Annotated in this window: 58 protein-coding genes and 2 pseudogenes (2 of these 60 cut by a window edge); 24 read left to right on the forward strand and 36 right to left on the reverse strand. The window is 65.4% G+C overall.

The window, feature by feature from the left end:
• Window positions 1-171 carry the 3' portion of a DedA family protein gene (locus HACJB3_RS03220; RefSeq protein ID WP_008418031.1) on the forward strand. It extends 468 nt beyond the left edge of the window, so the window shows 171 of its 639 coding nt (coding positions 469-639); the start codon falls outside the window, past its left edge; the stop codon is at window positions 169-171.
• Window positions 172-424: 253 nt separating this feature from the next.
• Here HACJB3_RS03220 and HACJB3_RS03225 read toward each other — a convergent pair whose 3' ends face one another.
• Complete coding sequence (locus HACJB3_RS03225; RefSeq protein WP_238532813.1) at window positions 425-808, reverse strand: hypothetical protein; 384 nt, start codon at window positions 806-808, stop codon at window positions 425-427.
• Between the two features lie 559 nt (window positions 809-1,367).
• Between HACJB3_RS03225 and HACJB3_RS03230 the strand changes: the two genes are divergently transcribed.
• A complete protein-coding gene (locus HACJB3_RS03230; RefSeq protein ID WP_008418029.1) occupies window positions 1,368-2,525 on the forward strand; it encodes an outer membrane protein assembly factor BamB family protein in 1,158 nt (385 codons plus the stop codon).
• 42 nt (window positions 2,526-2,567) lie between these two features.
• On the opposite strand, the gene HACJB3_RS03235 is transcribed toward HACJB3_RS03230, so the two are convergent.
• From HACJB3_RS03235 to HACJB3_RS03265, 9 genes and pseudogenes are all read right to left on the reverse strand, one after another.
• A complete protein-coding gene (locus HACJB3_RS03235) occupies window positions 2,568-3,026 on the reverse strand; it encodes a universal stress protein (protein ID WP_008418028.1) in 459 nt (152 codons plus the stop codon).
• Window positions 3,027-3,072: 46 nt separating this feature from the next.
• Window positions 3,073-3,270: pseudogene (locus HACJB3_RS21220) on the reverse strand (hypothetical protein); the annotation flags it as partial.
• The gene (locus HACJB3_RS03240; RefSeq protein WP_238532814.1) at window positions 3,215-4,441 is read right to left on the reverse strand and encodes an MFS transporter; all 1,227 of its coding nucleotides are present in this window, start codon (window positions 4,439-4,441) and stop codon (window positions 3,215-3,217) included. The gene HACJB3_RS03240 and the pseudogene HACJB3_RS21220, both read right to left, overlap by 56 nt.
• 34 nt (window positions 4,442-4,475) lie before the next feature.
• Window positions 4,476-6,236: a glycoside hydrolase family 13 protein gene (locus HACJB3_RS03245; protein WP_008418023.1), complete on the reverse strand. Its 1,761-nt coding sequence runs from the start codon at window positions 6,234-6,236 to the stop codon at window positions 4,476-4,478.
• A gap of 59 nt (window positions 6,237-6,295) precedes the next feature.
• Complete coding sequence (locus HACJB3_RS03250) at window positions 6,296-8,110, reverse strand: formate/nitrite transporter family protein (RefSeq protein WP_008418016.1); 1,815 nt, start codon at window positions 8,108-8,110, stop codon at window positions 6,296-6,298.
• Between the two features lie 167 nt (window positions 8,111-8,277).
• Complete coding sequence (locus HACJB3_RS03255; RefSeq protein WP_008418014.1) at window positions 8,278-8,937, reverse strand: helix-turn-helix domain-containing protein; 660 nt, start codon at window positions 8,935-8,937, stop codon at window positions 8,278-8,280.
• An 81-nt stretch (window positions 8,938-9,018) separates the two neighbouring features.
• The gene (locus tag HACJB3_RS19545; RefSeq protein WP_148258227.1) at window positions 9,019-9,198 is read right to left on the reverse strand and encodes a hypothetical protein; all 180 of its coding nucleotides are present in this window, start codon (window positions 9,196-9,198) and stop codon (window positions 9,019-9,021) included.
• 102 nt (window positions 9,199-9,300) lie between these two features.
• Window positions 9,301-10,593, reverse strand: a complete 1,293-nt coding sequence (aglM, locus tag HACJB3_RS03260; protein WP_008418011.1) for a UDP-glucose 6-dehydrogenase AglM — start codon at window positions 10,591-10,593, stop codon at window positions 9,301-9,303.
• An 86-nt stretch (window positions 10,594-10,679) separates the two neighbouring features.
• A complete protein-coding gene (locus tag HACJB3_RS03265) occupies window positions 10,680-11,780 on the reverse strand; it encodes a glycoside hydrolase family 26 protein (RefSeq protein ID WP_013199373.1) in 1,101 nt (366 codons plus the stop codon).
• Between the two features lie 130 nt (window positions 11,781-11,910).
• On the opposite strand from HACJB3_RS03265, the pseudogene HACJB3_RS21225 reads away from it, so the two are divergent.
• Window positions 11,911-13,155, forward strand: a pseudogene (locus HACJB3_RS21225) (glycosyltransferase family 2 protein).
• Window positions 13,156-13,280: 125 nt separating this feature from the next.
• Here the strand turns inward: HACJB3_RS21225 and HACJB3_RS19935 are convergent.
• The gene (locus HACJB3_RS19935) at window positions 13,281-13,436 is read right to left on the reverse strand and encodes a hypothetical protein (RefSeq protein ID WP_158306592.1); all 156 of its coding nucleotides are present in this window, start codon (window positions 13,434-13,436) and stop codon (window positions 13,281-13,283) included.
• Between the two features lie 192 nt (window positions 13,437-13,628).
• Between HACJB3_RS19935 and HACJB3_RS03275 the strand changes: the two genes are divergently transcribed.
• Both HACJB3_RS03275 and HACJB3_RS03280 read left to right on the forward strand, forming a co-directional pair.
• Window positions 13,629-14,519: an NAD-dependent epimerase/dehydratase family protein gene (locus HACJB3_RS03275; protein WP_008418000.1), complete on the forward strand. Its 891-nt coding sequence runs from the start codon at window positions 13,629-13,631 to the stop codon at window positions 14,517-14,519.
• Window positions 14,520-14,571: 52 nt separating this feature from the next.
• A complete protein-coding gene (locus HACJB3_RS03280; protein WP_008417998.1) occupies window positions 14,572-15,603 on the forward strand; it encodes a lipid II:glycine glycyltransferase FemX in 1,032 nt (343 codons plus the stop codon).
• On the opposite strand, the gene HACJB3_RS03285 is transcribed toward HACJB3_RS03280, so the two are convergent.
• From HACJB3_RS03285 to HACJB3_RS03295, 3 genes are all read right to left on the reverse strand, one after another.
• The gene (locus HACJB3_RS03285; RefSeq protein ID WP_008417996.1) at window positions 15,565-16,764 is read right to left on the reverse strand and encodes a glycosyltransferase family 4 protein; all 1,200 of its coding nucleotides are present in this window, start codon (window positions 16,762-16,764) and stop codon (window positions 15,565-15,567) included. The two genes, HACJB3_RS03280 and HACJB3_RS03285, sit on opposite strands and share 39 nt — an antisense overlap.
• Before the next feature lie 119 nt (window positions 16,765-16,883).
• Window positions 16,884-17,690 (reverse strand): glycosyltransferase family 2 protein, encoded by an 807-nt coding sequence (locus tag HACJB3_RS03290; RefSeq protein ID WP_008417994.1) that lies wholly within the window; start codon window positions 17,688-17,690, stop codon window positions 16,884-16,886.
• Between the two features lie 50 nt (window positions 17,691-17,740).
• Complete coding sequence (locus tag HACJB3_RS03295) at window positions 17,741-18,727, reverse strand: DUF1616 domain-containing protein (RefSeq protein WP_008417991.1); 987 nt, start codon at window positions 18,725-18,727, stop codon at window positions 17,741-17,743.
• 217 nt (window positions 18,728-18,944) lie between these two features.
• Between HACJB3_RS03295 and HACJB3_RS03300 the strand changes: the two genes are divergently transcribed.
• Window positions 18,945-20,219: a hypothetical protein gene (locus HACJB3_RS03300; protein ID WP_008417990.1), complete on the forward strand. Its 1,275-nt coding sequence runs from the start codon at window positions 18,945-18,947 to the stop codon at window positions 20,217-20,219.
• Here the strand turns inward: HACJB3_RS03300 and HACJB3_RS03305 are convergent, their stop codons facing one another.
• The 6 genes from HACJB3_RS03305 to HACJB3_RS03330 form a co-directional block, all read right to left on the reverse strand.
• The gene (locus HACJB3_RS03305) at window positions 20,220-22,448 is read right to left on the reverse strand and encodes a DUF2206 domain-containing protein (protein ID WP_008417989.1); all 2,229 of its coding nucleotides are present in this window, start codon (window positions 22,446-22,448) and stop codon (window positions 20,220-20,222) included.
• Between the two features lie 59 nt (window positions 22,449-22,507).
• Entirely contained in the window at window positions 22,508-23,941 is a 1,434-nt protein-coding gene (locus tag HACJB3_RS03310; protein WP_008417988.1) for an oligosaccharide flippase family protein, read from the reverse strand.
• Between the two features lie 107 nt (window positions 23,942-24,048).
• Window positions 24,049-25,155 carry a phosphotransferase gene (locus HACJB3_RS03315; protein WP_008417987.1) on the reverse strand — a complete coding sequence of 369 codons (1,107 nt, stop codon included), beginning with the start codon at window positions 25,153-25,155 and terminating at the stop codon, window positions 24,049-24,051.
• Between the two features lie 125 nt (window positions 25,156-25,280).
• Complete coding sequence (locus HACJB3_RS03320) at window positions 25,281-26,063, reverse strand: polysaccharide deacetylase family protein (RefSeq protein ID WP_238532817.1); 783 nt, start codon at window positions 26,061-26,063, stop codon at window positions 25,281-25,283.
• A 164-nt stretch (window positions 26,064-26,227) separates the two neighbouring features.
• A complete protein-coding gene (locus tag HACJB3_RS03325) occupies window positions 26,228-27,127 on the reverse strand; it encodes a polysaccharide deacetylase family protein (RefSeq protein ID WP_238532818.1) in 900 nt (299 codons plus the stop codon).
• A gap of 141 nt (window positions 27,128-27,268) precedes the next feature.
• Window positions 27,269-28,351 carry a glycosyltransferase family 2 protein gene (locus HACJB3_RS03330; RefSeq protein WP_238532819.1) on the reverse strand — a complete coding sequence of 361 codons (1,083 nt, stop codon included), beginning with the start codon at window positions 28,349-28,351 and terminating at the stop codon, window positions 27,269-27,271.
• 293 nt (window positions 28,352-28,644) lie between these two features.
• Between HACJB3_RS03330 and HACJB3_RS03335 the strand changes: the two genes are divergently transcribed.
• Window positions 28,645-29,298 carry a helix-turn-helix domain-containing protein gene (locus tag HACJB3_RS03335; RefSeq protein WP_008417978.1) on the forward strand — a complete coding sequence of 218 codons (654 nt, stop codon included), beginning with the start codon at window positions 28,645-28,647 and terminating at the stop codon, window positions 29,296-29,298.
• A gap of 12 nt (window positions 29,299-29,310) precedes the next feature.
• On the opposite strand, the gene HACJB3_RS03340 is transcribed toward HACJB3_RS03335, so the two are convergent.
• A complete protein-coding gene (locus HACJB3_RS03340; protein WP_008417977.1) occupies window positions 29,311-29,748 on the reverse strand; it encodes a response regulator in 438 nt (145 codons plus the stop codon).
• A 147-nt stretch (window positions 29,749-29,895) separates the two neighbouring features.
• Here HACJB3_RS03340 and HACJB3_RS03345 point away from each other — a divergent pair, with 147 nt between their 5' ends.
• From HACJB3_RS03345 to HACJB3_RS03370, 6 genes are all read left to right on the forward strand, one after another.
• Complete coding sequence (locus HACJB3_RS03345) at window positions 29,896-31,449, forward strand: sensor histidine kinase (RefSeq protein WP_013199374.1); 1,554 nt, start codon at window positions 29,896-29,898, stop codon at window positions 31,447-31,449.
• A 30-nt stretch (window positions 31,450-31,479) separates the two neighbouring features.
• The gene (locus tag HACJB3_RS03350; RefSeq protein WP_008417965.1) at window positions 31,480-32,277 is read left to right on the forward strand and encodes an N-acyl homoserine lactonase family protein; all 798 of its coding nucleotides are present in this window, start codon (window positions 31,480-31,482) and stop codon (window positions 32,275-32,277) included.
• Window positions 32,277-33,584, forward strand: coding sequence for a hydroxyacid-oxoacid transhydrogenase (locus tag HACJB3_RS03355; RefSeq protein WP_008417964.1), 1,308 nt, complete (start codon window positions 32,277-32,279; stop codon window positions 33,582-33,584). Before HACJB3_RS03350 ends, HACJB3_RS03355 begins: the two co-directional genes overlap by 1 nt.
• Before the next feature lie 128 nt (window positions 33,585-33,712).
• Entirely contained in the window at window positions 33,713-34,450 is a 738-nt protein-coding gene (gene aglF, locus HACJB3_RS03360) for a UTP--glucose-1-phosphate uridylyltransferase AglF (RefSeq protein WP_008417963.1), read from the forward strand.
• 105 nt (window positions 34,451-34,555) lie between these two features.
• Window positions 34,556-35,008, forward strand: a complete 453-nt coding sequence (locus HACJB3_RS03365) for a CBS domain-containing protein (protein WP_008417962.1) — start codon at window positions 34,556-34,558, stop codon at window positions 35,006-35,008.
• Between the two features lie 61 nt (window positions 35,009-35,069).
• Window positions 35,070-35,456: a DUF7344 domain-containing protein gene (locus HACJB3_RS03370; RefSeq protein ID WP_013199375.1), complete on the forward strand. Its 387-nt coding sequence runs from the start codon at window positions 35,070-35,072 to the stop codon at window positions 35,454-35,456.
• 107 nt (window positions 35,457-35,563) lie between these two features.
• Here HACJB3_RS03370 and HACJB3_RS03375 read toward each other — a convergent pair whose 3' ends face one another.
• The 3 genes from HACJB3_RS03375 to HACJB3_RS03385 all read right to left on the reverse strand — a co-directional run bounded on the left by HACJB3_RS03375 (window position 35,564) and on the right by HACJB3_RS03385 (window position 38,065).
• Window positions 35,564-35,899, reverse strand: coding sequence for a hypothetical protein (locus tag HACJB3_RS03375; protein ID WP_008417959.1), 336 nt, complete (start codon window positions 35,897-35,899; stop codon window positions 35,564-35,566).
• 70 nt (window positions 35,900-35,969) lie between these two features.
• Window positions 35,970-37,274: a CARDB domain-containing protein gene (locus HACJB3_RS03380; RefSeq protein WP_008417957.1), complete on the reverse strand. Its 1,305-nt coding sequence runs from the start codon at window positions 37,272-37,274 to the stop codon at window positions 35,970-35,972.
• 80 nt (window positions 37,275-37,354) lie between these two features.
• Window positions 37,355-38,065: a haloacid dehalogenase type II gene (locus HACJB3_RS03385; RefSeq protein WP_008417955.1), complete on the reverse strand. Its 711-nt coding sequence runs from the start codon at window positions 38,063-38,065 to the stop codon at window positions 37,355-37,357.
• A gap of 356 nt (window positions 38,066-38,421) precedes the next feature.
• Here HACJB3_RS03385 and HACJB3_RS03390 point away from each other — a divergent pair, with 356 nt between their 5' ends.
• From HACJB3_RS03390 to HACJB3_RS03400, 3 genes are all read left to right on the forward strand, one after another.
• Window positions 38,422-39,090: a hypothetical protein gene (locus HACJB3_RS03390; RefSeq protein ID WP_008417953.1), complete on the forward strand. Its 669-nt coding sequence runs from the start codon at window positions 38,422-38,424 to the stop codon at window positions 39,088-39,090.
• Window positions 39,091-39,291: 201 nt separating this feature from the next.
• Window positions 39,292-39,627 (forward strand): hypothetical protein, encoded by a 336-nt coding sequence (locus HACJB3_RS03395; protein WP_008417951.1) that lies wholly within the window; start codon window positions 39,292-39,294, stop codon window positions 39,625-39,627.
• A gap of 179 nt (window positions 39,628-39,806) precedes the next feature.
• Window positions 39,807-41,231 (forward strand): hypothetical protein, encoded by a 1,425-nt coding sequence (locus HACJB3_RS03400; RefSeq protein WP_013199376.1) that lies wholly within the window; start codon window positions 39,807-39,809, stop codon window positions 41,229-41,231.
• Between the two features lie 78 nt (window positions 41,232-41,309).
• Here the strand turns inward: HACJB3_RS03400 and HACJB3_RS03405 are convergent, their stop codons facing one another.
• Both HACJB3_RS03405 and HACJB3_RS03410 read right to left on the reverse strand, forming a co-directional pair.
• Window positions 41,310-41,444, reverse strand: coding sequence for a hypothetical protein (locus HACJB3_RS03405; RefSeq protein ID WP_008417940.1), 135 nt, complete (start codon window positions 41,442-41,444; stop codon window positions 41,310-41,312).
• A 77-nt stretch (window positions 41,445-41,521) separates the two neighbouring features.
• A complete protein-coding gene (locus HACJB3_RS03410) occupies window positions 41,522-42,052 on the reverse strand; it encodes a metal-dependent hydrolase (RefSeq protein ID WP_008417938.1) in 531 nt (176 codons plus the stop codon).
• Window positions 42,053-42,215: 163 nt separating this feature from the next.
• On the opposite strand from HACJB3_RS03410, the gene HACJB3_RS03415 reads away from it, so the two are divergent.
• The gene (locus HACJB3_RS03415) at window positions 42,216-42,617 is read left to right on the forward strand and encodes a hypothetical protein (RefSeq protein ID WP_008417936.1); all 402 of its coding nucleotides are present in this window, start codon (window positions 42,216-42,218) and stop codon (window positions 42,615-42,617) included.
• A gap of 6 nt (window positions 42,618-42,623) precedes the next feature.
• Here HACJB3_RS03415 and glmS read toward each other — a convergent pair whose 3' ends face one another.
• On the reverse strand, window positions 42,624-44,426 hold the full coding sequence (glmS, locus tag HACJB3_RS03420) for a glutamine--fructose-6-phosphate transaminase (isomerizing) (RefSeq protein WP_008417935.1): 1,803 nt from the start codon (window positions 44,424-44,426) through the stop codon (window positions 42,624-42,626).
• A gap of 2 nt (window positions 44,427-44,428) precedes the next feature.
• Window positions 44,429-45,607: a sugar phosphate nucleotidyltransferase gene (locus HACJB3_RS03425; RefSeq protein ID WP_081461300.1), complete on the reverse strand. Its 1,179-nt coding sequence runs from the start codon at window positions 45,605-45,607 to the stop codon at window positions 44,429-44,431.
• A 197-nt stretch (window positions 45,608-45,804) separates the two neighbouring features.
• On the opposite strand from HACJB3_RS03425, the gene msrB reads away from it, so the two are divergent.
• Window positions 45,805-46,197, forward strand: coding sequence for a peptide-methionine (R)-S-oxide reductase MsrB (gene msrB, locus HACJB3_RS03430; RefSeq protein WP_008417931.1), 393 nt, complete (start codon window positions 45,805-45,807; stop codon window positions 46,195-46,197).
• On the opposite strand, the gene HACJB3_RS20100 is transcribed toward msrB, so the two are convergent.
• Window positions 46,191-46,361, reverse strand: a complete 171-nt coding sequence (locus HACJB3_RS20100; RefSeq protein ID WP_008417930.1) for a hypothetical protein — start codon at window positions 46,359-46,361, stop codon at window positions 46,191-46,193. The genes msrB and HACJB3_RS20100 overlap by 7 nt on opposite strands.
• A gap of 31 nt (window positions 46,362-46,392) precedes the next feature.
• A complete protein-coding gene (locus HACJB3_RS03435; RefSeq protein WP_008417929.1) occupies window positions 46,393-46,581 on the reverse strand; it encodes a hypothetical protein in 189 nt (62 codons plus the stop codon).
• 93 nt (window positions 46,582-46,674) lie between these two features.
• Between HACJB3_RS03435 and HACJB3_RS03440 the strand changes: the two genes are divergently transcribed.
• Both HACJB3_RS03440 and HACJB3_RS03445 read left to right on the forward strand, forming a co-directional pair.
• On the forward strand, window positions 46,675-46,914 hold the full coding sequence (locus tag HACJB3_RS03440; protein WP_013199378.1) for a hypothetical protein: 240 nt from the start codon (window positions 46,675-46,677) through the stop codon (window positions 46,912-46,914).
• Window positions 46,915-46,937: 23 nt separating this feature from the next.
• Window positions 46,938-47,195 (forward strand): hypothetical protein, encoded by a 258-nt coding sequence (locus HACJB3_RS03445; protein ID WP_008417927.1) that lies wholly within the window; start codon window positions 46,938-46,940, stop codon window positions 47,193-47,195.
• A gap of 12 nt (window positions 47,196-47,207) precedes the next feature.
• On the opposite strand, the gene ahbB is transcribed toward HACJB3_RS03445, so the two are convergent.
• The gene (gene ahbB / locus HACJB3_RS03450) at window positions 47,208-48,248 is read right to left on the reverse strand and encodes a siroheme decarboxylase subunit beta (RefSeq protein WP_008417926.1); all 1,041 of its coding nucleotides are present in this window, start codon (window positions 48,246-48,248) and stop codon (window positions 47,208-47,210) included.
• 90 nt (window positions 48,249-48,338) lie between these two features.
• Between ahbB and HACJB3_RS03455 the strand changes: the two genes are divergently transcribed.
• A complete protein-coding gene (locus tag HACJB3_RS03455; RefSeq protein ID WP_008417925.1) occupies window positions 48,339-49,397 on the forward strand; it encodes an anthranilate phosphoribosyltransferase in 1,059 nt (352 codons plus the stop codon).
• Window positions 49,398-49,443: 46 nt separating this feature from the next.
• Window positions 49,444-50,517, forward strand: coding sequence for a glutamate-cysteine ligase family protein (locus tag HACJB3_RS03460; protein WP_008417924.1), 1,074 nt, complete (start codon window positions 49,444-49,446; stop codon window positions 50,515-50,517).
• Here the strand turns inward: HACJB3_RS03460 and HACJB3_RS03465 are convergent.
• A complete protein-coding gene (locus HACJB3_RS03465) occupies window positions 50,514-51,491 on the reverse strand; it encodes a succinylglutamate desuccinylase/aspartoacylase family protein (protein WP_008417923.1) in 978 nt (325 codons plus the stop codon). The genes HACJB3_RS03460 and HACJB3_RS03465 overlap by 4 nt on opposite strands.
• Window positions 51,492-51,576: 85 nt before the next feature.
• Here HACJB3_RS03465 and HACJB3_RS03470 point away from each other — a divergent pair, with 85 nt between their 5' ends.
• Complete coding sequence (locus HACJB3_RS03470; RefSeq protein ID WP_008417922.1) at window positions 51,577-52,119, forward strand: peptidylprolyl isomerase; 543 nt, start codon at window positions 51,577-51,579, stop codon at window positions 52,117-52,119.
• Between the two features lie 2 nt (window positions 52,120-52,121).
• Here the strand turns inward: HACJB3_RS03470 and HACJB3_RS03475 are convergent, their stop codons facing one another.
• Entirely contained in the window at window positions 52,122-52,418 is a 297-nt protein-coding gene (locus HACJB3_RS03475; RefSeq protein ID WP_008417921.1) for a DUF3784 domain-containing protein, read from the reverse strand.
• Between the two features lie 82 nt (window positions 52,419-52,500).
• Between HACJB3_RS03475 and HACJB3_RS03480 the strand changes: the two genes are divergently transcribed.
• Window positions 52,501-52,836: a ferredoxin gene (locus tag HACJB3_RS03480; protein WP_008417920.1), complete on the forward strand. Its 336-nt coding sequence runs from the start codon at window positions 52,501-52,503 to the stop codon at window positions 52,834-52,836.
• Between the two features lies 1 nt (window position 52,837).
• Here the strand turns inward: HACJB3_RS03480 and HACJB3_RS03485 are convergent, their stop codons facing one another.
• The 3 genes from HACJB3_RS03485 to HACJB3_RS03495 form a co-directional block, all read right to left on the reverse strand.
• On the reverse strand, window positions 52,838-53,524 hold the full coding sequence (locus HACJB3_RS03485) for a helix-turn-helix domain-containing protein (RefSeq protein WP_008417919.1): 687 nt from the start codon (window positions 53,522-53,524) through the stop codon (window positions 52,838-52,840).
• Window positions 53,525-53,590: 66 nt separating this feature from the next.
• Complete coding sequence (locus tag HACJB3_RS03490; RefSeq protein ID WP_008417918.1) at window positions 53,591-54,364, reverse strand: GNAT family N-acetyltransferase; 774 nt, start codon at window positions 54,362-54,364, stop codon at window positions 53,591-53,593.
• A 27-nt stretch (window positions 54,365-54,391) separates the two neighbouring features.
• Window positions 54,392-54,448, reverse strand: the 3' portion of a protein-coding gene (locus tag HACJB3_RS03495; RefSeq protein ID WP_008417917.1) for an MBL fold metallo-hydrolase. It continues 555 nt past the right edge of the window; only the last 57 of its 612 coding nucleotides appear in the window; the start codon falls outside the window, past its right edge; its stop codon occupies window positions 54,392-54,394.

A 54,448-nucleotide genomic window follows, 5' to 3' on the forward strand; every position in this document is an offset into this window, starting at 1 on the left:
GTCGCGGGGCTCGTCTACCGCCTCGACGTCTCGCACGGCCCGGTCGCCTTCCTCGCTGGCCGTCTCGGCGCGTTGCCCGAGTACGCTGTGGCGAACCCGCTTATCGTGGTCGGTTTCTCGATCGTGACTGGACTGGTCGTTCTGCTTGCCGTTGCTGTCGTTGGCGACTGAGATGGTGACAGAGTGCGCATAGCGGTCGTCCAGCATTCTCCGAGGATCCGATGGGATGAGAAAAGACGAAACTGGGATCGAGGCGGAGGATCTCGGCCTCGGGCGTCCCTCGCTGCCTTGGTGACAACGATGGGCCTTTCGGATGAATCGGCGACAGCGTTCTCCCCTCTTGGTGTTTCGCTGGCCGGATCGGCTGAGCCAGAGCGATTGTGGGCAACCGACCAGCTGTCATATCTCGGATCGCCCGCTAACGTCAGGGGATCGTCGCGGTCGCAGCTTCCCAAGGTGTGGTGAGCACCAGACACCGACCCGACGCTGATTCATCGAGGGTGATCCGCGGATCCGGATAGAGGCTCTCGAACCAGTCTTCCGCCTGCTTGAGTTCTTGTCGATCGGTTACTATCTCGGAGACGGTTTCGAGGACCGATGATCCCTGTGGGTGAAGCGCCAACCACGACTCTAACTCGACATCCAAGACTGTCTTCGAGAACTCGTGATAGTCGTAGTAGGCCGTATACAGCCTGATGAACACCGCTCGTTTCTCCTCGATACAGTCCGCTGATTGAGCGAGTTCGTCCGATAGCTCTTCATCGTTGCCAGCATCGGTTTCCGAGACGAATCGTTGCTGTAGGCGCAATCGCTCGTACTGGAGGCGTGTCGTCTCGAGTTCGAATACGACTTGTTGAGCGAGCAGCTGTGCCAGTCGAAACCGGTCGGTTACGGCACGATCAGTCGATCTATACCTCTCTCGTGGACACGTCTCAACAAGGCGATCGATCCATGTCCCCTTCTCGGCTTCTCGTGCCGCCAACAGCATCTGCAGTCGTTTCTCGGCACCTATATCTTCGAGTATCTCGTCCGGTTGGATCGACAGTTCCCTAGCCGTTCGGTCCCTTTATTACGTAATCCACTACGTGCAGATGGATTGTTATTACGAAAACGGCCGATAGATCGACTAGCAGGTTCTATTTATTGGTCTATAATTAATAATAGTTATCTATATGCCAACCGTTATAGCACGCACAATGGGCAGTACATCTATCCAGCGTATCAGTGAACTGAATCCGTCACGACGTGATTTCCTATGGGCCACCGCTACCCTCGCTGGCGCCAGCTTCTTCGCCTCGACGCGGGCGACGGCGCGATCTGGGACCGAAAGCGTACCAGGATTCTATCGCAGGGCGTCCGGAAGCGAGATGTGGCCCCAACAGCGCTACAGCGGGGCCCATACCGGCTATCATCCGACCGCTCGTGGGCCACGAACCGGTCTGGAAGAACAGTGGCGCTTCGACGACCGTCCGACGGTCGATCCCGTTGTTAGCGACGGCATCGTCTACGTGGTCGGCGAGTCGTCCGGATCGGACGGCTATCACGACGTCCTCCACGCGCTAGACGCGATCGATGGCGGCGTCCAGTGGTCGATCGACCTCGAGGAACGACCGGAGACCCTCGCGATCGACGAACGGCGGATCTACGCGGGCGGGGACTCGATCCGTGCTTACTCGCGTGCGGACGGCAGCCTAGAGTGGATCCTCCCGATCGAGACCAACACCTCCTCCGAGGAGGGCGGCCTCGCCCTGGTCGGACGACACCTCTACACCACGGGCGAAGAGACGGTCTACGGCATCGATGCGGCCTCCGGTACCGTCGACTGGCAACGAACGCTCGGGGGACGACTCACACCGCCCGCCGCGAAGGGGCGATGTGTGTACGTCGGACGGGTCGCGGGCGATCGCGGCCTGGATCGCACCGTCTTCGCCCTCGGCGCTCGGACGGGGCGTGTCCGGTGGAGCCACGACCTCGTTCCGCCCAGCGCTTCGGAGGCGAACCTCGTCGGTCCGCCGGTTGTCGCCGACGGACGTATCTACCTGCGGACGACCGCCGGCGGCGAGGAGGACGTCCTCCGGGCCCCGATCTTCGGGCTGGTCTCGCTCGATAGAGCGACCGGCGGCGACGAGCGGACTATCTCCAGTACCTACGCCGGGTTCGACCTCCACCCGATCGCCGCGGGTGGCGGCCGGATCTACACGACGGCGGTCGATTTCACCTCCGTCTCCGGCCTCGCCGTCCGTGATTCCAATGGAACCGGCGGCTGGACGATCTACGGGGACGACGGGGGCGTCCACGTCTCGACGGCGCCGACGGTCGCGGACGGCGTGCTCTACGTCGGGAGCGATGCGAGCAGGTTCGGCATCGAGACCGACGGGCTCTACGCGATCGACGCGGCGACGGGAGCGGTCCTAGCGACGCTCGATCTGGCGGTGACTTCGGCCCCGGTCGTCGCCGACGGAACGGTCTACGTGCGCTCGGAAGAAGGTCTGCACGCGATCGGGGAGCCGACCACCGCAGTGTGATCGGAGTTTCCGCTACTCCGATATCGCCCGCCTCTACCGTATTCAGTTGAGATGTCGTTTCAGCCACGAGCCGAGCTCGAGCTCTCGCTTCGACATGATGACGGTGTTTTCGGCCCGTTCACCGATCCGTCGAGGCGTCTCTCCGAGCACGAGGCGTTCGAACAGGTTCGACCGGCTTGCCCCGAGTATCGTCAGGTCGTGGTCCTCGCTCTCGGCCACGATCGTCTCCGTGACGTCGTCGCCCTCCAGCAGCGTCGTGTTCGTTCCGCCGGACTCCGTGTGGTCGAGCGCCTCCGCGAGCAACGCCTCGCCCGTTTCTCTGTCTTCGGGGTCGTCGGGATCGGCCACGTAGACGAACTCGATGTCGGCTTCGGTGGTGCGCGCGATCGCGCGGGCCGTCTCGGCGGCGAGTTCCGCGTGTGGGCCCCCCCGCAGTCGGCAGCAGGATCGATTCGACCTCGCCGTTCGAGTCCTTGCCGACCCGCTCGACGAAGACGTCACACGGAGCCTCGGTCAGCACGTCATCGACGGTCGACCCGACGACGACATCGCGCCGGCGCGACGGCTGGCCGCCCCATCCCATGAGGACGGCCTCGCTGTCGCGGCTCTCGACCGCGTTCAAGATGGTGTTCTCGGGCTCGCGGCCGATGCGGATCGCCCCGTCGGTCGTCGGGGGACGGTCGACTCCCCTACCGCGTTCGGCGCGGCACCGAGCGTCGAGTCGTCGCCCGAAACGCACCGACACAGACGAGGCCGGCGAACGCGCCGGCCGCGAGCGTCGGAAAGGCGACCGCGTAGCCCCCGGCGTCGAGCGCCCACCCGAAGACGACCGGGGAGACGACCGTGGTGCTAAAGCCGATAAACGACTGGATCGACAGCGCCGTCCCGATGCGCTCGGGCGCGACGACCTCCGTCACCGTCGTCGAGGTCGGCGCGCTGTCCATCGTGATGACGACCCCGTAGACGAGTACGACCGCCACCAGCAGGCCGATCGGGAGCCCCCCCAGTAGTCCGAGGAGGGCGCTGATCAGCCCGCTGGCTGTCAACCCGATCCCGATCACGCGCATCCGACCCAACCGGTCGCTGAGCGCCCCGCCGACGAGGTTGCCGGGCCCGCCGAGTGCGACGGCCACACCGACGAGTGTGCCGGCGACCAGTCCGGGCGAGTCCGTCATTGCGATCGCCGGGACGGTGAGCAGGAAGGCCGGGAGCCAGTTTCGCATCCCGAACAGCTCCCAGTTGTGCCACGAGTAGATCCCGACGGCCGCGAGATACGCGCGGTTTCGCAACACGGCCAGATCGAACCCGCCCTCGGCCCGGTCGGCTCCGGGGGCGTCCCGACCCAGCCCCAGTACCAGGGGCCCGACACAGAGCGCGCCGACGCTCGTGGCGGCGACCGCGATCCGCCAGTCGAACGCGGCCGCGATGGTGCCCGCAAGCAGAAAGGAGAGCCCGCTACCGGCCGAGAACGTGCCGACGTAGACCCCCATCGCGGTCCCGCGCTCGGCCTCGGGGTACCACTCGGCAACGAAACGCATCCCGGGGACGTAGACTCCGGCCATGCCGATCCCGGCAAGAAATCGGAGGCCCGTGCCGGCGAGAAACCCCGAGGCGAGAAGCGCGAACAGCAGGCTCGCCCCGCCCGTGACCGTCGCGCCGACGCCGATCACCCCTCGCGGCGTACGGCGGTCGACGACCATCCCGACGGGAACGATCGCGAGGAGATATCCCGCCTGGAAGGCGGCGAAGACGATCCCCGCACGCGTCCCCGAAAGCCCCCAGTCGGCGACGATCGCGGGCAGGACCGCCGAGTAGTTGAACCAGACGAGGACGGACAGAAAGAGCGAACAGCTCACGACCGCCAGCATCCGGGTGCGCGCCCGTTCGAACACGTCCGCGTCTCGCCTGGCGTCCACTAATCTCTACGTGATCCGGCGATCCAGCGACCCGTCAGTCAGTCCGGACGCGATAGACGCGGGCCTCCCAAGGACGAAGCGACCCCTCTAGTACCGCCGGGACCGCCGACTCGTCCTCGAGCGCGTAGTTCGCGAGTAGCCGTTCGAGCGTCGTGTCGGCATCGAGAACGCCGCTCGGGAGAGCCACCGGCGTCGGGTCGTCGTCGAAGTTGAGGAGGACGAGCAGGCGCTCCTCGTCATGGGTCCGGGTGTAGGCCCATAGCGACTCGTGGTCGGGGGTGAGCTGGTCGTACTCGCCGTAGATCAGGGCCTCTCGCATCTCCCCGGAGCGAAGCGCGATCAGTTCGCGGTAGTAATGCCAGACGGAGTCGGGGTCGGCCCGGGCGCGCTCGGCGTTGACCTCGTCCTTATCGGGGTTGACCGGGATCCAGGGCTCGCCGTCGGTGAACCCGGCGTGCTCGCCGTCGGTCCACTGGACGGGCGTGCGACCGTTGTCCCGGCTCGCACCGGCGACGGCTTCCCGGACCGCCTCGAAGGACTCGACCTCGCCGCGCTCGATCGCGCGCTCGACGGGGTTGCGGGTCGCGACGTCCGCGAACTCCGAGAGTTCGCGCCACGGGTAGTTGGTCATGCCCAGTTCCTCGCCCTGGTAGACGAAGGGGGTCCCCCGCAGGGTATGCAACAGCGTTCCGAGCAGTGTGGCCGACTCCTCGCGGTAGGCCTCGCTGCCGAAGCGAGAGACCTGCCGGGGATGGTCGTGGTTCGAGAGGAACTGGGCGGTCCAGCCACCCTCCGCGACGAACCCGTCCCAGCGATCGAGCACCGCCTTCAGCTCCGGGAGAGTCCACTCGCCGGGTTCGTAGATCGGCCCCTGCTGGTCGATGCTGACGTGCTCGAAGTGCGTCAGCATCGAGAGCCCGTCCCGGCCGGGATCGAGATACGCGCGGGCGTCCGCCTCGGGGACCGACGGCGTCCCCACCTCGCCGACGGTCAGCAGGTCCCGGTCGAACACCCTGTCGTTCATCTCCGTGAGGTACTCGTGAGCCTGTGGCGTGTTGCCGGCGTACTTCATCGTGCCGTTCAGCGGCTCCTCGAGGTCGGTCGGCAGTCCCTCCGTCTTCCCGATATGGGCGATGGCGTCGAGACGAAAGCCGTCGATACCCTTCTCGAGCCACCACTCCATCATCTCGTAGACCGACTCGCGGAGCGCCTCGTTTCGCCAGTTCAGATCCGGTTGCTTGCGGTCGAAGAGGTGGAGGTACCACTCCTCGCGCCCCTCGTCGTAGGCCCACGCAGGCCCGCCGAAGAGCGATCGCCAGCCGTTTGGCGGGGCCTCGCCCGCCGGTCCGTCCGCACTCTCCCACTCGACGCTGTCGGCGTCGACCCCCTCGTGCCACCAGTAGTACTTCTCGTACTCGGGGTCGCCGGCCTTCGAGCGGACGAACCACTCGTGCTCGTCGGACGTGTGGTTGGCAACCAGGTCCATGATCAGCCGGATGTCCCGGGCGTGCAGTTCCTCTACCAACCGCTCCCAGTCGGCCATCGTCCCGAACGCGGGGTGGATCGCCCGGTAATCGGAGACGTCGTAGCCGTTGTCGGCCATCGGCGAGGCGTAGACGGGCGTGAGCCAGACCACGTCGATCCCCAGTTCATCGAGATAATCGACCCGCTCGATGATCCCGGGGATGTCGCCGATCCCGTCGCCGTCGGTGTCGTTGAAACTCTTGGGGTAGATCTGGTAGACGACCGCCTCCTTCCACCAGCGCCGCTCGACGTCAGGGTCCGCGTCGCTCATTCGTGTGAGACGGCGACCGGTCGAGAAAAGAATCCCGGTTCGTGGCGTCCGAGCCCGCGCTACCAGCCGAACAGTCGCTCGAACAGCGAGCGTCCCGACGGCCGCTCGGCGAGCAACACCGACTGCTCGACGTCGTGGAGCACCTCGAAGTGCAACGACCCCCGTACGAGCCGCGAGAGCAGTCCACGCTCGCTCGCGCCGATCAACACCAGCGTCCGCGTCGCGGCCTCGCGTTCGATCGCGTCCTCGATGTCGCCCGACTCGTCGATCAGGACCTCGGCGTCGTCGAGGTCACGTTCCGCGGCCCACTCGGCGAGAAAGCGCTCGCCGGCCTCGCGTTCCTCGGGCCCGTCGACGACGTGCAACAGCGAGATCTCCGCGCCGACGGCCGAGCGAAGCGTCCGGGCGACTTCGGCGCTCAGATCGGAATCGGGTCCGCCCGCGGTCGGCAACAGGACCCGCGAGGTGTCGAGCCCGCGGTTCTTGAACACGAGGAAATCACAGGGCAAGTGGCGCGTCAGTTCGCTGATCGGGCGCTCGGCCCGCGCTGCACCCCACAGTTCGTTCTTGCCCCACTCCATGACCACGAGGTTTGCCTTATCGCGCTTTGCGATCCCGAAGATCTCCTCGAACGAGCGCGGCGAGACGACCGTCGAGGTCTCACACTCGACGTCGTACTGTTCGATCGTCTCGCGGACCCCCTCCAGCAGACGGTCGGATTCGGCGACGATCCGTTGGCGCTGGTCGGCGCCGTGTTCCCGCGAGATCTGGTCGGGCGTCTGGACGATGTGGACGACGTGGATCGTCGCTGAGTCCTTGCGGCTGGCGAGCATGCTCGCCAGATCCACGAGTTGGGACTCGGTGCGCGGGTTCGCGATCGGGACCAGCACCCGATAGGAGTCGGGTTCGTCCGAGACGATCGACTCGGCGGTGTCGATTACCGGGACGTACGAGCGCCCGGCCAGCCCGCCGAGCGCCCACTCCCGGATCGACAACTGGCGATCGGCTCCCTCGAGTCGGACGGCTTCGAGGCGGCGCTCGCTGGTCTGGAAGTAGTTGACGACCGTCACGAGGACGATCCCGCCGACGGTGTTGCCAAGAAGTACCGGACCGACGAAGTCGGTCATGCCGACGAGCGGGTTCAGATCGGTCACAAAGACCATGTAGATCATCTCGGTGAAGGATGTCACGACGTGAAACAGGTCGCCAAGCGGGATCGCGAGGAAGGCCATATAGACGACCACGAGCCGGGAGATCGTATCGCGGGAGGCATAGACGATCCAGACGACGCCCGCGACGATCAGGCCGGCGAAGACGGCCTTGAAAAACAGGTCCGAGCGCGGGGTCGCAAGCCCGTGTTCGGCGTGGTGGATCGCCGCCGCCGCCGCCGCCGGCGAGAAGACCCCGCCCCACGCGAGTGCCGCCGCCCCGATCGCCCCGCCCGCGAAGTTACCCACGAGGACGATCGTCCAGTGGCGCAACAGCGTCGGAATGCTCGTCAGGCGTTCGAGGGTCAACGCGACCGGCGGGAGGGTGTTTTCGGTGTAGAGTTGATAGCCGCCGATGATGATGTAAATGAACCCGAGCGGGTACAACAGGGCGCTCAGGATGGGGTGTCCGTTCGTCGAGGCCGTCAGAGAGGAATACAGCATGACGGTGATCGTGATCGCAAAGCCCGCCGCGAGCGCGCTGAAAAACAGCTCGCGGGTCCCCGAGGTAACCTCCTCGTCGGCGGCGGCGACGATCCGCTGGAAGACCTCGTCCGCCGAGAACTGGTCCCGAACGACCGCCCCGGCGGCCGGAGCCCCGCTTCTGGATCGCTCGACCGCGTCTCGTACCTGTTCGGCTCCGTCGGAACGATCGGGGTCGGCCATTACCGGTATCGAGTCAGCAAAGGGACTAAGGCGTTCGCTTTTGGTTTCTCCGTGGCGCGGACCCACCCCCATTGCGGGTCACCTCCTCGGTACTCAACGCCGGGTTCGGGGTACACGGCGTCGAGTACCGAGATCGCCATCCGGTCCGATAGCACCCTCCTCGGACCTCACTTCTCGCCGTCGCGCCCGACGATCACGGTGTTTTCGACGAGGGTCTTGTGCCCGCGCCGGAGGCGCTCGGAGAGCGCCTGATGGGAGATGTCGAGTTCCTCGGCGAAATCCGACAGCGAGACGTCCCGTGGGACGTCGTAGTAGCCGTGTTCGTAGGCCGAGGCGATGGTCTCCTCTTGCTCGTCGGTGAGCCCGAACCGGCCCTGCTTTCCCTGATCGATGTTGTAGATGCGCTGGACGTCCATCGAGAGGTCCTCGTCCTCACAGAACTCGTAGGTCCGCGAGAGCGCGTCCCGATCGGGAAAGAGGATCCGCAGGAACCAGCCGTCCTGTCTACCCTCCGCGGCCAGAACCGTTCCGTCCTCCTCGGTCAGGATGTGGACGAGCGCCTCCGTCGAGTCGATCCAGTTCATCCGGTAGAGTGACTCCTCGTCGGGTTCCGCGATTATCTCCACGTCCGAGACGCTCGGGTCCTCCTCGAGGGTCTCCCGGAGCGTTTCGGGGTCGGCTCCCGTCGCCCAGACGTACGGCATGACGTGATCGGGGTCGTGGGCGACGATCCGCTCGATCTCGAAGTTCACCTCGTCGAGTGCGTCGAGCGTGTGACTGAGTGCGAACCCCTCTGTCGGAACGCGGATCTCGGCGATGGTAGCCATGGGAATGCATACTGTTCGGAGACGGATATAGGACTCGTCCTCGCTCAGTTCCGGGCCTGTGCGGATCGTCGGCGCTTCGAGCTACCGAAACCGGAGCTTCGAGGGATCGGTCAGCGAGACCGGCACCACGTCGACCCGCGTGACGTGGTGCCCGCACGCGATGTGGTGTTCGATCGCCCGTTTCGAAACCGGGTCAGGGCCGTCGTCGGTCCCACTGGTGGCCCACGTACAGTCAGTACACGTAAATTCCACGGGTCCCACTCAATGTAGATAGTTGTGCGAGCATCATGAGCGCTTCACTTGCACACACTACTCGTATTTACGTCGCCCGAGCCGACCCGTCGCCCCGGACCGGCGGATCGCTCACCAAGTCAGGCCCTCGTAGACGAGTCCCTCCCGGTGTTCGACGACGCGTCGCCCGTCGATTACCACCGGGGTGGCCATGTCCTCGAACTCGTCGTCGAGGGCGGCGAACTCGTCCCAGTCGGTCATCACGAGCGCGCCGTCGGCCCCCGAGAGCGCCGCCGCGGCGGAGGCGGCGTACTCGATGTCCGGGAAGTGCTCGCGCATCGTCTCGTGTGCGACGGGGTCGTAGGCGACGACCTCCGCGCCGCGCTCGGTCAGTCCCTCGATCGCGGGGATCGCCCGCGAGTTACGGACGTCGTCGGTACCGGGTTTGAAGGCGAGTCCCAGCACCGCGATCCGCGCGCCCGGGAGGTCTGCGTGCTCGGCCAGGAGCGCGAGCATCCGCTCCGGTTGGCGGTCGTTGACCGCCACGGTCGCATCGAGCAACTCGGGCTCGTAGCCGGCCTCGCGGGCCGCGGCCCGCAGCGCGTCGACGTCCTTCGGGAAACACGAGCCACCCCATCCCACCCCGGAGCGGAGGAACTGCTCGCCGATGCGGTCGTCGAGGCCGATGGCGTCGGCGACACGGTAGGCGTCGATCCCGAACTCCTTGCAGATGTTGCCCAGTTCGTTGATGAGGCTGATTTTCGTCGCGAGGAAGGCGTTGTTCGCGTACTTGATCATCTCGGCCTCCCGAACGGTGGCCTCGACGACCGCCGGTTCCGCGCGCTCGATCAGCGGGGCGAACACCTCGAAGAGTCGCTCGCGACCCCAGTCGTCGTCGGCGCCGAGCACCACTTTGTCGGGTTCGAGGAAGTCCGTCACCGCCGACCCCTCCCGGAGGAACTCGGGGTTCATCCCCACCCGGATGCGCTCGCCGACGGCCTCGCCGGCCCCGGCTTCGATCGCCGGGATCAGCGTCCCCTCGGTCGTGCTCGGGACGACCGTGCTCTTGACGACGACCAGATGATCGCCCTCCTCGCCCGCGAGCGCCTCGCCGACCGAGCGCGCGCCGGCCTCGATGATCGAGGCGTCGATAGAGCCGTCCTCCCGGGAGGGCGTCGGGAGCGCGAGAAAGGTCGCCTCGCAGTCGCGGATCGCCCCGTAGTCGGTCGTCGCCCGGAGCCGGTCGCCGGCGTGGGCCTCGAGGAGGTCGTCGAGCCCGGGCTCGTGGATCGACGCCTCGCCCCTGTTGAGTCGCTCGACGATCCCTTCGTCGATGTCGATCGCCGTCACCCGGTGACCGAGGTCCGCGAAACAGGCGGCGATCGTCGTTCCGACGTACCCGCTGCCGACGACTGCGATATTCATTGTGTTGGTTCTTTCCTTTGATTGTAATCAGTATTTGGATACCGCTATTCCTCTTCGATCGGCCAGTCCCGTTCGGGTGGCTGTCGTTATCGCCGACCCTCGAACTGCTGGTCGGTGAGCACCCGTGGAGCCTCGGGCTCGATCGCGTCGACCGCCTCCGTGACCGCGCTCCGATAGGCGGCGTAGGCCGGTCGGTCCTCGCCGTCGATTCGCACGGTCGTCGTTCCGCGCGCGCCGTCGAACACCGCCCAGTCGGTTTCCTTGTCGACATCGAACCAGTTGGCCATCCGGACGCCCGCGTCGGCGAAAAACTCGAACGCTCCGGCGATCCACTCGTCCTTCTGCTCGGAGTCGAACCCATCCTCGATCGCCGAGGAGCTCCCGAATTCGGGGATCGAAAGCGGCGTGTCGTCGCCGGCGAGCGCCCGCAACCGATCGATCATCGGGTCGAACACCTCTCGGACCGATCGCCACGCCGACCACTCCCGGCTCGCTCCCCAGTTGTACCCGTCGATGCCGAGCCAGTCGACGTACGCGTCGCCGGGGTAATACTCCTCGACGGCATGGCCGCCGACATCCTCCGAGTTGGGCGACCAGATCCACCGGACGTGCGTCGGTTCCAGGGCGGTTTCATCCAGCCGATCGTGGAGCGTTCGCCACATCCGCACGTAATCCTCCGGGGTCGCATCGGGGTGGACGGTTGCCCACGGGTACCAGTCCCCGTTCATCTCGTGGGCGGGCCGGAAGTAAAACCGCCGCTCCTCGTTGCCGGCAAACACCCACGATTCGAGCAGGCTCATCCACTCCTCAAGCAGGTCGTCGTAGTGCCCCTCCTGAAACCGCCGTTCGAGCGGCACGATCGCCTCGCTCTCGTCAGATACGAACGGCTCCCACGTGAGAAGCGGGACGTGCCCGCGCTCCCAGACGGCCGTCATCGCCCGCTCGACCCGCTCTCGCGTTCGCTCGTCGTCGAGGTCCGTGCCGGTAAACAGCGTCACGACCGACGGCCGACCCGTGAGCCACTCCTCGTGGCGGTCGAGCGTCCGGATCTGCTCTCGGAGTTCTCCCCCGCCGGGGAAGACCCCAACGAGCATCGTATGCTCCCCTCCGAGCCCCTGACAGCCCACGAGGCCACCGCTCGTGATCAGTCCCATCGTCCGAAGTGCGCGCCGCCGGGAGGTCAACATCGGTGGCTGTCGTCCCCTCTAGAGGGGATCTCCATGCAAAAGGATGCCTGCTGACCCCTGAGGAACGACGAACACCTACCTGAATGTTAGAATAAATTTATATACAAAATAAAACCAACAATAAATGGCAATGATCGATTTCTTCCTCGACTCTCCGGTCGTCGCTCTGCTCGTCATCTCCCTGTGGATCGCGCTGGCCTTGTACGGGCTTTCAGCGGTCTGGTGGCTCGTCGAGACGGTCATCCTCGCGCGCGGGTATGCTGTCGATCCCGACGAGGCCGAGTGGGGGTTCGACGAGATTCAGGTCCGGATTCTCACCGTTGACGCCGAATCCGTGGTCCAGGCGACCGTCAACGCCGTTCCCGAAGCGATCGACGACGTCCACGTGATCGCCGAAGCGCCGATCTCGATCGACGGGGCCGCCGTCCACGTCGTTCCCGACGACTTCGAGTGTGAGGCCACCAACAAAGGACGGGCCGTCGAGTGGGCGCGTCAGACGGTGCCCTGCAGCAAGGAGTACGTGCTATATCTGGACGAGGACACCGTCATGGCCGGCTTCTCGGGGCTTCCGGATGCGGACGTGATTCAGTTCACCGAGAAACCGATCTACACCGGCTCGCGGGTGGCGTATCTGTGTGAGGTGTTCCGCGTCGGCTACCAGTATGAGCAGTTCGGGTTCCATCGTCTACGATACCCGCTGTACGCCTGGGGTGGCGGCGTCGCGGTCCGTACGTCCCTCGAAGAACGGGTGACCTGGGACGTCTCGACGATCACGGAGGACACGAACTTCATCTGACGTGCGGCCGACGCCGGGTCGATCTCCTTTGCCATGCTCGACTCGCGATTCAGGAACCAGGCGCCGCCGTCGATTCGGGCGATGATCCGTCAGCGTCGGCGCTGGATCTCCGGGACGCTCGCCGACGGGGGGCTGTTGCCGCTCCACTATCGTCCGCTGTATCTCACCCGTATCGTCGCGTGGGCGTTCTCGCCGCTGGTCCCGATCCTCGTCCTTGCGGCGGCGCTGTTTCCGACGACGGCCCCGACCATGGAGTGGTACCGGCCGATCTCGCTCATGCTGTTCGGAATGTTGTTCGTCTACATGGCCGTTGGCCTGCTCGGCTATCGCAAGCATCCGCTTTTGTGGCCTCTCTTTATCGTCGCGACGCCGATCGCGTTCGTGACCCACTCGATCGGGGCGCTGTGGGGGATCGTTCGGCCGGTGGAAACGTTCGAGGTGACCGAAAAGGTCACCCCCGACGTGATCGAAGAGCGCCACAACGAGCTCGCTGCGGGCGATCTCACCGACCACGACGGGACCGAACGTCTCGTCCGCGAAAACGAGGGCGCGTTCGTCACGAACGTTTTTGACGACTGACCGCCGCGTAGTTCAGCCCCGTCAGTTGACGACCGCTGTCGGCACGTTCGGTGCCCTGTTCGATCCGCGTCGTGTTCGTCCACGAGAGGCCCTGCTTACGCAGGACATCGGGTAGATACTTGCGGTCAATGGGTCGCGGAACTGTTTGTATCCGGACACGAGCAGCGGGCGTAGAGCAACAGACGCCAGTCTTCGCCCTCGATCTGCACCCCTAGCGCGGCGACCGTTGTTCCGACGTACCCGCTGCTGACGACTGCGAGATCCATTGTATGAGTCGTCATCCCTCGTTGTGACTGGGGTTGGAATCTCGATACCGTCGGTCGTCTGTTCGACCCTCCCGACGCGAACCATCGATCGATCGTGATCCGCAGTATCGGTTCCGAGGCGGACCCCGCTCGACAGTTTTCACCACCCGTTTGCCCGTACATATCAATTATCGGAATGCTTTTGTCCGCTGACGAGAGTGCTCGACCGTGAACATACTGATCACTGGTGGAGCCGGGTTCATCGGAAGCCACCTCGTTGACGCGCTCGTAGCCGACCACGAGGTTACCGTCCTCGACGACTTCTCCAGTGGTCGCCGGTCGAACGTTCACGACTCCGCGACCGTCGTCGAAGGGGACGTCCGGGACGAGCAAACGATAGCGGAGGCCGCCGGTGACGTCGACGTGATCTTCCACGAGGCCGCGAGCGTCAGCGTCGAGCGCTCGGTCGCCGAACCAGAATACAGCCACGCCGTCAACGTCGATGCGACGCTCTCGCTGCTGGAGACCGCCCGGAAACGCGACGCACGGTGTGTCCTCGCGTCGAGCGCCGCGGTCTACGGCGAGCCCGCGTCGGTGCCGATCCCCGAATCCGAACCGCTGGCGCCCACGTCGCCCTACGGGATCGAAAAGACCAGCATCGACCAGTACGCCCGTGTCTACAACGAGCTCTACGACCTGCCGACGGTCGCCCTGCGATATTTCAACGTCTACGGACCCCGACAGACGGCCGGCGATTACAGCGGCGTCATCAGTACGTTTCTCGACCAAGCCCGGGCGAACGACCCGATCACGGTCCATGGCGACGGCACTCAGACGCGCGATTTCGTCCACGTCGAGGACGTCGTTCGGGTGAACCTGCTCGCGATGGAAACCGACCACGTCGGCGAGGCCTACAACGTAGGTACCGGCGATACCGTCACGATCGCGGAACTCGCTCGCGCCGTCAGGGAAGTCGTCGGGTCGGACTCGGAGATCGTTCACACCGAGGGCCGGGCCGGGGACATCAACCACAGCTGTGCGGAGATCACGAAAGCCCGCGAGCGGCTGGGCTACGAGCCGACGGTCCCCCTAGCGGACGGACTCGGGACGCTGACGTGAGTCTATCGACGACGAACGTCTATCTGTACGACGACATTCGACACCGATTACGATGAAGATAACAAAATTGACAGACGCGGATCGATGGGAGGAGTTCGTGCGGGAAAACAACGGTCCTGTTTTCGACAGTTGGACGTGGGGGAAACTCTGTGAGGAGTGTGGCCACCGGACGTACTTCTGGGGCGTCGAGGAGGACGGGGAGTTGCTCGCGTGTCTCCCCCTCGTCTACATGCGCAGTCGCCTGTTCGGCGATCAGCTCGTCTCGATGCCCTACAGCGCCTACGGCTCCGTCGTGAGCGCCCCCGATGCCCCCGAAGAGGCCGTTCACCTCCTGCTCGAACCGGTCCGGGACCTCGCCGACGAACTCGACGTCGACCTCGTCAGCCTCCGGGGACGCGATCTGGGCGACCCACCCGGGTTCGAACGTGCCGAGCGGTTCGTCACCTTCGACATCCCCCTGACCGGCGACCCCGAGGACGCCTGGGATGCACTCGACGGATCGACCCGCAACCACGTTCGCAAGGCCGAAAAGAACGGCGTCGAGTACCGGCGGGCGACCTCGAAGGCGGACCTCCGGCGGTACTACGACCTGTATCTGAAGAACATGCGAGCCTTCGGCAGCCCGCCCTATTCGTTCTCGTTTTTCACCTACCTCTGGGAGGAACTCGGAGAGGGGATGGTGGTCGAACTCGCACTCAAGGACGACCACCTGATCAACGGCCAGATCCGGTTTCCCTACGGGGATCGCTGTTTCGACTGGGGCGGGGTCAGCGACTACGAGTACCGCGACCTCCAGGGCGGAAGCTTCCTGCTGTGGAACGCCATCGAGCGCGCCTGCGAGGCCGGGTACGGGACGTACACGCTCGGCCGAACGCGGGAGGGGACCGGCGTCTACAGCTTCAAAAAGAGCTGGGGCGGCCAGAAGGTCCGGTTTGCGGACTACCACTACTCTCCTAACGGATCGATCGACCTGCCGGATCCCGACGACGAGAAGTACGACCGCCTCAAAGACGTCTGGGAGCGCCTGCCGCTGAAGGTAACCGAGCTAGTCGGCCCGCCGATTCGGCGCGATATCAGCCTCTGATCGGGGTTCTTCGAGGATCGACTCGTAGAGGTCGAGATACCGCTCGGCGATCGAGTCCCACGAGAGGCGATCGCCCTGTAGGGCACTGTTCTCGCCCATCCGGGTGCGTTTCTCGGGGTCCTCGAGCAGGTCCACGATCGCGTCGGCGAGCGCGTTCGGGTCCTCCGGGGGGACGACCTCGCCACAGCCCGCCTCCCCGACGAGTTTCGAGAACTCGCCCGCCGTCGAGGCGACCACGGGCTTGCCGAAGGCAAAGGCCGTCGCGAGCGTTCCGCTGTGTCCCTTGGTACCACCGCTCTGGCGCCTGTAGGGGACGGCGACGAGGGCGGCCCGCGAGAAGAACGTTCCGACCTCGTCGTTGGGGATGAAGTGGTCGTGGATCTCGAAGGTATCGGGATGGCGGTCGATGATTTCGCGTGAGCGCCGTCCGAACCGTCCGTTCCCGGCGACCAGGAGCGTCGCGTCGGGAACCCGCTCGCGTACGAGCGCCATGGCCTTCACGAGCGTGTCGATCCCCTTTGCGGGGATGATGTGCCCGAAAAACAACACCGTGTGGGGCTCTTCGGGGCGTTTCTCGTAGTCGTACTCGCCGAACATGTCGTTGACCCCGTGGGGGATGACCGACACCGACTCCGGATCCGAGACGCGCTCTCGCAGAACGGTTCGCTGGTTTTCGGTGTGGACGATCGAACGACGGACGTCGAGGTCGGGGATCAGCGCCTCAACGATCCCTTCGAGGGCGTCGGGCGGTCGCGAGAGCGGAACCCGTTCGACCGGGACTTCGTGGTGTGTCACGACGAACGGGTAGCGCTCGTCGAGGCGGTAGCGCTTCGCGAAGAACTTCACCTGCGGGAACAGCCCCGTTGGATCGTGGACGATGTCGGGATCGACCGCCTCGATCAATCGGAGGTTCTTATAGGAGGCCAGCGCCTTCAGGTTGCGCCGAACGTCGAAGTTGAACTTCCGCAGCTCCGGCAACGAGATGTTCATCGACTCGAACGTGTTCAGAACCCGCACGTCCTCGGAGAAGACGTCGTCGGCGGTCGTTTCTTCGGGTTTGAACACTGTCACGTCGGCGTGCTTGGCGACGGCGTTCGCGAGTTGCGCAGCATAGTGAGGGAGTCCGCCGCTGTTTTGAGAAAGCACGTACGCTATTTCCATCGTCTCACACTACGCCGTGGCGACAGTTATATTGTACTAACGGATTCGACACGACGTCGAATTAATTGAGATCCGAGTAGTCGGGATCCTACCGGGTTCGGGGACTCGGACGGGTCGACTCACCGATCCGACCCGAGAACGACGTCGAACAGGAGGTAAAAGACGGCGCTCCCGAGCAGGCCGACGACCGGGAGCGGGGAGACGCCGATCTGTAGCGAGCGACAGAAGTAGGCCATCGCGTCCCGATACTCCCCGTCGTCGTGGCGGTAGTACCCCATCGCGAAGTACATCTGTCGATAGAAGACGTACGTGAAGGGTCTGACCTCCGGAACGCGCTCGCTGGCGAGTGAGACGTACTTCTTGCCCTCGGTCAGGTAGTGGGTCGCGTCGATCCGGCCGGACGACATGCTGGTTTCGTGGTATCGGGCGGTGAACGTTTCGCGACAGAAACAGACGCCCTCGCTCGCAGCTTCGAGCGCGAACAGGTGGTCTTCCCACCGGCCGAGTTCCTCCTCGAAACGCACGTCGACCTGTGCGGTGTCGAGGACGATCGAGGACATCACCTCGTTGAGGTCGCCGACGAACAGTTCGTAGAAGAAGTCGTCGCGCGACATCGAAGGATCGCCGTCGAGACAGAGCCCGGCACCGGTTCGGTCCATCCGGACGAGTTGGCGCTCAAGTTTGTCGGGTTTCCAGAGGTCGTCGGCGTCGAGAAAGGCGACGTATCGCGTCGAGGCACGCTCGATACCGCGATTCCGCGTTGCTGCCGGCCCGCTCCCGTCGGGGTCCTCGACGACGATGGTTTCGGTCCGAACGGACTGTCGATCGATCGACCGTTTCGCCTCCTCCAGCATCCGTTCAGGCGTATGGGCCGAACTGTAGGGGACGACGACCGAGACCGTCGGATCCGACTCCGTCCTCGACATACCTACACAGTCCATGTGGGTGACCTTTACTATTGTGACCCGTGCCCGGACTACCCGCCGGATTCGGTCACGTTGACCCACACGTACGCGCTCCGGTACGCCTCGCTCCCGTCGATCGTTTCCGGGGGCGTCCCGGTGTAGAGCAGATAGGTCAAGCGCAGGTTCTCGCCGGCCCGGTCGGGCGTGACGACGTGTTCGTTCTCGACGGTCTCACCGCTTTCGAGCGTGACCTCGAACCGGTCGAGTTCGCTCGCTGACTGGACGCTCTGTTCGCCCTCCGTCCCGACTTCCTGTAGCTGGATGACGACGGTGTAGGTGGTCGTTACCCCCTCCTCGTTACCGATGCCGACCACCAGCGGTTCTTCTTGCCCGACGGTTAGCTCGTCGGGATACTCCTCGGAGACGGTCCCGTTGGCCCCTTCCTGAAGGAGGTACAGCTCGGTGTAGCCGTCGCCCTGGACGGGCCCCATCGCGTACGCGACGCCAAGCGTGCTGAGGACGACTAAGACCGCCACCCCTACCGCCACCGCCGCAACCGGACTTCCGTCGGAACGCGACGGTCCGAGAGAGCCAACCGCGTCGATCCACGCCACGGCCGGGCGACCGAACCGCTCGGCCGGCGTAAGCGAGAGTCGTCGGATCGCCCCGATGCCGCCGAAGGCGACGCTCAGAACGACGAGGATCCCGAGCGTCGTCGAACTCCCCCCGATTCCGGCGGGGGCTCCTCTCGCGATCAGCACCAGGAGTCCGCAACTCGCGGCGATCGATAGCGCCGCCCGTTCGAGGTGGCCGATCCGAAACCGGCTCCCTTCTGTCTTCGGGCCGGTCGGAGAACGCGGGAACAGGGCCGTGAGGAGGGCGTAGCCCGGCACGAAGCCGACGAACAGCGCGCGGGCCACGGTTCGAACGGGCGTGTTCTCGAACGCCGGGAGCGCCATCAGGGAGACGATCAGCACGCACGAACCGACGGCGATCAGATCGGCGGGCGCTCGCCGGAGCGAGGAGCGACCTGCGCGCCCCTCGACGGTATCTTGCATCGTCCGTACCTACCGTCGCAACTGATATAAGTATGACAGTTGCTACGGCGATCGGGTCTCTTAATCCATCACTACCGTCATACGCAGAGAGACGCCCCATCGGCCGATAGCCGTCGTTCTCGGGACCGATGTCGGTTTGATCGCGCGTATAGTCACTCGTCTAAAACGAGTTGCTATCAATCAATCAATATTTGTCAGAGGAGGACGAAATCATCCTATGGGGAGAGAGGAGGTGGTGACGGCCGAGCAGTTAGAGCGACTCGTCGACCGGCGGATCGAGCGGCGACTGGCCGAGATGACAAACGAGTACGCTTCGGGGCGGGTCCCCGACGTGATCGAGGAGGGCGTCTCCAGGCGGGAGGCGATGGCGATAGCGGCCGGCGGCGTCGCTGGCTACGGCGTCTCGACGCTGGTCGGTGGGGACGGATCGGGGGGTGGGACCATCGTCGGCGAGGGGACCGACGACGAAGACGGCGGTGCGACGGCCGCGGACCTCCAGCAAGCGCTCGAGGACGAATCGCTCGTCCGGATCTCGGGCGAGATCGACCTCTCTGGAGAGACCCCGATCACGATCCCGCAAAACACCATCCTGTGTGGCAACGGGGTCTATCGCCAGTCCCTCGATCGCATCGGGGGCGACGGGCTGCGCGCCGACGACGAGGGGCCGTTGGTGGAGATGAGCGAAAACGACATCCAGGTGCTCGGTCTCGCGGTCGTGAACACGGGCGAGGGGGGCGATGCGATCTCGATGAACGGCTTTTCGGGGCGGATCTCGCATACGGACCTGTTCGCGACGCGCTACGGGATCGACTGTGCGCCCGACGAGCGCACCACTGAACCGCGGATCAACTTCAATCGCGTGATCTCGACGACCGGTGCGGACGGCGAGAGCGTCGGTATCCGGGTCGAGAACATGAACGACGCGAAGGTGATCAACAACATCGTCGCGGGGTTCGACACCGAGATCGCGATCCTCCTAGAGAGCGCGATTGTCTCGCTGAACCACACCTACACCTTTCCGGCGTCGGGATCCTCCGTCGGGATTCGGGTCGACGCCCCCGCGGTCCGTCTCGTGAACAACCGGATAGAGGGCAGCTCCGAGCGAGCCGGTATCGAGATCACGGCCAGCGAGCGCTCGATCGTCTCCCAGAACCTCGTTCAGGTCCCCCCCGGGGCGGACGGGATCGCCCTCGATGTCGGCTCGGAACTGATTGACAGCTTCATCGCGTACAACCAGATCGAGGGCTACTCCTCCGACGAGATCGCCAGCACGGCCATCAGCGCGTCGAACGTCGATACCTTCGACCGATGCGTCGTCAGCCCGAACACCGCCCGCCACTTCGAAACCGAGGGGCTAACGGGGGTCGTGGAGGCGGCCGGTGCCGGAGGAACTCCGAGTGCACAACGGTACTTCTCGTATCAGGCGGTCGAGAACATCGACGACAACAGCCTCTGGATGAAGGCGAGCGAGGGAATGTATCGGATCGCGTAACTACGATTCGTTCCTGCCGAACTGCTGGCTTTCGGTCCCTTCGTAGCGGAACACGTCGGCTTCGCCGCTGGTGTAGACCTTGTTCGTGGACCGCTCGATGGCGTCGCGTTCGGCTTCCGTGAGGTAGTACTGGGGCGTTTCGCCGTCGTACGCGGTCCCGTCCACGACGGCCCGATCGCGGACGTAGACGTACCCCTCGGAGAACTCGATACCGGGCAGCCAGTCGACCTTGATCTGTCTCACGCTCGCGTCCGAGTAGGTCTCCGGGACGATCGCCCTGAACATTTCACCGGTGTAGCTGTCCGTGTAGATCACCGGGCTCCCCGTGCTGGTGTCGTCGATCCACTCACCCCCGTCGATCTCCGCATCGGTGTACGCAAGCGAGTGGGTGTCGGCATCCAGACCGATGTCCGAGGTGACCGGTTCCCCGATCGCGTTGTAGGCGACCCCGGTGTTGAGCAACAGAAGCACGGCCAGCGCCACAAGAACCGGCCGCCAGATCCCCGTATCGATGTCCCGGATTCCGCTGAGGAGACCCACGAGGGCGAGGTAACCGACCGGCATGAATCCTGCCAGCAGCGTGAGAACGATCTGGTACATCCGGTCGGCGCCGAGATTGCCGCTGACGAAGTACGAGGCACCCAGGAACATCAGCATCGGAACCGCGAGTATTGCCAGTCTGATCGGCTCGGTCGGGCGCGACTCCTCGGGCGAGAACAGCCGGACGAGTATCTGCGACAGGACGCCGATCCCCGCCAACCCCATCAGGGCCATGTGGAGCAACAGGGTACTCGTGTAGGCGATTCCGGACTCCTCCTGGACGGCGCTCGCCCCCGAACGGTGGATGCTCTCGCCCGAGAGAACCGCGTAGATCTGCGTCGGGATATCCGCGAGCACGCCGGCCACGTTCTGGAGCATTCCCGGCGTCGTGATGGCGTACCAGCCCACCGCCGCGCCGCCGAACGCGACCGCGTAGACGCCGGCGATTCGCAGGCCGGCGTCCTCGCCCGAGTACGCCCTATAGATCCATCCGAGGCCGTACGCGACCCCCAACGAAATGACGAAGATGTAGGTCGTGGTGTAATGCGAGAGGATCATCCCGGCCCCGAACAGCGCCCCGATCCACTCCTTGCCGGGGAGTCGTTCCCTGTCGGTGACCATCGTGAGAATCACCAGGATCATGAACAGCTGGGCGATGCGCGTCTTCCCCGGCGTCCCGTTGAACGACCGGAAGTAGAACACGAAGAAGTACGCCCCGACGAACGCGGCGTCCTTTCCGAAGACGTCCTCGAACGTGTAGTAGAGTACCACCGGGACCAGCGCGAACAACAGCGAGTAGAGGAGCTTGAACACCATCGCGGGGTCGATACCCGTCACCACCGAATAGACGGCCGGAACCGCCCCGACGACCGGAATCGAGGAGTAAACGTCCCCCATCGCCGGCTCCCACGCACCCGCCTCGAGCAGCAACTCGACGAAGAAGTAGTTGACCTGAATGTCCGAACCGACGACCGCACCGGTGATCAGGTTGCGATGGAGGACGATCCCCACGGCGACGGTGAACACCGCAAGCGGGTAGAGCCGGGACGGGACCACCTTAATCGAGACGAGCACCACGACCGCTACCGCCAAGAGAAACGCGTACATCAGGCGGTTGCTCCCGATGGCGTTCATGCGCCCGGCCGCCAGCGCTGAGAACAACGGCAAACAGACGAGCACCGCGCCGATCGCGGCGTCCCGGGACGAGAACGACGGGACACGAACCACGAGGCGTCGATCGCGCCAGTAGGCGACGCCCATCGCTCCCATCGTCACCGCACTGACCGTGAGGGCGAACGGGAGAACCGAAAGGGGCGCATCGATACCGACCAGCGAATAGAGGACGCTCGTGAGGACGCTCGTGGCGGCGAGAAACACCAGGCTCGACCCGACCGCGTACACGAGGAGTTCCCCGAACCGGTCGATGCGGTTGTCGATCAGCACGAACAGCATCGTCCCCGGGACGACCGTCAGAAACAGGATCCCGAAGACCGCCCGTAGCAGGGACACCCCGACGCCGGCCACGGGGACCCCGACCGTGGTCCAGAACGCGACGAGGAGACAGCCGATCAGAACGGCGATCGAGCGACCCTGCAACCGGATCTCCCGAAACGACTGCTCTCCGTTGGCGGGCGTCCCGGTCTTCGCTCCGGATCGCGAGCGTCGTACCGATCCCTCCCCCGGTGTCATGCTCGTAGAGATCGGTCAGATACGTATAACTATAACGGACCTAACATCCTTCGGGGACGTCAGGCCGGTCGGACCATCGAGACGAGCATTCGTATCCCCGGTCTGACAACCTCTCTGCGGAGCGAGGGGACGACAAAGGAAAACAGGAAGTAGCTGGCGACGCCCGCACCGATACAGCTCGCGAGCAACGCGATTCCACCGAACGGGAGCGCCGCGCGCACCCCGACGACGACCAGTCCCATCGCCGCCGCGCTGACGAGACACCACGCGATCAGTCGGTAGGGGATCTGCAGGGTGATGTTCTGCGAGAGATACCGGGCGTTGAGGAGCGTCTGGACGATCGCGGCGCTCGTCGTCGCGATCGCCGCACCCAGTAGCCCGATCGAGAGGACGAGCGCGACGTTGAGCACGAGGTTGATCGCGATCGTCACCACCACGGCCCGCGCGACCAGATCCACCCGGTCGATACCCCGGAGGGTGCTTCCGAGGACGTCGTTTACCGACTGGAAGACCTTTTCGAGCATCAACACCACGAGGACGCCGGCAGCGATCGTATACTCCGAGCCGAAGATCACCGCGAGGACCTCGTAGTTCAACACGACGATCCCGACGAACGCGGGAATCGAGAGGAACAGCGCGATCCCGATCGCGTTCGGGACGACGGCCTCGATCCGGTCGATGGCGGCCTCGGAACTCCACTGGCTCATCTGAGGGAACAGCGTGATCGAGAGCGTCTTACTCACCAGCAACACCAGCAGCGTCACCTCCCAGGCGACCTCGTAGGCCCCGACGTCCGCGTAGGTCAGAAACAGCCCGATGATCGCGACGTCCATCCACTGGTAGACCTTGCCGCTGACCGACGAGAGGAAGTAGTACTTCGCGTAATCGTACAGCGACCACGCCGAGAGTTCGGCCGGGCGTCCGACCGTCGTCTCCAGTTTTGCGAAGGCCCAGCAGGCGGCCGTCGCCGACCCCAACACGAGCCCGTACATCAACCCGATCACGCCGTAGCCGGCCGCGACGAACGCCAGTCCGCTCGTGACCCACACCGCCTCGCGGGCGAACTCGATGATGGCGGTCTCGCCCACGCGCAGTTCGCCCCGCACCGCCTGGATGAACAGGTCGGCGAACTCCTGGACGACGAGGGCGACGACGAGCAACGCCGTGTACTCGCCGCCGAGATAGCCGTTGAGGTACGGCCGAGCCAGGAGGAGTACCCCGATCGCCCCGGAGACGGTGAGCAGTTTGAGCGCCATCGCGGTCGCGAGCATCGTATCGGGACGTTGCCCCTCGCTCAAGCGTTTCTCGAGGGCACCCCGCACCCCGACGTCCGCGACGATGGTCGTCAGTCCGAGCACCGTCTGGAAGAGGAAGAACACCCCGATCTGGCTGGCGCCCAGCTCGCGGGCGAAGACCGTGATCCCGGCGAAAAAGACGACCGCATTGCCCCCCTTCGCGAGAAAGACCTTTAGCGCTGACCGGGAGAGATCCATTCGGGAGATCGTACGAGGTCCGACGTTATATATTCTCAGTTATCGAACAGTACGTCCGTCGCGATCCGCCCCGAGCGCTTTGCCGACCAGGCAGGTCGGCCCCGGCCTCACCCGTCGTACAACGAGAGAACCCCCGAGAGGATCTCGCGACACGGCGGGCGGAGCGACCCGTGATCGCCCCCGTCGGCGAGCAACGACAGGAGGTAAAACAGCGGGAGTCCCGAGTAGGTCTCCGAGTCGCCGTACGCGAGCGGGCCGACCTCCCGGGCGTAGTCGGCGGCGATGTCGCCGCCCGTCCCCCGACCGGCCATCATCTGCACGAACAGCCGGTGAACCGGGGCGTCGTACTGATGGATGACGAACGGCCTGAAGAAATCGTCGATAACGTAGTCGGTCCGGACGTCCTCCCAGTCGAGGACGTAGACGGCGTCGTTCACGAAGAGGTTGCCGGCGTGGAGGTCGCCGTGAACCGGCCCCCGGTAGAGGACCGGCGGCAGGTCGAGATCCCCGAGGAGTTCCAGTCCCGAACGGACGAGTCCGTCGAGTTGGCCCGCGGCCGAAAGCGCCGTTTCGAGCCCCGTGAGAACGTCCTGGGTCGAAACGGAGTGGCGGTCGGTTTCGTAGAGGGCGGTGAGTTGGACGAGTGCGTCGAGCAGCAACTTCCACTCCTCGACGGGATCGTCGAGTTCCCGTCCGTCCAGATACCGCTTGACGACGTACGGGTACTCGAGGTCGTATTCGAGCATCGCCGGCGTGTTGATCGACTCCGGCAGTCGCCGGCGGCGCTCGATCTCGCGCCGGAGTTTCTCCGGGTCGTCGGTGGCGATCGTACAGACCCGCCGCGCCTCCAACCCGAGCAGCGTGATCCGGTCGCCGATGACCGCGACGTCGAACGGGTCCTCGGCGTCGACGGAGAGGGTTTCCGAGCGAATCCCGGGGAGGGCGGGGAGCAACTCCGGGACGGTGAGGGCGGCTCTGAGCGCTCCGGCTCCGAGGAGACTCTTCCAGCCGCCACCGCCGACCCGATCGACGACCCACTCGATAGCCCCGGCCTTCGGCCGAAACGCGTACGTGTTGTAGCTCCCGGTATCGAGTACCATGTACCGCTCCGCCGCCGGCGTCACCCCTCGGTAGTCGTAGAACGCCCCGATCCGATCGAAGATCCCCTCCCGATCGAACGATCGCGGCGGTGCCGTCTCGATAGCGTTCCCCATTAGCAAATAGGTGTATATACGTATATATAAGCGTCCCGAAGGGTCCTCGGTGTGGTCGAAACCACGGCTCAGCGCGCGGTAATTCGGGGAGAAACGGCCCCCGGCTCGGTTGGCGGGCGTGGCACCTATCGGAACGGGAGGACCTCCCGGAGCAGTCGCTGCCAGCGCCGGTCCCCGTCGACCATCCCCTCGACGTCCCGCCGGTCGTGCTCGCGCATGACCGTGATCCGGGGGAGGGCCATCGGGGCGTCGAAATCGACGACGTCCGAGCCGATCACCGTGGTCGCGCTCTCGTATCCCGCGTTCTCGACCAAGCGCGCGGCCGTTCGATCGAACGCGCCGTAGGGATAGGCGAAACTGCGCGGGCGCTCGCCCGTGATCGTTTCGATGGCATCGCGCGAATCGACGATCTCCCGGCGGGCGGTTTCCCGGTCGACCGTCGTCAGGTCCGGATGTGTCATCGTGTGGGCGCCGATCTCGTGGCCGTGTGCGTCGAGGTCGAGGACCTCCTCTCGGCTCATGACCCGCCTTCCCTCGAATCGTTCGCCGAGCAGTCCCGGAACCACGTAGTGTGTCGCCGCCACACCGTTGGCCTCGAGGATCGGTAGCGCCGTCTCGACGGTCGATCGGAACCCGTCGTCGAAGGTCACGACGGCCGGGTTCCGCGGCAGCGAGTCCCGCCGCCACCGGTCGATCGCCCCGCTCATCGTGAGGGGTTCGAACGCGTCCGCGAGCCACTCTATCTGTCGCCGGAACCGTCCCGGCGTGACGGTCCACGGTCCTCCCGACTCGTCGATGCCGTGATAGAGGACGATCGGACAGCGGATCCCGTCGGGGTGGTAGCGGTCCTTGAGGGTGGCCCGGAACGCACGATCCACCCACAGTCGGCCGTTCTCTCCCGCGATCATATCCGTGTCCACGCCCATCACCGACCTAACGGTGTCGGTCGAGTTACATACCACCCGGACGATCGGAGTTCCGGCCCGACGGGGCTCCGTCGGTGGCGTCAACTCGCGGCGTCCGAACGCGTCGGCGGCCCCTTGATGGGACTTGCGGGCGGCCGTGCCGCTTCCTATCGATTGAACATCCGTTCGTGTCGGTTATATCTCTCGAAGAGCTGCCGACACGTCCCGAACTCGTGTGTGGCAAGCAGGCTGTCGAGGACGTCGCGAGTTTGATCGAGCCCGTGGAAGCTGATGAATCGCTTGTGAAGGGGCGGCTCGTCGGTTCGCACGGCGGGGTTGAACTCCCAGGGATGGAAGTAGATCATCGCGGGGAGTCCGCGCTGATTGAGGTTCCTGATCCCCATCTCGACCAGCCTCGTCGGGAGGAGCCGCCCGTAGAACCCGCCCGCGATCGGGAGTCGGAGCCGCGGGTGGAACGTGGCGATCGGGAACTCGACCAAGCCGTTCGCGCTCGCCGACCCGTCGGTAAACGGCGCGTCGGGATCGACCCGGTACGGGTGAAGGGGCGCGCCGTTGACCCCGTACATCGGGGTCTTGACCGGAAACACGCTGGAGTCGTACAGGTATCCCGCCTCGACGAGCGCGTCGAAGGCCCACTGCGTTCGTGGCGTCACCGAGAAGTTCGGCGCTCGAAACCCGATCGGCCGTCGGCCGGTCGCTGCCGCAATCGCCTCGGCGCTCGCCTCGAGTTCCTCGGCGAACGCCGTCCGCGTGAGATCGAACAACGGCGTGTGGGTGTGCCCGTGGGACGCGACCTCGTGACCGGCGTCGGCGATCCGTCCGATCAGGGTCGGGTACTCCTCGGCAACCTCTCCGACCGTAAAGAACGTCGCGAGCGTGTCGTGTTCCGCGAGCATGTCGAGGACGATCCCGACCGACGTCCTGATCCGATCCGCCGGATCGGTCACTTCGTCTCTCAACAGCGTCGCCGAGTACCAGTGTTCGAGGTCGAACGAGATGACGTTCGCTACCTGTTCGCCGGATCCGCTCTGCGTGCCACCCCCCATGTGAAACGACATGTGATCGGGCCTTACTTAATTGTCACGTATGTAATACCACGTTCGTCGAGGATGTTTAGGATATCATTTGTCTGTCTACTTCGCGGACGTCACACCGGCTTTGTAATCGTCCGGCCCGTGTGCGCTTTGCTATCTGCGATTGGCGACCCGCATCGCGTGGAGGATGACGGCGGCGATACAGGCGAAAAAGCCGCCGAACCAGAACAGGGCCGACAGCGTCGTAAGGAGAAACGAGAGCGACCCCGTCGCGAGGTAGTCGGCGACGAGCCAGTAGGTGCCACTGACGCCGAAGAGGAGGGACACCAGCCCCGGGAGCCCGAGACTGAGCAGCGGGTGTGCGTTCTGGACGGTCGTCGAGATGTTGTTGACCAGGTTGTAACCGTGCGAGAACGGGTCGTAGCTGCTCGCGTTCTCGACGTCGTACCGGACGTCGATGCCGATTTCGTCGATATCGTACCCGCGTTGGTGGGCGTGATAGAGGATGTCCGTGCTGGCGTTCATGTGACTCCCGATCGCCGCATCCTCGGCCAGCCCCACGATCGCGCGGCGGTTGTACGCCCTGAACCCGCTTTGGGTGTCCGAGATGCGTTTGCTCGGGCGGAACGCGCCGATACTCATGTTCGTGAGTGCGTTGACGACGAACAGGCCGGCCCGTCGGTACGGCGGTGCGTTGGTGCTCGCGCCGTCGCCGAACCGACTCCCGATGACGATCTCGGTGTCGTTCTCGCGCTGTGCGGCGACGAGCCGCGGGACGTCCGCCGGGTCGTGTTGGTTGTCGGCGTCGAGGATCACGAGGTGGCGTGCCCCCTGCTGGTCGGCCGCCTGGAACAGCGTCTTGAGCGCGGCTCCGTACCCCCGGTTGTACTCGTGTTGGATGACGCTTGCCCCCGCCTCGCTCGCCACGAGTGCGGTCTCGTCGCGGCTCCCGTCGTCGACGACGATCACCCGGTCCCCGAACTCGCTGGCCGATTTGACGACGCTTGCGATCGAGTTCGCCTCGTTGTACGCCGGGATACCGATGACTACCGACGGGGTCCGTTGTAGGGTGGCTCCGGTCGAACTCGACCCCGCAGTGGCGTCGGTTCGCTCGGCGGGGGTGCTCTCGGCGTTGGCGTACTCGGCCGGCGTGCCCTCGCTCGCTCGCTGGACCAACTCCAACCCGTCGCCCGACCGCCCGGTCAGCGAACCCGTCTCGAACCCCCCGTCAGTCACGGCCCGACCACACTCGGAACAGATTCCGCCGAATACGTCTCCAATGACATCTGCGCGACCCATCAGGAAAGTATCAATATCGGTGGAGACTGAACCGTTGCCTTCGACCTCGTTTCGCGTTTTCGTCCCGGTCGCGTTCGCCCTCGAAACCCCGCGCCGATCGCGATCGGACTATCGACCTTCGATATCGAAGGATGACGGTGCTTTTTTAGCCGGGTCGGTCGATATCGGTATGTCCAGTAGTCCACATCGCCCGTGGTTCGCGCTACGGGGACACCTACTCACCCACACCTATGACCATCATCGCGGACATCACTCTTCCATCGGCGACGTTTCCGCTCGGACGCGTACTGCAGTCCTTCCCGGACGCCACGATGGACCTCGAGCGCGTCGTTCCCCTCCGAGAGTCGCTCATGCCGTTTATCTGGATCGAGGACGACGACACCGAAGCCCTCGAGTCGTCGCTGCGCGCTCACTCGCGGATCGAGGACGTCGAGGTCCTCATGACGGCCGACGCCGAGACGCTGTTCAGGATCGACTGGTCGCCGTCGTCCGACGGGCTCACCGAGGCGCTGATCGAGACGGAGGCGACGGTCCTCGAGGCCCGCGGTACCGCCGATAACTGGGACTTCCGACTGCGATTCTCGGCCCACGAGGACCTCTCGGCGTTCAACGTCGCGCTCACCGAGTCCGGGATTCCCGTCACGCTCCGACGGATCTACCACCCGCCCCTCGAGGGAGCGTCCTCGCCGATGTCCCCGGTCCAACGGGAGACGCTGCTGGCGGCGTATCGCAACGGATACTATCAGGTCCCGAGGCGAATCAGCCAGACCGAACTCGCCGAGCGACTCGAGATCAGCGACAGCGCGCTCTCCCAGCGGATCAGGCGTGCGGTCTCCACTCTCATCGAGCGGGAAGTCCTGGCCGAGGACGACCCGCTTCGCTGATCCGTCCACGTCTCAGCGCTCGAAGTCGAGGTCGTCCTCGAGGCGACGGCGCTCACGATACTTCCCGACGGCGGTACGTATCTGGTCGGCCAGCGTCTCGTAACGGTCGGGGACGTCCTTCTCGATGTAGTCGGTCACCCCCTTCGATCTGGCGTCGTCGGCGACCGCAGGCGTCCCCCGGCCGGTAAACAGGATAAAGGGGAGGTCGGGGAACTGCTCGCGTACCATCTCGAAGAACGTGAGGCCGTCTATCTCGGGCATCTTGTAGTCGCTGACGACACAATCGATGGAGTGGTCCTCGACGTGTTCGAGGCCGCCCTCGGCGTCCGCGACCGTCTCGACCGAAAAACGTTCGTCGAGCTGTTCGAGCCGTATCGCCGTGAGGTCCGCGCTATCCAGCTCGTCGTCGACACAGAGGACCGAGACCGGCGCCGATAGCTCGTCGTTCATGCCTCTACCATCTCTTACATGAACAAAAAATAAGTGATTCTCTCCTATTGATTGAATGATGAGATTATCCTCATATCAGTAAACCTCCCTATATTATCAAAAGTTAGATATATTTATGACACCTTGACTCCATGGATGGTAGAGAGTATGCGTATCCAGTGTTTCGCCGGGGAATCGGCGACCGCGGGGATCCGGACCGCGCTCGAAGCGGCCGACGGAACCGTCAGCGTCGTGGCGGCGGGACCGTCCGCGGGCGTCTCGGTCCCGATCGACGGGGTGCTCTACGATCACTCGACTCGTGGGCGCGAGGCGTTCGGGGCCGTTCGAGGGCTGTTGGCCCACTCGCCGTGGCTCCCGGTCGTCGTGGCCGTCGGAAGCGACACGGAGGTCGCGTCGCTCCCGTTCGAACGGGCGGCCGAGGCGCGGATCGCCCCCTCGACGATCCGCGAGACTCCGGAGCGAGTCCTCTCGGCGTTCCGCCGCGCCCACGAGCGCCTCCAGTCGAATCCCGCCGACGGTACGTCCCGGTCCCCGCCGACGCCGGCCGATGGAGACGATCCCGTCGCCGGAACCCGACTGGAGGTGCTGGGTGCGATCGACACCGATCTACTACGCGCGCGAACCCCCGAGGAGGTCGCGCAGGTCGCCGGCCAGGCCGTCCGGGCGGGCCTCGGCGATCCGGTCGTCGGGGTTTGGCTCTCCGATCCCGACGGCGACGTCCTGCGACCCTGCCGAGCGACCGCCGAACGGGCCGATTTCGATGCCCCCGTCATCGAGCGTGACTCGGGGGCCCTCTGGCGTGCCCACGACACCGACGACCTCCTGAGGAGGACGCCCCCGTTCGACGGCGACCCGTTCGAGAGGGCCATTGGGGTCGAACGCGAACTCCTCGTGCCCCTGGACGGGTACGGGGTGCTCGTCGTCGGTTCGACGGACTCGGCGGCGTTCTCAGCCGACGAGACGGCGTTCGTGAGGGCGCTTCGGGGGACGGTTTCGGGTGCGCTTGGACGCCTCTTCCGGGATCGGCGCCTCTATGCGTCCCACCGGGAGGTCGGGGCCAAGAACCGACGGCTGGAACTGCTCGCGGAGGTCCTCTCGCACGATCTCACAAACCCGCTGATGGTCGCGCGGGAGTACGCCGTCCTCGCCTACGAGACCGACAGCGAGGAGTATCTCACGCGCTCGGACGACGCCATAGAGCGTGCACGATCCCTCTCGAACGGTCTCTTCGGTCTCGCCCTCGCGGGTCGGGGCCCGGTCACGGTCGAGGACGTCCCGATCGCGAGCCTCGCGGAAGACGTGTGGGCCGCGACCGAGACGGGGGCGGGGACCCTCGTCGTCGACGCCGGGCGCGTCGTTCGCGGGGATCCGCGACTGATCGGGCGTCTCCTCGAACACGCCTTCGAGAACGCCCTCGAACACGGGCCACCCGACGTGACCGTCCGCCTCGACGACGACGAATCGGGGCTCGCCATCGAGGACGACGGCCCCGGGATCCCCCCCGACCGGCGCGCGGCGGTCCTGTCCGATCCCGCCGACCCCGACGAGCCGATCCGCGCCGGCTTCCGAATCATCCGGGACGTCGCGACGGCCCACGGCTGGGGTCTGGCCCTCGAAGAGGCCGACTCCGGCGGCCTGCGTCTTTCCATCACGACGGACCGACCTCCCTCCAAACGTGATACATCCACAATAGATGACTAGGTTGACGTGGCTCTCGGTTCATCGTCTGGTATGGTTGATGCGACCATCGACGTGATCGATCGCGGCGGGCTCTTGTGCGACCAGAACTACATGCTCGAGGGGAACACGCTCGCCAGCCACGACGAGCCCGATCCCGAGCCGGAGTACGCCGAGATCCCGGTCTACAACCTGGTGATCGACCACCCCGAGGGGACGATCCTCTGGGACACCGGCAACCACGAGGACGCCCTCGAGGGCCACTGGCCCGAGGGCCTGAAACAGGCGTTTTACCCCCACGACGCCGACGAACACGACCTCGAAACCGATCTAGGGAGTGCGGGCTACTCGCTCGACGACATCGATTACGTCTTCCAGACCCACCTGCATCTGGATCACGCCGGCGGGCTCCATCACTTCGACGGGACCGACGTGCCGGTGTTCGCCCACAAAAAGGAGATCGAGTTCGCCTACTACAGCGCGAAGACCGACGAGGGAAGCGCCGCCTACATACTGGGGGACTTCGATCACGATCTGAACTGGCGGGTGCTCCATCGGGACCGCGAGACGCATTTCGAGGACGTCGAGTTCGTCCGCCTTCCGGGGCACACCCCCGGGCTGACCGGGACGGTGATCCACCTCGGGGGCGAGACACTGATCTTCGCCGGCGACGAGATCTACCGCGCGGAGAACTACGAGGAGGAAGTCCCGCTGGGGGCGGGCTTGCTGTGGAGTCACCGCCACTGGTTCGAGACCCTTCAGGAGATCAAAGAACTCGAACGCCGCCACGACGCGACCGTCGTCTACGGGCACGACCCCGAGCAGTACGCGGCGCTCTCGGGGTGGTCCTAGTGGGCTATGAGCGCTCGATTTCCGCACCCGAGCACGCCCAGACCCCCGAAACGGTCTGGAAACTCGAGATGCCTCGAATTCGCTTCGGCCGCGACGCGGTCGAGGAACTGGACTTCCAGTTCGAGGACTTGGGCGTCGAACCCGGCTCCCATGGGTTGCTCGTCACCGACGAGACCCTCCTCGGGCTGGGGCACGCCGAACGCGTCCGCGAGCAACTCGGCGAGTACGAACTCGACGTCTACGACGGCGTCGAGCGCGAGCCCTCCATCGCGGCCATAGAGGACTGCATCTCTTTCGTCCGCGACGAACGCGGCGAGGCGGGCTACGACTTCTACGTCGGCCTCGGCGGGGGGAGCTGCATCGACACCGCCAAGACCACCCGGGCGGTGATCGCCAACGGCGGCCAGCCCCTCGATTACGTCGCCGAACCGACGGGAAAGGGAGAATCGATCACCGAGTCGGGCCCGCCGTTAGTCCTCATGCCGACCACGGCGGGCACCGGTGCAGAGATCTCGCCGGTGGCGATCCTCTCGGTGGAGGAAAAGGGGATCAAGGAGGGGATCTCGAGCGATCACATCCGGGCCGACGCCGCCGTCCTCGATCCGACGCTGACGACGACCCTCCCGCCCGAACAGACCGCCAAAACCGCGATGGACGCGCTGGGCCACGCAATCGAGGGGTACACGACCCACTCGTACGACAGCCTGCTTCGCGCGGAGGATCCCGCGACCCGCCCCGTCTACGCAGGTCGTACCCCCGTCACGGAGATGTTCAGCGAGAAGGCCATTCACCTCCTCTCCTCGAACGTCCGGCGGGCGGTCCACAACGGCGACGACCTCGAGGCCCGCGAGAACATGCTTCAGGGGGCGCTCATGGGAGCGATCTCCGGGCTGACAGCCGGTGCGACCCTCTGTCACGCGATGGCCTATCCGGTAGGTAATCGCTATCACACCTACCACGGCGAGACGATCGCCGCGCTCACGCCCGCCAGCACGCTTGGATACAACGCCGCGAGCGATCCCGAGCGATTTGCCGACCTCGCTCAACTGTTCGGCGTCGACACCACCGGGCTGAACACCCGCGAGGCCGCAGACGCGCTGAAAGAGGAGTACATACAGCTCCAGCGCGACCTGAACGTCATTCCGAGCGGGCTGGCCGAACTCGCGGGGATCGATGAGGACGACATCGGGTGGCTCGCGACCCAGACCGTCGAGACCCAACAACGCCTGCTGCGGTGTAACCCCCGGCCCGTCACCGAGGCGGACGTCGAGGGGATCTTCCGGGAGGCGCTGTACAACTGGGAGTGAACCGCCCCGCGTCCGCCGTTGCCGTCCCGCCCTGATTTCGCGCTCGAATGTCAATAAACTGACTAAGTGTCTAGTATAATCTACGAAGTCGCAAATTATTTAAAATCTGGATATCGTCTGTCAATACGATGAAGGCCGTTGTACTCGCCGCGGGGAAGGGGACGCGTCTGCGACCGCTCACCGAGGACAAACCGAAGGCGATGGTCGAGGTCGACGACAAGCCGCTGGTCGCCCACTGTTTCGACCGGCTGGCCGAACTCGGCGCCGAGGAGTTCGTCGTCGTCGTCGGCCATATGAAAGAACACATCATCGAGCACTTCGGTGACTCCTACCGGGACATCCCGATCACCTACGCCCACCAGCGCGAGCAGTTGGGGCTGGCCCACGCGTTGCTGTGTGTCGAAGAGCACATCGACGACGACTTCATGCTGATGCTCGGGGACAACGTGTTCAACGCGAACCTCACGGACGTGGTCCGGCGCCAACGCGAAGAGCGGGCTGACGCCGCCTTCCTCGTCGAGGAAGTTCCCTACGAGGAGGCCGGCCGGTACGGGGTCTGTGATACGAACCACTACGGCGAGATCACCGAGGTCATCGAGAAGCCCGACGACCCGCCGACCAACCTCGTGATGACCGGCTTTTACACTTTCTCGCCGGCGATCTTCCACGCCTGCCAGCTCGTCCAGCCCTCGAATCGCGGCGAGTACGAGATCAGCGAGGCGATCGACCTCCTCATTCGGTCGGGCCGGACCATCGACGCGATCGGGCTCGACGGCTGGCGGATCGACGTCGGCTACCCCGAGGACCGCGACGAAGCGGAACGACGGCTGCGCGAAGGGATCGAAGCACTGGCCGGGGCCGACTGACGCGAACCCCGCGACCGTCCCCGTTCCTGTCATTCCTCTAATTGTACTAGGTCGTATAATCCATATCTACGATAGACTCAGGGGATGTGATGGATATTCTCACGCATGATCGAACTCACCGTCGATACGGTGCTGACCCGATCCGACCGCGTTCTCGCCCCGTCGACACCGATCGAAGAAGCCGCCCAGACCCTCCGCGATCCGGAGGTATCGGCGCTGGTCGTCTTCGAGGACGACGCCCTGGTCGGGATCGTCACCGAGTCGGATTTCGTCGCCTGCATCGCCGAAGCCTCGCGTCCCGCCCGGACCGAGGCCCTCATGTCCTCGCCCGTCATCACCGTCACGCCCGACACCTCGGTGACGGCCGCCGGCGCCCTCATGCGCGAGCGGGGCGTCAGACACTTGGCGGTCGTCGACGGAGAGGGTATCTACTGCGGTCTCCTCTCAGCGGCGACCCTCGCGCTGTACCTCTCGCCACACAGCCTCGATATCGACTGGAACGGCGACCCGTTACGACTCGATGTCGCCGACGACTCGCCGCTACCGGCCGACGAGTAGCGACTCGTCGGGGGATCATCCATCATTTAATATCCCGGCACAGGTAGGGGGAGGTTTCCGTATGTCGGGCCCCGAATGGGAGGACATGGCGCCGCTTCGAAACGCGAATGCGAGTCGGTCCGTCGGCGCGCGCGCGAACACCCGTCGGTGGTACGCGCTCCGCTATCTGCGGACCTGCCGGTATCCGGTGACGATCCCGGAGGTAGGCGAGTACGTCGCCCCCCGTGTCGGGCTCGGAACCGAGAGCGCCGAGAACGCGCTCCGGACCCGCGACGTTCCCGCCCTCGGGGCGTGTGGTGCGATCGAGTACGACCGCGAATCGGGGCTGGTCTGTCTCGACGGCCGGCTTTCGTTCGCCGACCGCGTCCGGCGGGCCATCGCCGCCGACGCGCTCACCCACCTCAGACCGCCCCGGCTCACGCGCAATCAGGACGGCGTCTTCTACTGAAGACCGAACTCGGACGGGCGTGATCGACCCCGTAGCCCGACCGGCAGGTCGATGGATCCGAAGGCGCCGTCCCCGCGGACCGGCGACGGTCTCGTCCGTTTCCCCGTTTAGACCCGTTCGTCGGATCGGTCCTCCCGGTCCGAGGAACGTTCCGTGATCGATGCCTCGCTTACGTCTCCCATCGTGATCCACTCGCTTTCCTCGTGTCGGACGTCGTACCGCCGGGCGACGGGGGTCTCCCACTCGTCGGTTCGGTACGTCGAACTGACGTCGTACCGGATCGCGCGATCTACGTCCCCGCTTCGCAGTTCGACCCGGACGCGTCGTTCGGGCTCGAACTCGACCGGCTGTGCCCGCCCCTCGAGTCGGTCGCCGTTCAGGAGCGTCACTCGGACGCGGTCGTGTGGAGCGACATCGGCGAGCGTTCGTATCGGGTCGTTCATCGGGGCCCGTAGGATACGAAGCGCTAAAACGACGACCCTGCCATGGAAACCACCAGAACCGACCGAGAGCTCACCACGTACAGCGTTCGATCTCGACGGCCCAGGTTCCCGAGCGCCACGGCAGGACCGCACCGTTGTCGAGGCGGACCGTGTAACGGCCCGCCGCCCGCGTCGTGACCCTTTCTCGGATCTCGGTACCGTTCGCCCCCTCGATCAGCCGTTCGCCCGAAGGCCCGACGACGGTGAGCGTCGGGTCGACACCCTCGCGCGTGCGCGAGACGACCGTGATCATGGCGTTCTCCCGCAGGTCGAAGGCGTACTCCTCGGCGGAACGACTCCCGACGGTGACCGTCTCGGAGACGGCGGTCGAACAGGCCCTGACGTACACCGTCCCGACGCCGCGCGGGGCGCCGACGGCCCGATCCGTCGCGGCGACGGCCAGTTCGTAGGCCCCGGCCTCGGAGAACTCGACGGGCATGTGAACCGTTACCGTCTCCGCGGGCGCGAGCGTCACCTCGCGCCGGGCGACGACCTCGCCGTCCCGTCGGAGTTCGATTCCGGTCGTCCCTTCGAGGTTACCGACGTTCGTGACCGTCGCGCGCACCTCGACGCGCTCGCCGACCCCGATCCTCGCCCGGTCGAGTTCGGTGGCCGTGATCTCGAAGGCCGCCGGCGGTGCGACCCGAATGGTATCGACGACGGTCGCGCCGACGCCGATCTCGTATCGGCCGGGGGCGTCGAACGCGTGCGTGAGCGTCACCGTCTCCTCGGCGCCCGCCTCGACGCGCACCTCCCGACTCGTCACGCTCCGCCCGTCGACCCGGAGTTCGGCGGCGTAGGTCCCTGCCTGCCCGCCGACGTTCGCTATCGTCGCCGTCACCGTTAGCTCCCCGCCGACGGCGACGGTCCGGCGGTCGAGTGTCGCCTCTCGGACCTCGAAGGCCGGCGGCGGGCGTTCGACGACGACCGTTCCCGCGGGCTCGCCGTTGACGTCGACCGCGTACTCGCCGGGCTCGGCGAACGTCCCCGAGAACGTCACCGTCTCCTCCGCTCCGGGGGCGACCGTGACCGATTCGGTCTTGACGATCACCTCGTCCATCCGGAGTTCCGCGTAGAAGGTCCCCTCGCTGTCGCCGCGGTTCTCGACGGTGGCTCGGACTTCGAGCGTCTCCTCGGTCGTCACCGTACTCGCGCTGACGGCGGCTTCGACGACGGCCATCGAGGGTTCATCCCCCGAACCCGAACCGTTCGCCCCGCTCTCCTCGCCGGCCCCGCGGTCCGTACAGCCCGTGAGACCGAGGGCCAGCCCCGCACCTCCAAGGCGCAACAAGTCCCGCCGGTCGATGGGGAATCCGTCCCCGGTGTCCTCGTCCATGTCGGTCCACCGATCAGTCGATACCGATTCGAGTGGGCGAGCGAACGTAGCCCCTTCGCCTCACCGTCGTCCGAACCGCCTCAACACAGTGCGTCGGCCAACGCCCCCGCGTCCTCGACGACTAGATCCGGCCGGTGGATCCAGCCCCCGTAGGGGTTCTCGTGGCGATTGAGAAACGCCCCGCGCATGCCGATCGCCTTCGCGCCCACCAGATCGAACGTGTGGGACGTCACGAAGAGCACCTCGTGTGGGGCGACGTCGAAACGCTCACAACAGCGATCATAGGAGGCCCGGTGGGGTTTGTACGCCCCGGCCTCCGCGACCGAGACCACCCCGTCGAGTTCGCTCTCGAAGTTGGGGCGGACCGCTTCGAGCATATCGGGGTCCCCGTTCGAGAGTCCCACCAACTGGTATTCCTCGCCCAGACGCGCCAATGCGTCGTCGACGTCGGGATACGGTCGGAGTTCCTTCCAGCGGCGGATGACCTCGCGCACCGCCTCGTCGGGGACGTCGAGTCCGATCTGGTCGAGGCGGTAGGCCAGTGCCCGTCGGCTGATCTCCTTGAAGGGGGTGTGGGGGCCGGGGATCAGCGAGTCGATCATCGAGTCCCGAAAGTGCATCGCCAGGTATCGTCGCAGAAGGATCTCGGGGTCGTACTCGCTCCCGTGGGCAGTAAGCAACTCCCCGAGCGCGGGCACGAGTGTCGATTCGCGGTCCAAGAGCGTATCCCAGAGGTCGAACGCGAGCACCCGTGTCTCCTCGCGGATCGTCTCCGTGGCAATCGTCGTCATCCCACGAGACTACCGACCGGAGGACGATATAGGTGTAGTACCCGCGAACCCGAATCGGAGGACACCCGCCCGAAGGCGGGGAGGCTGTCAGCGGTGTGAGGCCGTCGTTCGTGACCTCACCCGTATGTGGAACGCCACCGATGTCAGTATCCGGACCGTTCACTTCACGGATTCGATGTAATATCGAACTACCGTCAGGTGTCGTTCGTGACCGATCCTGTAACCGCTTTATCGCGTCCCGATCGTGGTTTTCGCCGTACTCAGACGGTCTTAGCGGGCTCGTAGTCTCGACTTACGAGGGCTAACTGCTCGATAACAGTAGCCGTTCTCGCTCACCGACCTATCGCGACCATAGCATGAGCGAACATCCATCCGAACAACGCGACCGAACAGGCGATCGAGACGACCTGTCTTCCGAACGAGTCGATACGTCGCGGCGCAACTTCATGATCAGTGCCGGGACGGCCGCTACCATGATGGGCGGTGGCTACGCCGCCCAGGAACACCTACGCGAGGCGATGCGCGACGAACCCGCGAAGGGCGGCAAGGTCCGGCACTTCGACGTCCACGCGGTCGAGGTCGACATCGTTTACAACGCCTTCGGCGTCCACCAGCCCAACGGCACGATGTACGTCCTCGAGGAGAACGGCCAACTCACCGCAACGGTCCACGAGCCGAGCGACATGGCTCCCGAGGGGGTGGTCGAGATGCTGAGCGATACGACGATAGAGGTCGTCAACGCGCCGATTGTCGAACCGGTCGAGGCCGTCGAGGACGGCGTCGACGACGCTTCCGAGGACCCCGACGAGGTCGACGTCGACGATCCCCTCGCCGAACCGATGACCCCGTCGCTCGATGGGGAGCAACTGAACGGTTTCGCCGGGGCCGAGTTAATGGTCGATACCCCGACGATGGACGAACCCGCGAACTCCGGGACGCTGATCGAGGACGTGACGGTCGACGAGGGGACGGTCACCCTCGAGTGGGCCGATGAATCGACCACTACGTTCACGAACGTCGAGTAGCCGACCGACACACGCCTTGCCCGGCGTGTCGGGTCATTTCCCGTCCGACTCCGGTGTCCCACGGGACCGGCCCACCCCCCGAGGACCGCCGTTCGATCCGGCCACGGGGAGAGTTCACTGATATGATATTGAAATTACCTATTTGTTCAGGTAAAAGATATTTGATACTATCGACGAACTCACGTACTAGGTGTTGAAGAAGTGATAATCAATCTGAATCGACTGAGCCACGAACTCTCCGGTGCGGTCGCCGACCGCGAACGCTCGCGCATCGAAACGCAGCTGTCGGGCCTGAAGAACTGTCCTCACTGTGGGGTACCCGCAACCGTCGACGCGGTCATCGCCCCGTCGCCGGTCGACGCCGCCGACTACGGGAGCGACGCCCGGCGGCGAGCGGCCCTGACCGATTACAGTGCCGGCATCCGGCTCGATCCGTGTGACCACGAGATCGATCTCGAGGCGATCGACGGTCTCGACGTGACCCTCCGAGACGGCCCCGTCGAGGTGGATTACGATCCCAACGGTGTGGTCAGTTGATCTATCAGTCGGCGGCGATGTCGAAAACGAACGACGTAGTATCCGAGTCGATTCACCCTCGCGAACCCGGTTTCGGGAGCGTTCGTCGCCACAAGTATATTTTTTCATAATATTTTTCTTGTGAAATATTATACCGTGATACATTTATACGACTGATTGATGTATTAAGATAATCTCACATGACGGACGTAGACCCCAACGGAGAGAACGAACGTATCACGAACACTAGCCGACGGAGCTACCTCGGCGTGCTCGCGGGCGCTGCGAGCGTCCCGGTGTTCGGTTCGGTCGCTGCCGCAGACGACGGGACCGTCCTGACGGTCACGGGTCGCGGATCGACGGCCCACTACGAGTTCAGCGTCACGGGCGACGTCGAGAAATCCACGGCCCAGGGGGCGACGATAAAATCCTTCGACGAGATCGACGGCGCACACGTCTCGGGCCGGACGACGCGCGAGGCCGATTCCTTTGCGTTCACCGGCGAGATCACGGGTTTCGAGGCCGACGCGCCTGTCGACGTCACCATCGACGGCCAACCCGCACAACTGTCCGACGGCGCCGACACCGCAAGTGCGCAAGCGGACTCGGACGACGACGGGGACAGCGAGGTCGACGAGTCGGAGTACTCGGAGGTAGTGGACATCGTGGAGGCAGGGGCCGACAACGACGGCGATAGCTCGATCATGTCGACGCTCGAACGCGTCGCCGACGACGGCACCCTCGTGAAGTTCCCCGCCGGCGAGTACCTCGTCGACGGCACCGTCCGCATCGCGGGCTACGAGCAGTTCGGCATGGTCGGCGACGACGCCACCATCCGCGTCGCCCCCACCGATGATTATACCTTCAAACTCGGTACCTATCGGAGCCCCATCGACGACCTCCACGTCGAGGGGTTCACCGCCGACATCAGCGGCGACAACACCGGCGGCCGGGTCTTCGAACTCCAGGCCGGCGACGATCTCTACGCGGGTGACCTCACCGTCTCCGGGAAACACGACACGCCCAGCAAAGGTCCGATGCTCGTCGGGATGCAATCGAGCGACGGCGAGGGCCTCGTCGAGAACGTCGACCTCTCCGATGGCGGCGAGGACGTCTCCGGTGGCCGGGGCGGGACGGGCCTGCTGGTAAGCAACTACCACGAGGGCACCGTCACCCTGCGGGACATCCAGATCGGCCCCTTCCCCGACAACGGGATCTACTGCTCACAGGGCGACAGCAGCGCCGACGGAACCGTCCACGTCGAGGGTGGACGCGTCGAGAACGCCAACGTCGCGGGGGTCCGTCTGGGCGGCGACGGGAGTTCGATCGAAGGGACGGAGTTCGTCTACGATGAGGACATCGACGGCTTCGGCGGCCAGCGCCCGATCCGACTCGACGGCGGGTCGGGACTCGAGGTCTCGGAGGTCTCCATCGAGATGAGCATTGACCAGACCGAAGCCATCCGCGTCATGCCCGGGGTCGACTCGGCGAGCATCCACGACGTCGACATGGACCTCTCGGGAACGGTCCGGGACGGCGTCTCGGTCACGGGCGGTGCGGGCTCGGTCGAGACCGACGATCTGAGTGTCAGCGGCAACGGCCGCTACGACGTCTTCGAGTACTGAACGCCGATCACCGAGAAACGGGCGGTCTTTCCTTTCGTGCCGTGGGGATCGGGAGCCACCGGTCCCTTGATCCGGGCGTTATTTGCCGGTCACCACCCGCAACGCCACGCCCGCGAGGATGACGAGCACCCCGGCGATCGTCGCGATCGGCGGGATCGGGACGAACAGCAGGACGATTCCCACGAGCACCACCAGCGACGAGACTCTGACCATGCCTATGTGAACACGTCCCAGTACTAATAGGTGGGGTCTGCAGGCCGGTCGGGCGACGCGAACTCGCCGTGTCGCCGTTACGACCGATGAAATACGCCGAGTCCGGGGGTTCCGTCCGCGATCCAGAGGCCGACGGTCGCCAGCCCCACGACCGCCGAAACGACCAGCGTCGCCGAGAGTGCGGGATCGAACGCACCCAGTTCGGCGAGCACGCTTTCCTGCTGGTCCGTCGGAACCGAGAGGAGCGGCCAGAGGACAAAGCGCGCGTAGGCGTACTCCCCGACCAGAACCGACTGTAGCGCGTCGCTCGCCACATGTGAGAGGTAGCCGACGGCGAAGGCGACGCCGTACTCCGTCTCGGACCGGCGCGCGAGGTACCACCAGACGCCGAAACACAGCGCCACCGCGACGATCGGTGCGTGAGCGAGCATCCGCCCCGAGTGGACCACCCCGACGGTCCACGCGAGGGGCTTGTCGATCAGGTCGGGCAACTGACTCGCGAACACCGCCAGGAGGGCTGCGACGTCGCCCGGCGGCGCGTCGAGGCGGCGCCGCGTCAGCGCCGAATAGCAGACGTATCCGAGCGCCGCGTGTTCCCACGGCCACATTGCCGCCGTCTACCCGCCACGCGCGTTTAGTGTTGCTGGTGTGATGATTACTGCGGCCGAAACGAAAATTCCGACAGCCGAGTATCGGTGATGTGTGCGAGACCCGTCGCGATCCCTGCCGATCGGGAGTAGACTCTTGGCACCTCGAATGGTAGTAATTCACATGATAAAGCGGTTGCTCGCGACCCTCGCCGTCGTCGAACTGCTCGTACCCGAACGGGTCATCGTGTTCGGGGAACGCCTCTCGCTCGAAAACCCCGGCGAGTGCTCGCTCCGGTCCTGGGTGCCGCTCGTTGCCCGTCTCGAGGGCCTGGTCGTTCTGGCGGCACTCGTCCGTCCGGGTGCGCTGTCGGGCTTGGTCCGTTCGGTCCTCGGTTGGTATGGGCTGCTGGCGGTTCTCTCACCCGAGGGCTATCTCGAGTACTGGACCGACCTCGTCTACGAGGACGCAGAACGCCTCGACTGGAAGCCGTGGGTCGTCCCGATGACGCGCGCGATCGGCGCCTGCTACGTGGTGATCGCGCTGTTCGGCTGGGGTTCGAAGGACGGTAGACGAAACGACTGAGACGGGCTACTCGACGGTGACGCTTTTCGCGAGGTTGCGTGGCTTGTCGATCGACCTGTCGAGACTGTTCGCGAGCCAGTACGACACCAGTTGCAGCTGGACGTTCGCGAGGATCGGGCCGACTCGTCCATGGGTCTCGGGGATCGAGAGGACGTGATCGGCGTAGCGCTCGACGTCGGACTGGCCGTCGGTCACGGCGATGACGGGCGCGCCCCGCGCCTCGACCTCCTTGACGTTGCCGATGGTTTTCGTCGCCCGCTGGTCGTCGCCGGTCACCACGGCGAAGATCGGCGTCTCCCCGGTCACGAGCGCGAGCGGGCCGTGTTTGAGCTCGCCCGCCGCGAACCCCTCGGCGTGTTTGTAGGTGATCTCCTTCATTTTTAGTGCGCCTTCGAGGGCGACGGGGTAGTTGTAGCCCCGCCCGATGAAGAAGTACGCCCCGGCGTCCTCGTACTCGGCGGCGATCTCCTGTGCCTGTGACTCGTCGAGGATCGACTGGACGTGATCGGGCAGGTCCCGGAGCGCCCCCAGCAGTTCGCGGCGCTGGCCGTCGGCGACCGCGTCCGCAAGCAACGTCAGGGCGGTCTGCTGGCTCGCGAACGTTTTGGTGGCGGCGACCCCGATCTCGGGTCCTGCGCGGATGTACATCGTATAATCGCACTCGCGGGCGGCCGAGGAACCGACGACGTTGGTTACCGCCACCGTCGTCGCGCCGGCCTGTCCGGCCTGCCGGAGCGCCCGCAGGGTGTCTGCGGTCTCGCCGCTCTGGGTGACGCCGATCACCAGGGTCTCGTCGTCGATCGGCACCGACGCGCGGTCGTACTCGCTGGCCATGAACGTCTGGGCGTTGACCCCCCGCTCCCGGAGGGTGAGTTCGCCGTAGAGCGCGGCGTGATAAGAAGTCCCGCAGGCGACGAACTGCACCCGCTCGGGGATCGAGAGTCCCGCGAGTTCCTCGATGGTGACGCTGCCTTCGAGTTCGTCGACCCGGCCGCGCAGACACTGGCGCAGCGAGCGGGGCTGCTCGTTGATCTCCTTGAGCATGTAGTGGTCGTAGCCGCTCTTGCCGGCGTCCTCGGCGTCCCACTCGATGGTCTCGACCGACGGTTCGAGGACCTGTCCCTCGCCGTCAGTGACGACGATCTCGTCGTCGGTCAGCGCGGCGAACTGGCCGTCCTCGAGGTAGATCACCTGGTCGGTGTACTGGATGAACGCGGGGACGTCGCTCGCGAGGTACGTCCCCTCCTCGGAGAGGCCCAACACGAGCGGGGAGTCCTGCCGGGTGGCGTAGATCGTCTCCGAGCCCTCGAAGACCGCCGCCAGCGCGTAACTACCCTCCAGCCGCGAGACGGCCGTGCGAAACGCCGATTCGGGGTCCAGCCCCTCGTCGAGGTAGTGTTCGATCAGGTGGGGGACGACCTCGGTGTCGGTCTCGCTGTAGAAGGTGTGACCGTCCGCCGCCAGTTCCTCGCGCAGGGACTCGTAGTTCTCGATGATGCCGTTGTGGACGATCGCGACCTGCTCCTCGCAGTCGGCGTGGGGGTGGGCGTTGCGGTCGGAGGGCGGGCCGTGGGTGCTCCAGCGGGTGTGGCCGATCCCGACGGGCGTGTCCGGGACGTTTCGGTCCTCGAGGACGCTCTCTAAGTTCTCGAGTTCGCCCTCGCTCTTGTAGACCGAGATCGCCTCGTCGGCCAGCGCGATCCCCGCCGAGTCATAGCCCCGATACTCCAGTCCCGACAGCCCCGTCAGCAGGACGTCGAGGACCTCCCGGTCGCGTCCGGTGCCGGCGTAGCCGATGATCCCACACATGGCTATCGGACCTCCGTTCGCTCGGCAATCGATCCGCCGACGTCCGCACCCGTCCGTACGGTCGCGTCCGGCCCGACCATCGTCCCCGGGGCGAACGAGGAGGCCCCGCCGATCTCGACGCGATCGGCGAACAGCGCGCCCAGTCGCTCGCGTTCGAACATCCGGTCTCCGACGCGGACGTCGCCCGGTCCGCCGGGGACGGTCGTGCCCGCGCCGACGGAGACGCCCTGCCCGGTGACACAGTCGATCAGCGTCGCGTTCGGTCCCACGCGCGTATCGGAATCCAGAAGCGATCCCTCGATGACCGCGCTCGACTCGACGGTGACGTTCTCGCCCAGACAGGTGTACGGTCCAAGCACCGTCCCCGGGCCGACCTCGGCGTCGGCCCCGATCACGACCGGGTCGCGGATGATCGCCGTCTCGTGGACGGTCGCGCTGTCGTCGATGCGCTCGTCGCGACCCTCGCCGGCGAGACCGGCGTCCGTCAGGTCGCGACTCACTTCGAGCAGGTCCCACGGGTAGGTCGCATCGACCCACAGTCCGTCGGTGACGGTTCCGTGAACGGCGGCATCCGAGTCGACGAGCCACGAGAGCGCGTCGATCAGCGAGTGCTCGCCGTCGCGCGGTTCGGCGTTCCTGATCGCCTCGAAGATCTTTGGATTCAGCCCGTAGATACCGGCGTTGAGACGGTATCTGCGTTCGTCGGTCGGGCGCTCGACGAGGTCGGTCACCCGGTCACCGTCCATGATGACGCCGCCGTAGTGTTCGACGCGGCTGTGATCGAGCACGCCGAGCGTGGCCACCTCCTCCCCGGTCGCCTCGATGACGTCGCTGATGATGTTCGAATCGAGGATCTGATCGCCGTACGCGACGAGAAAGGGCTCCTCGAAGCGGTCCTCGAGCGACAACAACGCGTGGCCCGAGCCCAGTTGCTTCTCTTGGACGACGTACGTCAGCGGAACGTTCCTGTAGGTCGGTCCGAAGTGGTCCTGTACGCGGCTTCGACCGTAGCCGACGACGACGGTGATTTCGCTGACGCCGGCCTCGATCAACCCGTCGAAGACGTGGGCGAGGATGGGTTTGTTCGCCGCGGGCAACATCGGCTTGGGCCGATGGCGCGTCAGGGGTCGCAGTCGTACCCCTTCCCCGGCAGCGAGTACGACCGCAGGTAACGTGTCCATATACCACCGCATCGCCCGACTGGCACTTATGCCTTTCATCCTGCACCCGACGGTTCGGCGGAATCACAACGGTTTATCGACCGGAATCGGGTTCTCCCCGCGTTTTCGCGGTCGAACACCCGGTTTTTCCGAACGGTCGTGAGGCGGTGTGACGCGTGGTCGAACAGGTTTTTCGCCCCCCGGCCCGTACGGTGGGTATGAGCGATCCGGACGCTTCGAGCGAGGCCGAATGGCGAGAACGCCTGACCGACGAGCAGTACCACGTCCTGCGGGAGGCGGGCACCGAACGCCCCTTCACGGGGGAGTACGTCGATCGCTTCGAGGACGGTACCTACCGGTGTGCGGGCTGTGGGGCCGAACTGTTCGACTCGGGAACGAAGTTCGAACACGGCTGTGGCTGGCCGAGTTTCGCCGACGCAAAGGAGGGGGCCGTCGAGTTCCGCGAGGACCACAGCCACGGCATGGAGCGCGTGGAGGTCGTCTGTGCGAACTGCGAGGGCCACCTGGGTCACGTCTTCGAGGACGGCCCCGAGCCGACGGGCGATCGCTACTGTATCAACTCCGCCGCCCTCGAGTTCGAAGGTCAGTAGCCCGGCGGCTCCTCGCGTTCTTCGAGGACCCACTCCAATTCCTCGATCGCGCGCAGTAGTTCGGCCTCCTGTTCGTCCTCCAGCGGCGAGGAGGGGGGATCCTGATCGTCGTATCTGTCCTCGAGTTCCGCGATGCGCTCGCGAACGGTGTCGGCTGATCGCATGGCGGACGTTCATTCAGCACCTACAAAACAGCTACGCTGGGGGCTCGTATCGTCGCCAGAGCCAGCCCACGCCGAGTGCGAGGACGAGGGCCCCGGCCAGTACGTGCCAGTAGTCCCCGTGGAGCAGCGCGCTCGTGAAATACAGCGCCATAACCACCGCCACCATCGTCAGCGACAGCCAGTGAGCACGGTAGAACCCCAGGGCGGTGCGAACCGACATCCGCAGAGGGTTCGCCCTCCAGCCGGATATACCCTGCGAGGCGCGGCGGGCGGGAACCGAGCGATTGAGGGTTCCGTGGCCCGAACCGTCGGTATGGCAACGCTCTCGAGCAAGGCGGCGTTCGTCCTCGTGTTGGTGACGGGTATCCTCGTCCCCGGCGTGATGAACTACGTCTTCTCGGTCGTGCTGGACCAGCAGATGCTGGGGCGGATCGTCTGGGTGGTCGGCTACACCCTGATGATCGCCGTGGTCTGGTACGGCTGGATCCGTCCGCTCGATATCACGGGGCCCGAACCCGACGCCGAGGACGTGGAACGGAAGGTTAAAGACTGAATCCCGCGCAGTTCCGGGCAAGAATGCTTGAGTTCGTCCCACTCCAGCCGCTGGACGACTTCATCCAGAACTACTCGTTTGCACAGGTGCTGGTGGTCGCGTTCATCCTCTCGGTGCTCGGGTCGTTTCCCCTCTCGAAGAAGCTACTCTCGCTAAACGTGGTCCTCTTCGGCGTCCTGTTCTTGCTCGTTCCGGCGACCGTCTCCTCGGTGTCGTATAAGCTGCTGGGCGTGGCCCTGATCGTTATCGGCCCGATCCTCTTTACGACCGCGCGCGATTGAGGTCGGTGTCGGCTACGCCGAGAGCAACTCGTCGTAGCGCGCGCCCGTCTGTTTCAGCGTCTCCGTCGAATAGAGCCGCTCGTGCTCGTAGGGGAGGTACTCCTCGGCGAGCGCGTCGATCCGGGCGTCGACGGCCGCCGGATCGCGCCCGTGGATCATCGTAAAGAGGTTGTACTCCCAGCCGAGCTCGCTCCGGCGCGGGCGGTGATAACACAGCGTGACCGAGGGCAACGCCCCAACGGCCCGTCCGCGCCCGTCTAACTCCTCGTCGGGGACGTTCCAGACCACCATGCAGTTGGCCGTAAAGCCCGTCACGACGTGGTTTATCACGCAGCCGACCCGCTTGATACAGCCCGCCGCGAGCAGCCGGGTGACCGACTCGATCACCGCGTCGGTATCGTAGCCCGTCGCCCGCGCCACGTCCGCGTACGGCGTCCGCGAGAGGGGCAGCCCCTCCTGGATCTCGAGGAGGACGGCGGCATCGAGCGCCGTGAGGTCGCCGGTCGCCTCCTCGCTGATCGCCGTCGCCTCGACCCGATCCGTCCCGGAACTCGACTCACGGGCGAACCGGTCCGCGTTCACGACGGGGAACTCCAGATCGATGTAGAAGTCCGTCAGCATCGGGAGGTTCAACACCGTACAGCCGGTCCGTTCTTCGATCTCCGCGAGGATCCGGTCGCGAGTCTCCCGCGAGCCGGCGGTGACGACGAACCAGGTGTTCCACTCGTGGTCCCGACGGTAGTTGTGGTTGACCTGCCGGTAGGAGTTGATCACTGCCGTGACCTCCTCCGTGCGCTCTTCGGGGGCACGCACCGCCGCGAGCGTCGAGGAGCCGATCACCGGCGGGTTGAGCACCGCGCCGAACCGCCGGACGATACCGCGCTCGACGAGCGCCTCGACGCGCGCGAGCGCTTCCGTCTCGCTCACGCCGACTGCCTCGCCGATCGCCCGGAAGGGTCTGACTTCGACGGGAACGCCGCTTTGATAGCCGTCGATGAGGGCGGCGTCGACCTCGTCGAGGTCGGATCGCCAGTCGTCCTCCAGCGTACTCATTGCTCGGAGAAAGGGGTCGCGCACATTACAGCGTACCGGTTTTCGCGGGCGAAGGCGAGCGTTTTTGCGCCCGCCGTCCCAACCCCCGATATGGCACAAGCGACCCGGGAGTACGGCGAGTGGCCGCTCAAGCGCTTGATGAGCGAGGTCGTCGGTTCGGGACACAAGTCCGCCGACGACATGACCTACGAACAGGCCACAGAAGCGTTCCGTCGGATCCTCGACGCCGAGCCCGACCACACTACCTTGGGAGCCTTCTGGCTGGCGAACCGCTGGAAGCGAAACACCGCCGAGGAACTGGCCGCCTTCACCGACGTGATGCGCGAGTCGGTCGTCGTCGCCGAGCCCGATTGTGATCCCGTCGACTGCGGGGCGAACTACGACGGCAAACACACCTCCGCACTCTTGGGCGTCGCCGCGGGCTGTGTCGCCGCCGGCGCGGGCACGCCCGTCGTCGCCCACTCGGGCGATCGCGTCCCTACCCAAAAGGCGACCGCGTACAAGCACGTGCTCGACGAACTGGGCGTGCGTACGGAACTCGATCCCGACGAGAGCGCCGACATGGTCGACGAATGCGGGTTCGGGTTTTACTACCAGCCCGAGTTCAACCCCGGGATCGGTGCTCTCTTCGAGCGCCGGGACGCGATGGGCGTACGGACCTTCGTCAACACGATCGAGACGCTTGCGAACCCCGCGAACGCCGACGTTCATCTCGGAAGCTTCTATCATTTGCCCTTCGCAAAGCGGATCGTCGAGACCTTCGAGCGCAGCGAGCAGTCCCTCTCGAGCGTGTTGATGTTCCAGGGCATGGAGGGGTACGATGACGTCCGACCGGGACTGACGAAGGTCGCAGAATGGCGCGAGGGGGAGTTTTCGGACTTCGAGATCCAAACCGGAGAATACGGCATGGACTTCGAGAGCGAGGACCTCGAAGTCGAGGACGTCGAGGCCGATTCGGCGACCATCACTCGCGAGGTCCTCGCCGGCGAGCGAACGGACGGCTTTACCGACGCCGTTTCGCTCAACGCCGCGCTGCGGATCTACGCCCGCGGGGACGCAGGATCGATCGACGTGGGTCTGGAGACGGCGCGCGAGGCGATCGACGACGGGAGCGCAACGGCGGTTCTCGAGGACCTGCAGGCGTTCTGAGTCGGCCCACCGACAACGTATTTGCCCCGGATACCCTCACGAGCGTATGAGCGAACCGGACGTCGGGATGGCCGTTGGGCTGGAGGTCGAGTACTGGGTGATCGACGGGGAGGGTCACCTCTGTGCCGGCGAGGAGATCGTCGCCGCCCACGACCGGATCGACCACGAGTTCGTCGCCCCGATGGTCGAGTTCGAGACGCCGCCCCGTTCGGACCTCAAGGCGGTGCGTGCGGATCTGCGGGAGGTCCTCGAAGCGGGACTCGCGGCCGCCGCGGACGCCGGCAAGGAACTCGTTCCGCTGGGAACGCCCCTCGTAAGCGAGACGATGCCCGCTATTTCCGATCGCGGGCGGTTGCTCGAACGCCTCTACGGAGAGGGCGTCGAGTACGCCAAACACTGTGCGGGCACGCACGTCCACTTCGACAAGCGGGCGGTACCGGACCAGATCAACCTGCTGACGGCGCTCGATCCGACGCTCGCGCTGGTGGCCTCCTCACCCTACTACGACGGCCGGCGCCTCGCGCACTCCTCGCGGGCGTACGTCTATCGCTACGAGACCGGCCGGGCGTTCTCGCGACACCGTGACCTCTGGGAGTACGCCGACTCGATGAACGAGTGGAACGACCGCCTCACCGGGGCCTACGAGGAACTGCGCGCGCTGGCGGCCGAACGCGGGATCGACGACGCCGAGTTCGAGCGCCACGTCGAACCCGAAAATAGCGTCCTGACGCCGGTTCGCCTTCGGCTCGGCTCGCCGACCGTCGAGTGGCGCGCGCCCGACGCCACCCTCCCGAGCCAGCTGCTTGCGCTGCTCGCGGACGTGACGACGGCGGTATCGGCCCTCGAGGAGCGCTCGGTCGAGATCGGCGAGCCCGGGATCGAAGACGAGGCGGTGGTGATACCGACCTTCGAGGGGCTACGCGATCTCACCCGCGAGGCCATCGTTGAGGGACGAACGCCGGCCATCGAGCGGTATCTCGGCGCCTTGGGGATCGATTCCGGTGGCTACGTCCCGATCTCGGAGACGATCGACGCGGGCGAGCACATCGACCGTGAGCGCGCCCGCGAACTCCGCCTCGAGTACGCGGCGCGGCTGCGCGAGGACGTCGCCACACTCTAGTCGTCCTCGTTGTCGAGGGGCAACGCGACGTTCGCGAGCTTCCCGCCGGCGGTGACGGTCGCCTCCTTGGTCAGTGCATAGAGGATCCCGTCGCGGTCGGCGCGCGCCTCCTGGAGCACCTCGTAGGTCGTCGGGTCGTACAACGTTCCCAGGTAGGTACCGGCCTCGATCTCCCGGCCGACTTCGAGCGTGGACTCGGCTCGAAAGAGCCCCGAGTCGGTCGCGGTGACGCGCCCGAGGTGGTTGCGCGCGAGGCGGCGCTCGCCGCGGGGTTCGGGAGCCCCCGAGAGAACCGAGCGATCCCGAAGGACGTTCAGCGTCCCCTCGAGACCGGCCTCGACCGCGCTCTCGTCGATCCGTTTGTTGGACGCGAGTTCGGGCGTGATCGTCGGGATCCCCGCCCGCGTAGCCGCGACCCGGAGTTTGCCGTCGAAGCCGCGCTGGCTCCACTCCTCGTTTGCCGCCTCGCCGGCGCGCTCCGCTAAAAGGAGGTCGGTTCCGAACGCCTCGGCCAGCGCGCGCGAGCCGTCGTCGCCGGCCATGAACACGACGTGGGTCAGCATCTCGGGGCTGCCCGTGTGCAGGTCGACGACGGCGTCGGCCTCGCGTGCGCGCTCCCAGAGGGCTGCAGTCATGCGCTCGTGGAGGGTTCCGTCCGAGCTACCGGGCCACGCCCGGTTCATGTTGGCGTTGATGCTGTCGAGGGCCTCGGGGGTGGTGTAGGAGACCCGATCGAAGGTGAGCGGATCGGCGACCGGGACCGCGATCACCTCGCCCGCGAGTTCCGCCGAGACGAGCCGGTCGTGCAGCCGCCTGAGGACCTCGACGCCGTTTACCTCCCGGCCGTGCTGGGCGGCCTGAACATAGATCTTCGGGCCGCTTCGCCCGCCGCGATAGCGGTGGATCGTCGTCTCTATCTCGATTCCCGAGGGAAGCCGGGCGAGCGTGAGTCGCTCGGCGTCGTGAGTGACCATACCCGCTCGATTCGCGCCCGACGACTATCAATACGCTCACGGGGCGATCACCAGCGTTTTACGCCGTCTCGACGACTGACCAACCATGGGTACGACCGCGACGCTGCACACGACGAAAGGCGACATTACCATCGAACTGTTCGACGAGCGCGCGCCCCGCACCGTCGAGAACTTCCTGAACCTCGCGGAACACGACCCGGCCGCAAGCGACGACCCCGCCCCCGACACACCCACCTGGGAGGACCCCGAGAGCGGCGAGGTCCGCGGCGACGGGCTGTACAACGGCGTCGAGTTCCACCGCGTCATCGACGAGTTCATGATCCAGACGGGAGACCCGACCGGCACCGGTCGGGGCGGGCCCGGTTACAGCTTCGACGACGAGTTCCACGACGAGCTGCGCCACGATTCTGCGGGCACCCTCTCGATGGCAAACAGCGGCCCGAACACGAACGGCTCGCAGTTTTTCATCACGCTCGCGCCCACGCCCCACCTCGACGACCGCCATGCCGTCTTCGGGGAAGTGGTCGAGGGGATGGACGTCGTCGAGGAGATCGGCGCCACCGAGACCGACGCACAGGACAAGCCGACGACGACCATCGAGATCGAGTCGGTCACGATCGACGGGTAGCCCTACGCGTACCGGCGCGCGCCGACGAGCAGCCACACCGACACCGCAAGCGTCAGCCCGACGAATCCAACGACGAACGTCCCCTCCCAGCGGGCCTCGGGGACGAACCCACTCGCGACGAGGGCGATCCCGAGGACGACCGTCCACCGGCCGACGAAGGCCGCCAACCCTTCCGGATCGCGCACCGCCTCGGGGTCGTACCCCGAGATCAGTTCGGGATGGCCCTCCCGGACCAGCAGGCCGAGTCCGACGAGGGCGAACCCGCTGACCCAGAGGACCACGGCGAGCGCGAGGGACATGCCGGCTCTGCTCCTTCGAGTGCCCTAATGCTGTCGGCCCCGAAACCGTAACCCGAAAGCCCGCCCGGTCCCTTCCTCGACTATGAGCGATTCGACGCCCCGTCCGAGCGAGATCGGCGAAACGGACGCCCCGCCGATCGAGGAGAAACCCTACAAGATCGTCTTCGAGGCCAACAAGTGTTTTGGGGCAGGGAAATGCGCTGAAGCCTCCCGGAACTGGGAGCTCGATCTCGAAACGGGGATCGCGAAACCCCGTTCGTACTTCATCACCGAAGAGGAGTTAGAAGAGAACGTCCGGGCGGCCGAACTCTGTCCCGCCAAGAAGGACCGTGGCGTGATCCACGTCGTCGACCGGCGCACGGACGAGGAGATCGCACCCGATCCACACGGCGACGGCACCCTGAGCGTCGACTGGTAACTCAGTGCGATTCCTCGAGGGGCTGTCCGGGCTGTTTCTTGGCGTTCGAGGTCGACAGCGCCCGGTCGACGAGGCTCCCATGGGCCCGACGGAGGCGTTCGGAGAGCGCCTGATGGGAGATGTCGAGGCTGTCCGCGAGTTCTGACATCGTCGTCTCGCGGGGGACCTCGTAGTAACCCCGGTCTTTGGCCGCCGAAAGGGTGCGGTACTGTGAGTCGGTGAGCCCGAACTGTGATTCGCCCTCGTTGTCGAGACTGTAGATCGAATCGACGGTGAGATCGAGGCCGCGGTCCTCGCAGAATTCGTAGGTCCCCGATAGCGAGTCGTGATCGGGAAACATCACCTGCAGGTGCCACGTCCCGTCGTTCGCGTGGGCCTGCGTGATCACCCCTTCCTCTTCGAGGAGCAGGTGGACGACGAGTTCGACCTCGTCGACCCAGTTCATCCGGTAGAACCGTTCGTCCTCGAACTCCGCGAGGACGGTGTATCGATCGACGGAGGGATCGGTCCCGAGGGCCGCCTCGAACGCATCGAAGTCCTCGGCCCGCACCCAGACGAACGGGATCGCCGAATCCGATTCCTGCGCGGCGAAGCGTTCGATCTCGACGTACAGATCGGGGACCCGCGAGAAGGTATCGGCCAGCGCGAACTGCTCTACTGGCACCCGGAAGTCGGTGATCGTCGCCATGGTACGCGAAGGACCCCCGTTCAAATATGGGTTTCTACACCGCGCGGGAGTCCACGGCCGGGTCGCTCAGAGATACCCGCCGTCCCACTCGTCGGGCCTGTTGAGGTTGCCGCAGTTCTCACACTCGATCCGGTCCATCCCGTCGACGGCCTCGACGATCGACTCGCAGTTGCCACAGTAGAAGCTGTACTGCTGTTCGTAGTCCTCGTCGGTGTAGGCGACGAAGAAGGGGCCGCTCTCGCCGGCCAGTTCCTCGTCCCGGTCGACGTAGACGGTCCCGTCGTCGGTTTCGACCGTCCCCTGGGGTTCGCTGTCGGTTTCGTCCTCGCCCTCGGTGTCGGATTCGCTCTCGGCGAAGACATCGACGACGAGGTCCTCGCCCGCGATCTCGATGCGGTCCTGTTCTGCCTTCTCGAAGCCGAAGTACTCGAAAAAGCCCTGTCCCTCCGCGTTGTCGGCCAGTTCGCGCGCGCGAACGCCCGAGACGCCCGCCTCGTGGAGGCGCTCGCGGGCGGCCTCGAAGAGCCCCGACCCGGCGCCCATCCCGCGGAACTCGGTCGCGACGTGCAGCCACGTCAACATCCCCACACCATCGTCGATCTCGGCCTCGACGAACCCGGCGACTTCGTCCTCGTCGGTCGCGACGAGGAGGATCCAGTCGTCGCTCTCGATGAGGTCGGTCAATCGCTCGGAGTCGAACTGCTCGTCGAGGATCGCCTCCAGCGTATCCGGACTGACCGCGTACGAGGCTTCCATCGAGCGTTCGGCGACCGATCTGATCGCTTGCGTGTCCTCCGCGGTGGCGTCCGTGATCTCCATGACGTCCGTTTCGACGCCCACGGGAATAAAAGGCTACCCGGTTCGTCCTCACTCCTCGGGGTATTTCGGTTCGCGGCGTTCGGCGCGTTCGAGCGCGCGCTCGAT

Origin of the sequence: Halalkalicoccus jeotgali B3, from assembly GCF_000196895.1 — an archaeon.
In the GTDB taxonomy this organism is placed as follows: Archaea; Halobacteriota; Halobacteria; order Halobacteriales; family Halalkalicoccaceae; genus Halalkalicoccus; species Halalkalicoccus jeotgali.

Coding starts and splice junctions, on each gene's coding strand:
- HACJB3_RS03380 (WP_008417957.1), bottom strand. CDS start 37,274: ATGGACGAGGACACCGGGGACGGATTCCCCATCGACCGGCGGGACTTG.
- HACJB3_RS03475 (WP_008417921.1), bottom strand. CDS start 52,418: ATGTCCCTCGCGCTCGCCGTGGTCCTCTGGGTCAGCGGGTTCGCCCTC.
- HACJB3_RS03435 (WP_008417929.1), bottom strand. CDS start 46,581: ATGTCGGTTCGCACCGCCCTGGGGTTCTACCGTGCTCACTGGCTGTCG.
- HACJB3_RS03245 (WP_008418023.1), bottom strand. CDS start 6,236: ATGAGCGACGCGGACCCTGACGTCGAGCGGCGCTGGTGGAAGGAGGCG.
- aglF (WP_008417963.1), top strand. CDS start 33,713: ATGAAGGCCGTTGTACTCGCCGCGGGGAAGGGGACGCGTCTGCGACCG.
- HACJB3_RS03300 (WP_008417990.1), top strand. CDS start 18,945: ATGGGGAGAGAGGAGGTGGTGACGGCCGAGCAGTTAGAGCGACTCGTC.
- HACJB3_RS03285 (WP_008417996.1), bottom strand. CDS start 16,764: ATGGAAATAGCGTACGTGCTTTCTCAAAACAGCGGCGGACTCCCTCAC.
- HACJB3_RS03290 (WP_008417994.1), bottom strand. CDS start 17,690: ATGTCGAGGACGGAGTCGGATCCGACGGTCTCGGTCGTCGTCCCCTAC.
- ahbB (WP_008417926.1), bottom strand. CDS start 48,248: ATGAGTACGCTGGAGGACGACTGGCGATCCGACCTCGACGAGGTCGAC.
- HACJB3_RS03485 (WP_008417919.1), bottom strand. CDS start 53,524: ATGGCGACGATCACCGACTTCCGGGTGCCAGTAGAGCAGTTCGCGCTG.
- HACJB3_RS03350 (WP_008417965.1), top strand. CDS start 31,480: ATGGTTGATGCGACCATCGACGTGATCGATCGCGGCGGGCTCTTGTGC.
- HACJB3_RS03440 (WP_013199378.1), top strand. CDS start 46,675: ATGGCAACGCTCTCGAGCAAGGCGGCGTTCGTCCTCGTGTTGGTGACG.
- HACJB3_RS03400 (WP_013199376.1), top strand. CDS start 39,807: ATGACGGACGTAGACCCCAACGGAGAGAACGAACGTATCACGAACACT.
- HACJB3_RS03255 (WP_008418014.1), bottom strand. CDS start 8,937: ATGGCTACCATCGCCGAGATCCGCGTTCCGACAGAGGGGTTCGCACTC.
- HACJB3_RS03390 (WP_008417953.1), top strand. CDS start 38,422: ATGAGCGAACATCCATCCGAACAACGCGACCGAACAGGCGATCGAGAC.
- HACJB3_RS03250 (WP_008418016.1), bottom strand. CDS start 8,110: ATGGCCGACCCCGATCGTTCCGACGGAGCCGAACAGGTACGAGACGCG.
- HACJB3_RS03315 (WP_008417987.1), bottom strand. CDS start 25,155: ATGGGGAACGCTATCGAGACGGCACCGCCGCGATCGTTCGATCGGGAG.
- HACJB3_RS03230 (WP_008418029.1), top strand. CDS start 1,368: ATGTGGCCCCAACAGCGCTACAGCGGGGCCCATACCGGCTATCATCCG.
- HACJB3_RS03405 (WP_008417940.1), bottom strand. CDS start 41,444: ATGGTCAGAGTCTCGTCGCTGGTGGTGCTCGTGGGAATCGTCCTGCTG.
- aglM (WP_008418011.1), bottom strand. CDS start 10,593: ATGAATATCGCAGTCGTCGGCAGCGGGTACGTCGGAACGACGATCGCC.
- HACJB3_RS03320 (WP_238532817.1), bottom strand. CDS start 26,063: ATGATCGCGGGAGAGAACGGCCGACTGTGGGTGGATCGTGCGTTCCGG.
- HACJB3_RS20100 (WP_008417930.1), bottom strand. CDS start 46,361: ATGCGATCAGCCGACACCGTTCGCGAGCGCATCGCGGAACTCGAGGAC.
- HACJB3_RS03375 (WP_008417959.1), bottom strand. CDS start 35,899: ATGAACGACCCGATACGAACGCTCGCCGATGTCGCTCCACACGACCGC.
- HACJB3_RS03345 (WP_013199374.1), top strand. CDS start 29,896: ATGCGTATCCAGTGTTTCGCCGGGGAATCGGCGACCGCGGGGATCCGG.
- HACJB3_RS03340 (WP_008417977.1), bottom strand. CDS start 29,748: ATGAACGACGAGCTATCGGCGCCGGTCTCGGTCCTCTGTGTCGACGAC.
- HACJB3_RS03325 (WP_238532818.1), bottom strand. CDS start 27,127: ATGGGGGGTGGCACGCAGAGCGGATCCGGCGAACAGGTAGCGAACGTC.
- HACJB3_RS03365 (WP_008417962.1), top strand. CDS start 34,556: ATGATCGAACTCACCGTCGATACGGTGCTGACCCGATCCGACCGCGTT.
- HACJB3_RS03295 (WP_008417991.1), bottom strand. CDS start 18,727: ATGCAAGATACCGTCGAGGGGCGCGCAGGTCGCTCCTCGCTCCGGCGA.
- HACJB3_RS03370 (WP_013199375.1), top strand. CDS start 35,070: ATGTCGGGCCCCGAATGGGAGGACATGGCGCCGCTTCGAAACGCGAAT.
- HACJB3_RS03480 (WP_008417920.1), top strand. CDS start 52,501: ATGAGCGATTCGACGCCCCGTCCGAGCGAGATCGGCGAAACGGACGCC.
- HACJB3_RS03470 (WP_008417922.1), top strand. CDS start 51,577: ATGGGTACGACCGCGACGCTGCACACGACGAAAGGCGACATTACCATC.
- HACJB3_RS03310 (WP_008417988.1), bottom strand. CDS start 23,941: ATGGATCTCTCCCGGTCAGCGCTAAAGGTCTTTCTCGCGAAGGGGGGC.
- HACJB3_RS03385 (WP_008417955.1), bottom strand. CDS start 38,065: ATGACGACGATTGCCACGGAGACGATCCGCGAGGAGACACGGGTGCTC.
- HACJB3_RS03280 (WP_008417998.1), top strand. CDS start 14,572: ATGAAGATAACAAAATTGACAGACGCGGATCGATGGGAGGAGTTCGTG.
- HACJB3_RS03425 (WP_081461300.1), bottom strand. CDS start 45,607: ATGGACACGTTACCTGCGGTCGTACTCGCTGCCGGGGAAGGGGTACGA.
- HACJB3_RS03335 (WP_008417978.1), top strand. CDS start 28,645: ATGACCATCATCGCGGACATCACTCTTCCATCGGCGACGTTTCCGCTC.
- HACJB3_RS03305 (WP_008417989.1), bottom strand. CDS start 22,448: ATGACACCGGGGGAGGGATCGGTACGACGCTCGCGATCCGGAGCGAAG.
- msrB (WP_008417931.1), top strand. CDS start 45,805: ATGAGCGATCCGGACGCTTCGAGCGAGGCCGAATGGCGAGAACGCCTG.
- HACJB3_RS03455 (WP_008417925.1), top strand. CDS start 48,339: ATGGCACAAGCGACCCGGGAGTACGGCGAGTGGCCGCTCAAGCGCTTG.
- HACJB3_RS03465 (WP_008417923.1), bottom strand. CDS start 51,491: ATGGTCACTCACGACGCCGAGCGACTCACGCTCGCCCGGCTTCCCTCG.
- HACJB3_RS03460 (WP_008417924.1), top strand. CDS start 49,444: ATGAGCGAACCGGACGTCGGGATGGCCGTTGGGCTGGAGGTCGAGTAC.
- HACJB3_RS03415 (WP_008417936.1), top strand. CDS start 42,216: ATGATAAAGCGGTTGCTCGCGACCCTCGCCGTCGTCGAACTGCTCGTA.
- glmS (WP_008417935.1), bottom strand. CDS start 44,426: ATGTGTGGGATCATCGGCTACGCCGGCACCGGACGCGACCGGGAGGTC.
- HACJB3_RS03410 (WP_008417938.1), bottom strand. CDS start 42,052: ATGTGGCCGTGGGAACACGCGGCGCTCGGATACGTCTGCTATTCGGCG.
- HACJB3_RS03445 (WP_008417927.1), top strand. CDS start 46,938: ATGCTTGAGTTCGTCCCACTCCAGCCGCTGGACGACTTCATCCAGAAC.
- HACJB3_RS19935 (WP_158306592.1), bottom strand. CDS start 13,436: ATGACGACTCATACAATGGATCTCGCAGTCGTCAGCAGCGGGTACGTC.
- HACJB3_RS03265 (WP_013199373.1), bottom strand. CDS start 11,780: ATGTTGACCTCCCGGCGGCGCGCACTTCGGACGATGGGACTGATCACG.